The sequence below is a fragment of the Leptotrichia wadei genome (genome assembly GCF_007990445.1).
Classification (GTDB): Bacteria; Fusobacteriota; Fusobacteriia; order Fusobacteriales; family Leptotrichiaceae; genus Leptotrichia; species Leptotrichia wadei_A.
Genome location: NZ_AP019841.1, coordinates 1038088 through 1095758, shown reverse-complemented (window position 1 = coordinate 1095758; position 57671 = coordinate 1038088). Strand labels below are relative to the sequence as shown.

General features: G+C 30.3%; 53 protein-coding genes and 1 CRISPR repeat array (1 of these 54 running past the window's edge). Of the genes, 7 read left to right on the top strand and 46 right to left on the bottom strand.

Annotation, left to right across the window (positions count from 1 at the left end):
* Window positions 1-1467: the end of a methionine synthase gene (gene metH / locus FVE74_RS05230; RefSeq protein WP_147003543.1), read on the top strand. 2040 nt of this gene lie to the left of the window's left edge; 1467 of the gene's 3507 nt are visible here — the last part of the coding sequence; the start codon falls outside the window, past its left edge; it ends in the stop codon at window positions 1465-1467.
* Window positions 1468-1672: 205 nt separating this feature from the next.
* Here the strand turns inward: metH and lon are convergent, their stop codons facing one another.
* The 14 genes from lon to serA form a co-directional block, all read right to left on the bottom strand.
* Window positions 1673-4048, bottom strand: coding sequence for an endopeptidase La (lon, locus tag FVE74_RS05225; protein WP_147003542.1), 2376 nt, complete (start codon window positions 4046-4048; stop codon window positions 1673-1675).
* A 116-nt stretch (window positions 4049-4164) separates the two neighbouring features.
* Window positions 4165-5394, bottom strand: a complete 1230-nt coding sequence (gene clpX / locus FVE74_RS05220; protein ID WP_147003541.1) for an ATP-dependent Clp protease ATP-binding subunit ClpX — start codon at window positions 5392-5394, stop codon at window positions 4165-4167.
* Window positions 5395-5436: 42 nt separating this feature from the next.
* On the bottom strand, window positions 5437-6012 hold the full coding sequence (clpP, locus tag FVE74_RS05215; protein WP_018450081.1) for an ATP-dependent Clp endopeptidase proteolytic subunit ClpP: 576 nt from the start codon (window positions 6010-6012) through the stop codon (window positions 5437-5439).
* A 162-nt stretch (window positions 6013-6174) separates the two neighbouring features.
* Complete coding sequence (gene tig / locus FVE74_RS05210) at window positions 6175-7461, bottom strand: trigger factor (RefSeq protein WP_147003540.1); 1287 nt, start codon at window positions 7459-7461, stop codon at window positions 6175-6177.
* Window positions 7462-7517: 56 nt separating this feature from the next.
* Complete coding sequence (gene recJ / locus FVE74_RS05205; protein ID WP_147003539.1) at window positions 7518-9209, bottom strand: single-stranded-DNA-specific exonuclease RecJ; 1692 nt, start codon at window positions 9207-9209, stop codon at window positions 7518-7520.
* 203 nt (window positions 9210-9412) lie between these two features.
* On the bottom strand, window positions 9413-9781 hold the full coding sequence (gene rbfA, locus FVE74_RS05200) for a 30S ribosome-binding factor RbfA (RefSeq protein WP_147003538.1): 369 nt from the start codon (window positions 9779-9781) through the stop codon (window positions 9413-9415).
* An 18-nt stretch (window positions 9782-9799) separates the two neighbouring features.
* Window positions 9800-12865, bottom strand: a complete 3066-nt coding sequence (gene infB / locus FVE74_RS05195; RefSeq protein ID WP_147003537.1) for a translation initiation factor IF-2 — start codon at window positions 12863-12865, stop codon at window positions 9800-9802.
* Complete coding sequence (locus FVE74_RS05190) at window positions 12862-13449, bottom strand: DUF448 domain-containing protein (protein WP_232054088.1); 588 nt, start codon at window positions 13447-13449, stop codon at window positions 12862-12864. Before FVE74_RS05190 ends, infB begins: the two co-directional genes overlap by 4 nt.
* Window positions 13450-13593: 144 nt before the next feature.
* Complete coding sequence (gene nusA, locus FVE74_RS05185) at window positions 13594-14793, bottom strand: transcription termination factor NusA (RefSeq protein ID WP_147003536.1); 1200 nt, start codon at window positions 14791-14793, stop codon at window positions 13594-13596.
* Complete coding sequence (gene rimP / locus FVE74_RS05180) at window positions 14793-15281, bottom strand: ribosome maturation factor RimP (protein ID WP_147003535.1); 489 nt, start codon at window positions 15279-15281, stop codon at window positions 14793-14795. The genes nusA and rimP overlap by 1 nt, the downstream gene beginning before the upstream one ends.
* Window positions 15282-15434: 153 nt before the next feature.
* A CRISPR array of direct repeats spans window positions 15435-16295; the repeat unit is 37 nt; unit sequence GTTTCAATCCTTGTTTTAATGGATAACTTACTTTAAC.
* A 399-nt stretch (window positions 16296-16694) separates the two neighbouring features.
* Window positions 16695-16880, bottom strand: a complete 186-nt coding sequence (locus FVE74_RS05175; protein ID WP_147003534.1) for a hypothetical protein — start codon at window positions 16878-16880, stop codon at window positions 16695-16697.
* 100 nt (window positions 16881-16980) lie between these two features.
* Window positions 16981-17874 carry a homoserine kinase gene (gene thrB / locus FVE74_RS05170; protein WP_147003533.1) on the bottom strand — a complete coding sequence of 298 codons (894 nt, stop codon included), beginning with the start codon at window positions 17872-17874 and terminating at the stop codon, window positions 16981-16983.
* A 31-nt stretch (window positions 17875-17905) separates the two neighbouring features.
* On the bottom strand, window positions 17906-18580 hold the full coding sequence (locus tag FVE74_RS05165) for a hypothetical protein (protein WP_147003532.1): 675 nt from the start codon (window positions 18578-18580) through the stop codon (window positions 17906-17908).
* 27 nt (window positions 18581-18607) lie between these two features.
* A complete protein-coding gene (gene serA, locus FVE74_RS05160; RefSeq protein ID WP_018497786.1) occupies window positions 18608-20200 on the bottom strand; it encodes a phosphoglycerate dehydrogenase in 1593 nt (530 codons plus the stop codon).
* A 405-nt stretch (window positions 20201-20605) separates the two neighbouring features.
* Here serA and ytvI point away from each other — a divergent pair, with 405 nt between their 5' ends.
* Window positions 20606-21760 carry a sporulation integral membrane protein YtvI gene (gene ytvI / locus FVE74_RS05155; protein ID WP_147003531.1) on the top strand — a complete coding sequence of 385 codons (1155 nt, stop codon included), beginning with the start codon at window positions 20606-20608 and terminating at the stop codon, window positions 21758-21760.
* A gap of 132 nt (window positions 21761-21892) precedes the next feature.
* Here ytvI and FVE74_RS05150 read toward each other — a convergent pair whose 3' ends face one another.
* From FVE74_RS05150 to FVE74_RS05070, 17 genes are all read right to left on the bottom strand, one after another.
* Window positions 21893-22660 (bottom strand): OmpA family protein, encoded by a 768-nt coding sequence (locus tag FVE74_RS05150; protein WP_147003530.1) that lies wholly within the window; start codon window positions 22658-22660, stop codon window positions 21893-21895.
* 32 nt (window positions 22661-22692) lie between these two features.
* On the bottom strand, window positions 22693-23436 hold the full coding sequence (locus FVE74_RS05145; protein ID WP_147003529.1) for a basic amino acid ABC transporter substrate-binding protein: 744 nt from the start codon (window positions 23434-23436) through the stop codon (window positions 22693-22695).
* A gap of 26 nt (window positions 23437-23462) precedes the next feature.
* Window positions 23463-24221: a basic amino acid ABC transporter substrate-binding protein gene (locus FVE74_RS05140; RefSeq protein ID WP_147003528.1), complete on the bottom strand. Its 759-nt coding sequence runs from the start codon at window positions 24219-24221 to the stop codon at window positions 23463-23465.
* Window positions 24222-24265: 44 nt separating this feature from the next.
* Window positions 24266-24994 (bottom strand): amino acid ABC transporter ATP-binding protein, encoded by a 729-nt coding sequence (locus FVE74_RS05135; protein WP_036059259.1) that lies wholly within the window; start codon window positions 24992-24994, stop codon window positions 24266-24268.
* A 67-nt stretch (window positions 24995-25061) separates the two neighbouring features.
* Window positions 25062-25799: an amino acid ABC transporter permease gene (locus FVE74_RS05130; protein ID WP_147003527.1), complete on the bottom strand. Its 738-nt coding sequence runs from the start codon at window positions 25797-25799 to the stop codon at window positions 25062-25064.
* A 266-nt stretch (window positions 25800-26065) separates the two neighbouring features.
* A complete protein-coding gene (locus FVE74_RS05125) occupies window positions 26066-26389 on the bottom strand; it encodes an AzlD domain-containing protein (RefSeq protein ID WP_147003526.1) in 324 nt (107 codons plus the stop codon).
* Window positions 26382-27095: an AzlC family ABC transporter permease gene (locus tag FVE74_RS05120; protein ID WP_147003525.1), complete on the bottom strand. Its 714-nt coding sequence runs from the start codon at window positions 27093-27095 to the stop codon at window positions 26382-26384. Before FVE74_RS05120 ends, FVE74_RS05125 begins: the two co-directional genes overlap by 8 nt.
* Window positions 27096-27430: 335 nt before the next feature.
* Entirely contained in the window at window positions 27431-27769 is a 339-nt protein-coding gene (locus FVE74_RS05115) for a P-II family nitrogen regulator (RefSeq protein WP_147003524.1), read from the bottom strand.
* 16 nt (window positions 27770-27785) lie between these two features.
* The gene (locus FVE74_RS05110) at window positions 27786-29021 is read right to left on the bottom strand and encodes an ammonium transporter (RefSeq protein WP_147003523.1); all 1236 of its coding nucleotides are present in this window, start codon (window positions 29019-29021) and stop codon (window positions 27786-27788) included.
* A gap of 121 nt (window positions 29022-29142) precedes the next feature.
* Complete coding sequence (gene polA, locus FVE74_RS05105) at window positions 29143-32292, bottom strand: DNA polymerase I (RefSeq protein WP_147003522.1); 3150 nt, start codon at window positions 32290-32292, stop codon at window positions 29143-29145.
* Between the two features lie 202 nt (window positions 32293-32494).
* Window positions 32495-32788: a 50S ribosomal protein L27 gene (gene rpmA, locus FVE74_RS05100; RefSeq protein ID WP_147003521.1), complete on the bottom strand. Its 294-nt coding sequence runs from the start codon at window positions 32786-32788 to the stop codon at window positions 32495-32497.
* A gap of 80 nt (window positions 32789-32868) precedes the next feature.
* Window positions 32869-33213 (bottom strand): ribosomal-processing cysteine protease Prp, encoded by a 345-nt coding sequence (locus FVE74_RS05095; RefSeq protein WP_147003520.1) that lies wholly within the window; start codon window positions 33211-33213, stop codon window positions 32869-32871.
* 60 nt (window positions 33214-33273) lie between these two features.
* Entirely contained in the window at window positions 33274-33582 is a 309-nt protein-coding gene (gene rplU / locus FVE74_RS05090; RefSeq protein WP_147003519.1) for a 50S ribosomal protein L21, read from the bottom strand.
* Between the two features lie 101 nt (window positions 33583-33683).
* Window positions 33684-34445: an SDR family NAD(P)-dependent oxidoreductase gene (locus tag FVE74_RS05085; RefSeq protein WP_147003518.1), complete on the bottom strand. Its 762-nt coding sequence runs from the start codon at window positions 34443-34445 to the stop codon at window positions 33684-33686.
* An 89-nt stretch (window positions 34446-34534) separates the two neighbouring features.
* The gene (locus FVE74_RS05080) at window positions 34535-35005 is read right to left on the bottom strand and encodes a hypothetical protein (RefSeq protein ID WP_147003517.1); all 471 of its coding nucleotides are present in this window, start codon (window positions 35003-35005) and stop codon (window positions 34535-34537) included.
* Between the two features lie 21 nt (window positions 35006-35026).
* The gene (locus tag FVE74_RS05075; protein ID WP_147003516.1) at window positions 35027-35863 is read right to left on the bottom strand and encodes a hypothetical protein; all 837 of its coding nucleotides are present in this window, start codon (window positions 35861-35863) and stop codon (window positions 35027-35029) included.
* Window positions 35853-37130, bottom strand: a complete 1278-nt coding sequence (locus tag FVE74_RS05070; protein WP_147003515.1) for a hypothetical protein — start codon at window positions 37128-37130, stop codon at window positions 35853-35855. The genes FVE74_RS05075 and FVE74_RS05070 overlap by 11 nt, the downstream gene beginning before the upstream one ends.
* A gap of 178 nt (window positions 37131-37308) precedes the next feature.
* Here FVE74_RS05070 and udk point away from each other — a divergent pair, with 178 nt between their 5' ends.
* From udk to FVE74_RS05055, 3 genes are all read left to right on the top strand, one after another.
* Window positions 37309-37950: a uridine kinase gene (udk, locus tag FVE74_RS05065; protein WP_147003514.1), complete on the top strand. Its 642-nt coding sequence runs from the start codon at window positions 37309-37311 to the stop codon at window positions 37948-37950.
* 66 nt (window positions 37951-38016) lie between these two features.
* Complete coding sequence (locus tag FVE74_RS05060) at window positions 38017-39354, top strand: FAD-dependent oxidoreductase (RefSeq protein WP_147003513.1); 1338 nt, start codon at window positions 38017-38019, stop codon at window positions 39352-39354.
* Window positions 39355-39367: 13 nt separating this feature from the next.
* Entirely contained in the window at window positions 39368-40150 is a 783-nt protein-coding gene (locus FVE74_RS05055) for a potassium channel family protein (RefSeq protein WP_147003512.1), read from the top strand.
* A 303-nt stretch (window positions 40151-40453) separates the two neighbouring features.
* On the opposite strand, the gene FVE74_RS05050 is transcribed toward FVE74_RS05055, so the two are convergent.
* Entirely contained in the window at window positions 40454-42004 is a 1551-nt protein-coding gene (locus FVE74_RS05050) for a contractile injection system protein, VgrG/Pvc8 family (RefSeq protein WP_147003511.1), read from the bottom strand.
* 433 nt (window positions 42005-42437) lie between these two features.
* On the opposite strand from FVE74_RS05050, the gene htpX reads away from it, so the two are divergent.
* On the top strand, window positions 42438-43304 hold the full coding sequence (gene htpX / locus FVE74_RS05045; RefSeq protein WP_147003510.1) for a zinc metalloprotease HtpX: 867 nt from the start codon (window positions 42438-42440) through the stop codon (window positions 43302-43304).
* Between the two features lie 557 nt (window positions 43305-43861).
* Here the strand turns inward: htpX and FVE74_RS05035 are convergent.
* The 4 genes from FVE74_RS05035 to FVE74_RS05020 all read right to left on the bottom strand — a co-directional run bounded on the left by FVE74_RS05035 (window position 43862) and on the right by FVE74_RS05020 (window position 46752).
* Window positions 43862-44071 (bottom strand): DUF1858 domain-containing protein, encoded by a 210-nt coding sequence (locus FVE74_RS05035; RefSeq protein WP_018450121.1) that lies wholly within the window; start codon window positions 44069-44071, stop codon window positions 43862-43864.
* Between the two features lie 328 nt (window positions 44072-44399).
* On the bottom strand, window positions 44400-45035 hold the full coding sequence (locus FVE74_RS05030; RefSeq protein ID WP_010126135.1) for a superoxide dismutase: 636 nt from the start codon (window positions 45033-45035) through the stop codon (window positions 44400-44402).
* Window positions 45036-45193: 158 nt separating this feature from the next.
* On the bottom strand, window positions 45194-45871 hold the full coding sequence (locus FVE74_RS05025; RefSeq protein ID WP_147003509.1) for a response regulator transcription factor: 678 nt from the start codon (window positions 45869-45871) through the stop codon (window positions 45194-45196).
* 71 nt (window positions 45872-45942) lie between these two features.
* The gene (locus FVE74_RS05020) at window positions 45943-46752 is read right to left on the bottom strand and encodes an Mrp/NBP35 family ATP-binding protein (protein ID WP_147003508.1); all 810 of its coding nucleotides are present in this window, start codon (window positions 46750-46752) and stop codon (window positions 45943-45945) included.
* A 248-nt stretch (window positions 46753-47000) separates the two neighbouring features.
* Between FVE74_RS05020 and FVE74_RS05015 the strand changes: the two genes are divergently transcribed.
* Window positions 47001-47579, top strand: a complete 579-nt coding sequence (locus FVE74_RS05015) for a YiiX/YebB-like N1pC/P60 family cysteine hydrolase (protein WP_147003507.1) — start codon at window positions 47001-47003, stop codon at window positions 47577-47579.
* Window positions 47580-47750: 171 nt separating this feature from the next.
* On the opposite strand, the gene metA is transcribed toward FVE74_RS05015, so the two are convergent.
* The 10 genes from metA to fabZ all read right to left on the bottom strand — a co-directional run bounded on the left by metA (window position 47751) and on the right by fabZ (window position 57594).
* Entirely contained in the window at window positions 47751-48689 is a 939-nt protein-coding gene (metA, locus tag FVE74_RS05010; RefSeq protein ID WP_147003506.1) for a homoserine O-acetyltransferase MetA, read from the bottom strand.
* A gap of 111 nt (window positions 48690-48800) precedes the next feature.
* Window positions 48801-49928, bottom strand: coding sequence for a DNA polymerase III subunit beta (dnaN, locus tag FVE74_RS05005; RefSeq protein ID WP_147003505.1), 1128 nt, complete (start codon window positions 49926-49928; stop codon window positions 48801-48803).
* 15 nt (window positions 49929-49943) lie between these two features.
* Window positions 49944-50765 carry a sigma-70 family RNA polymerase sigma factor gene (locus tag FVE74_RS05000; RefSeq protein ID WP_147003504.1) on the bottom strand — a complete coding sequence of 274 codons (822 nt, stop codon included), beginning with the start codon at window positions 50763-50765 and terminating at the stop codon, window positions 49944-49946.
* 33 nt (window positions 50766-50798) lie between these two features.
* Complete coding sequence (locus FVE74_RS04995) at window positions 50799-51821, bottom strand: NAD(P)H-dependent glycerol-3-phosphate dehydrogenase (protein WP_147003503.1); 1023 nt, start codon at window positions 51819-51821, stop codon at window positions 50799-50801.
* 79 nt (window positions 51822-51900) lie between these two features.
* On the bottom strand, window positions 51901-52524 hold the full coding sequence (gene plsY / locus FVE74_RS04990) for a glycerol-3-phosphate 1-O-acyltransferase PlsY (protein WP_147003502.1): 624 nt from the start codon (window positions 52522-52524) through the stop codon (window positions 51901-51903).
* Between the two features lie 25 nt (window positions 52525-52549).
* The gene (locus FVE74_RS04985) at window positions 52550-54016 is read right to left on the bottom strand and encodes an MATE family efflux transporter (RefSeq protein WP_147003501.1); all 1467 of its coding nucleotides are present in this window, start codon (window positions 54014-54016) and stop codon (window positions 52550-52552) included.
* Window positions 54017-54043: 27 nt separating this feature from the next.
* Window positions 54044-55210, bottom strand: a complete 1167-nt coding sequence (locus tag FVE74_RS04980) for a lipid-A-disaccharide synthase (protein WP_147003500.1) — start codon at window positions 55208-55210, stop codon at window positions 54044-54046.
* 59 nt (window positions 55211-55269) lie between these two features.
* Window positions 55270-56079, bottom strand: coding sequence for an LpxI family protein (locus FVE74_RS04975; RefSeq protein WP_147003499.1), 810 nt, complete (start codon window positions 56077-56079; stop codon window positions 55270-55272).
* A gap of 269 nt (window positions 56080-56348) precedes the next feature.
* A complete protein-coding gene (gene lpxA, locus FVE74_RS04970; RefSeq protein WP_147003498.1) occupies window positions 56349-57128 on the bottom strand; it encodes an acyl-ACP--UDP-N-acetylglucosamine O-acyltransferase in 780 nt (259 codons plus the stop codon).
* Between the two features lie 31 nt (window positions 57129-57159).
* On the bottom strand, window positions 57160-57594 hold the full coding sequence (fabZ, locus tag FVE74_RS04965) for a 3-hydroxyacyl-ACP dehydratase FabZ (protein WP_147003497.1): 435 nt from the start codon (window positions 57592-57594) through the stop codon (window positions 57160-57162).
* Window positions 57595-57671 lie beyond the last annotated feature (77 nt).

Here is a 57671-nt window from a genome sequence, read left to right as displayed (position 1 = left end):
AGATTGTTTAACAACAATGACTTAATCGTTGCTGAAGTTCTTCAAAGTGCTGAAGTTATGAAGGCTTCTGTCTCGCATCTGGAACAATTTATGAAAAAAGATGAGTCATCTGTAAAAGGAAAAGTAGTTATGGCAACTGTAAAAGGGGATGTCCACGACATTGGAAAAAATCTGGTTGGAATAATTATTGGAAATAACGGTTATGAAGTAATTGACCTTGGAATCAATGCTTCTGCAGAAAAAATTCGTGAAGCAATTATCGAACATAAAGCTGATTTTCTCGGGCTTTCTGGACTTCTTGTAAAATCTGCCACAGAAATGGTAAATACTATGGAAGTTCTACGTGAAGCTGGAATTGATATTCCGATATTTGTGGGAGGTGCTGCACTTACAGAAAAATTTACTGTAAACAAAATTGAGCCTGCCTATAAAAATAATATTGTAATTTACTCAAGAGATGCAATGACTGCACTTTCTGATTTAAATAAAATGATTGATGAGAAAAAATTTGAAGAATTTAAGGAACACTTGCAAAAACGTAGAGAATTAGTAACAATTAAAGATGCGAAAAAACTTGAACAACTGAAGGTTAAACCGACAGTAAGTGATATTAAAGATGCTGATGGAACATTCGACTTTTCAAAAGTTGAACTGCCGAAATATAACTTTGAAAAAATTTACAAGCCGCAAACTTTGAATAAGCAAATTTTAACAAATATAAAGGCAAAGGATGTATTTCCATTTGTAAACTTGCAAATGCTTATCGGAAAACATCTTGGAATGAAATGGATTGTAAATAATTTGATTGAAAAACAAGATCCTAGAACAATAAAATTATACAATGAAATTTTAGACATTGTCGAAAATGGCGATGAATACTTTGATATAAAGGCTATTTATAAATTTTTCCCTGCACGTAGAAAAGCTGGAAAAAGAAAAGATGACTTTAAAATTGAAATTCTATCAGATGATTTGTCAACAGTTTTGGAAACTTTTGATTTTCCAAGACAAAAATATGGACAATATTTATCGCTAAATGATTATGTAAGTCCAGAAGGAATCGACTACATCGGATTTTTTGTCGCAACTGCTGGAGAAAAATCAAGACTTGTTTCCAATGAATTAAAGGAAAAAGGCGAATTTTACAGAGGGCATATTGTAAATTCTATTGGACTGGAGCTTGCCGAAGCAACATCTGAATATATTCACAAAATGATGCGTCAAGATGTTGGAATCATTGACAAAAATATCTCTCTAAACGAGATTTTAAATGCCCAATATCAAGGAAACCGTTATTCTTTCGGCTATCCAGCCTGCCCAGACTTAAGCGACCAAAGAAAACTGTTTAATTTATTGAAACCAGAAAGATATGGAATTACATTGACGGAAGAATTTATGATGTACCCGGAAGCGACAGTAAGCGCAATTGTATTCTCACAACCGTTCTGTAAATATTTTAATATGTAAAATTTTGTAAGTGAAGTGTATTACTTTAAAGTTGTAATGCACTTTTCTTATGAAATAGATTCCCATTAGATCAATAGATTGTATAACCTCTACTTAACAAGGGGTCTTGAACTCCTTGTAATAAAAAAATAAATTAAAAAATTAGGATGATAAAATCAATCATCCTAATAAAATTCATCGTATTTTTTAAATAATTATCTTTTTATTATTTTTCTTTTGCAGTCTCGCTTTTCTTTGCTTCTTTTTTCTTTTCTGAATCTTTCTTATCCACAAAAACAATCTTTTTCACATCATCATACGTTTTTGCAAAATAAAATTTCATCTGGTCTGCAATTTCCTTTGGAAGTTCCTCTGTATCAACTTTATTATCAAAAGGAAGCACAACATCTCTTATTCCGACTCTATGAGCTCCGATTACCTTTTCTTTAATTCCGCCAACTGCCAGAACTTCTCCAGTAATCGTAATTTCTCCAGTCATTGCCACATCTTGTCTAACTTCCTTATTAGTCAATACTGAAATTATTGCTGTTGTAATTGTTATTCCTGCTGATGGTCCGTCTTTTGGTACTGCTCCTTCAGGAAAGTGTAAGTGAACATCTGTTGTTTCATTGAATTTTTCTTTTATTCCAAGTTCATTTTTTATGTGCCGTACATAAGAATATGCCACTCTAGCTGATTCCTTCATTACATCTCCCAGCTTCCCAGTAAGCTGCAGCACACCTTTCCCTTCCATTTTTACCGCCTGCACTTCCAGAGTTGTTCCTCCAACCGCTGTCCATGCAAGTCCATTTACAACACCGATTTTACCTTCTTTTTCTTTAATTTTATCAATTCTGAATTTGGCATTTCCCAAATATTTCTTGACTTTTGCTTCAGAAACAGAGATTTTCTTGCTGTCAGATTTTGATAAAAGTATTTCCTTTGCTATCTTTCTAAATAATTTACCAATTTCTCTTCGTAAATTTCTAACTCCAGCTTCTCTTGTATACTCATTTATAATTTTCATGACTGCTTTATCAGAAAATGAAATTTTAAATTCTTTTAATCCATTTTCTTCCTGTGTTTGAGGAATTAAATATTTTTTAGCAATATTTAATTTTTCAAATTCTGTGTATGACTCGATTGAAATAATTTCCATTCTGTCACGAAGCGGTCCTGGAATTCCGCCCAAATCATTTGCTGTACAAATGAAAAATACATTTGACAAGTCAAAAGTATGATCAATGTAATGGTCTTCAAATGAGTTATTTTGTGCAGGATCTAATACTTCCAGCATTGCTGAAGCAGGATCTCCTCTAAAGTCAGAAGCCATTTTATCAATTTCATCAAACAGCATTACAGGATTATTCACTCCAACCTGTTTCAATGAATTTATAATTCTTCCAGGCATTGCTCCTACATAAGTTCTTCTATGTCCACGAATTTCAGCCTCATCTCTTACTCCACCAAGCGAGATTCTTGTAAATTTTCTGTTCATTGCACGGGCTACCGAATGTGCAAGTGATGTTTTACCCACACCTGGAGGCCCTACAAGACAGATAATCGAACCTTTTAATGTATTGTTTAATTTTTTTATTGCCAAAAATTCTAAAATTCTTTCTTTTACTTCTTCCAATCCGTAATGGTCCTCATTCAGAATTTTTTCAGCTTTCTTTATATCAATTTCATCGTTAGTAGAAACTTCCCAAGGTAATTCAAGCACAGTTTCAATATATGTTCTAATTACTGAAGATTCTGCAGAAAAATCAGGCATTTTCTTCATTCTTGAAAGCTCTTTTACCAATTTATCCTTCAAATCCTGAGGAATTTTAGCATCCTTTACTCTTTGATCAAGTTCTTCCAATTCCTCGTCAGAATCCGTTCCTTCTCCCATTTCTTCACGCATTACCTTAATTTTTTCACGTAAATAATAGTTTTTCTGAACTTCTGCCATCTGTTCCTTCACACGATTTTCAATTTCTCTTTCAAGCATAAAGATTTCAATTTCTCTTTCAAGTATGCTTAAAATCTTATAGGCTCTTTCTTCCACATCCAGCGTTTCAAGAAGCCCTTGCTTCACATCTGTCGCAATCATAAGATTAGTGCAGATCAAATCAAAAACTTTGTCAATGCTGCTAATTTCCTTTATATTATAAATAATATCAGGCAACACTTTATTAGTTTTCTTTGCATATTTTGAAAATTCATCAATAACTTTACGCTTCAAAGCCTCAGCTTTACTTTCATCAATTGGCTTTGAAAAGATTTCTTCATATTCAGCATAAATAATGCCATTTTCATCTTTTGAAAACTGATTGATAAGAACTCTATGCTTAGCTTCAACAAGCACTTTTACATTTCCATTTGGCATTTTTACTGTTTGTATAATGTGAACTAAAACTCCAGTTTCATAAACATCTTCTGGAAATTTCGGCTCTTCTATATTCGCATCCTTTTGCGACGTAAGAATCAGCTTATTATCAAATCTTGCAACTGCTTCTTCAAGACTTTTCAGGCTTGACTGCCTTCCGATAAAAATCGGAGTTACAACGCCTGGAAATACAACTAATTCTCTTGTAGCTATAAACGGTTTATTTTGCATAATTTCTCCTTTCATATTTTATACTAAATCTAGATTTCTTTTAAATTATAATAAATACAATTCATATTCAATAATTTATGTTTTCTGTATATTTTTAAATAATTTAAATAATTTTACTATTCAACAATTACTTTATCCTTATCTGTAACAGCTTCCTTCGTAATTATCACTTTCTTAACATTGTCTTTTGATGGAATTTCATACATCAAGTCAGTCATAACGCTTTCAATAATTGAACGAAGCCCTCTCGCTCCAATTTTTCTCTTAAGTGCCAGCTGTGCAATCTCAACGATCGCATCCTTATCAAATTCCAAATCCACATTTTCCATCTCAAAATATTTTTTATATTGTTTAACAAGCGAATTTTTAGGCTCTGTCAATATTTTTATCATAGCCTCTTCATCAAGCCCATGAAGCGCTGTAATTACAGGCAGCCGCCCAATTAACTCTGGAATTAACCCAAATTTTATCAAATCTTCAGGCAATACATTTTCAAATAAAGTCAAGTCATCCAATTTAGTTTTATTTGTTTCCAGCCCAAATCCAACCCTCTTTTCATTAACTCTATCTTTAACTTTCGCTTCCAGCCCTTCAAATGCTCCACCAACAATAAATAAAATATCCTTCGTATTAATTTCAATCATTTCCTGATTTGGATGTTTTCTCCCACCTTGAGGCGGCACACTCGCAACAGTCCCTTCAATAATTTTAAGCAGTGCCTGCTGAACTCCTTCTCCAGAAACATCCCTTGTAATTGACATATTTTCCGACTTTCTCGCAATTTTATCAATTTCATCAATATAAATAATCCCATGTTCTGCTGTTTCAATATCATAATCTGCAGCCTTTATCAACTTCAAAAGCACATTTTCCACATCATCCCCAACATATCCAGCTTCTGTCAACGTTGTCGCATCTGCAATCGCCAAAGGTACATTCAATGTTTTTGCTAATGTCTGTGCAAGCAAAGTTTTCCCACTTCCAGTAGGCCCTACTAGCAGCACATTGGATTTTTGAAGCTCCACATCATCATCTGTTTTTTTCTGCTGTTTATGCGTTATTCTCTTAAAATGATTATAAACCGCCACAGATAAAACTTTTTTAGGCTGTTCCTGTCCGATAATATATTCATCAAGTTTAGCCTTTATTTCCTTAGGCTTTAACAACGTAATTTCCCTATTCTGCTCATTTTTATCATATTCTCTAAAACTGTCCAATAACTCCGCACTGTCTTCTATACACTCATTACAAATAAATACATCATCCTCTTCTGGACTCTGTACCAGTCTTTCCACTTCATCTTCTTCTCTTCCACAAAATGAACAGTAATTTTTTTTCTTTGCCAATATTTTTCACCTCGTTTTTTCTACAATTTAAATCATAAATAATTACAATATTTTATCAATTAATCCATAATTTACAGCTTCTTCTGGCGACATAAAATTATCTCTTTCAGTATCCGCATAAATTTCTTCCACTGATTTTCCAGTTGCTTCTGATAAAATTTTACTTGTAATTTCCTTCATTCTTTCAATTTCTTTTGCTTGAATCTGAATATCTGTCGCTTGCCCTCTTGCACCACCTAATGGCTGATGAATCATTATTCTTGAATTTGGCAATGAGTATCTTTTTCCTTTTGCTCCTGCTGACAACAATACTGCTCCCATACTTGCCGCTTGTCCTACGCAAACTGTAGAAACATCACTTTTAATGTGACGCATTGTATCATAAATTGCAAGTCCAGCTGTAATTACTCCACCTGGGCTATTTATATACATAACAATATCCTTTTCATTATCCTGCGCATCCAGGAACAGCAGCTGTGCAACAATCGCATTTGCCATCCCATCTTCAACTTCTCCGCTTACAAAAATTATTCTATCCTTCAAAAGTCTTGAATAAATATCATAGCTTCTTTCCCCACGTCCATCATTTTCAATAACTACTGGACTATATACTGACATATTATTTCCTCCTCTTTCTGTCAATTTTTTCTTTCATTTCTTGTTTTTATTCTTTCTCATTTACTATCAAATAGAGAAAAAGAATTTCGCAATAAACTATTTTATCACAAAATTCTTCTAAAATCAAAATATTCTTTTCAATTCACAATTTTTCAAAAATTACTATTTAACTTTTGCTTCATTTACTAATAAATCAATTGTTTTTTGATTTACTAATCTATAATTTGTTTCATCAATGAATCTTTCATAATTTCCATTTTTTCTTACATCAGCAATTAATGCATCCTTTTCAAGTCCATACATTGCAGCTAAAGTTTCGATTTCTTTTGCTACTTCTTCATCAGTTGCTTTAATTTCTTCAGCTTTTGCAATTTCAGCCAGCACTAATTCTGTTTTCACAGCTTTTTCAGCATTTTCCTTTGCATTTTCCCTCATTGAATCCATTGTTTGTCCAGTCATTTGGAAATATTGATTCAAGTTAATTCCTTGCATTTGCAATTGTTGCGCAAATCTGTTGATTTGATAGTCAATTTCCCTTTGAACTAATGCTTCTGGAACTTCAACTTCTGTTGCATTTACTACTGCTTCTACAACTTTGTTCTTAAATTCATTTTCAGCTCTTGTTTCTTCTCTTTTTGTAATATTTTCTCTAGTTTTATTTTTCATATCTTCAACAGAGTCAAATCCTAATTCTTTTGCCAAGTCATCATTTAATTCAGCTTCTTCTTTTCTCTTGATTGAGTTTACTTTTACTTTAAATAAAGCTGGTTTTCCAGACAAGTTTGCAGCTCCATAATTTTCAGGGAAAGTAACGTTTACATCAAACTCATCCCCTTTTTTGTGTCCTGCAATTTGATCTTCAAAAGTGTCAATAAAGCTGTGAGAACCTAATGTCAAGTCATATCCTTCAGCTTTTCCTCCATCAAAGGCTTCCCCATCTATAAATCCTTCAAAGTTAATGTTTACAACATCATCATTTTTAGCTTCTTCATCTTCTGCAATTTCTTTTAATTTTGCAGCGCTTTCTCTTAATCTTTCAATTTCTTCATTTACAGTTTCATCTGTAACTTCCACATTTTCCTTTTCTACTTCCACACCTTTATATTGTCCTAATTCAAATGCAGGTAATACAGGAATTGTAAATACAACTTCCACTTTATCATCATTATTTTCATATTTTTCAAGTTTAATATCAGCAATTGGTTTTAATTCATTTTCTGCAACTGCTTTTCTATATTCATCAGAAATAATATGATTTAGGATTTCCCCTTCAATTTCCTTTTTGAATTTACTTTCAATAACTTTTGCAGGTACATGTCCTGGACGGAATCCGTCAACTTTTGCATCTTTAAAATGTACTAAAACGTGATCTTTTAAGTGCTTTAATTCTTCTCCTTCCCTAACTGCTGATACTTCATAAGTTGTTTCATTTAATTTTTTTACTGCCATTTCTTTAATTCCTCCTAAAATTTTTTGTTATATATAATTTATATTAATTAATTTAATTATTTAAAATCCTTTATTTTCAACTCGATAAACAAATCTGAATGAACAGACTTAAATATCGGAGTATAAACTATTTTAAACTTTTTCTTATAAAAATTATTTGTTTTTAATTTATGTCCTAAATTGTATCCAATTACCGATATAATACGGTTATTTTTTTTAACAAATCCCTTAAAATGCCTATTATTTATCCCAAACTTTGTCAAATTCAAAAAACTCACATCAGCATCCATAAAGTTAGGCTCTTGATTATCCAGCCCAAACGGTGAAAGCCTGTTTATATCATGAAGTCTTCTCTTATTCAAATTTTCAATATTCAGCCAAGCATCAATACAAAGCACTTTTTGAACATTCTCTCTATTTTTTCTGGCAAGCTTATTTCGCAAATGCCTTTCTATTTCACCCAAATATTTTTCAGATACAAGAAATCCTGCCGCCAAATCATGCCCTCCAAACCGCTCCAGCTTATCTGAAACACTTTTTAAAATATCAAAAATATTAATTCCTTCAATGCTTCTGCAAGATGCCTTTCCATATCCATTTTTTATTGAAACTAGAATTACTGGAATATTATATTTTATGGAAATTCTTGAACATACAACACCAATTACTCCAGAATGCCATTTTCTGCTTTTCATAAAAATATACTTTGGACGTTCCAGACGCTGTATTTTTTCCTCCAGCTCATTATAAATCTCATTTTCCAAATAACGCCTGATTTTATTCGCACGTTTCATTTCCTCAATTATTGAGAAAAGTTTAAAATCATCCTCTTGAATAAAGAAATTTACAACAATTTTTGAATTATCAATTCTTCCAAGCGCATTAAAAATTGGTGCTACAAAAAATCCAATATCGCTAGTCGTTATATTTTTCGGATTTATCTTCAAATAGTTAATAATATACTTCAAACCTTTTATTTTCGTTTTTTTTAGATTATTTAACCCTTTTTTTATGATAAATCTATTTTCATCAGTCATAGGCACAACATCTGCAACCGTCCCAATCATTATAATATCCAGATAATCATACAATATCTTTTTATTCGCACCATAAGCTTCATAAACCGCATCTGCAAGTTTAAATGCTACTCCGGAGCCAGATAAAAATTTATTTGGATAATTTTTACTGCTTTTTGGATTTATCGTAAGAACTCCAAGATTTTTTTCCTCATTTTCAGAAATGCCTGTTTTTCTGTGATGATCCGTTATAATTATATCAATTCCTCTATCTTTCAGAAGCATCATTTCCTCAAGATTATTTATAGACGTATCAACCGTTATAAACAATTTTGCATCCCATTTTTTCAAAAATGCCAGAACATGCTTATTTATCCCAGTTCCCTTATGAACCCGATTCGGAATGTAATAATCCACATTCAGCCCCAGTCTTCTTAGCATTATTACCAAATATGCCACCCCAGAAATTCCATCAACGTCATAGTCCCCATAAATTATAATTTTCTCTTTATTTTTCCCTGCTTTTTGGATTCTCTTAACGGCATTTTCCATATCTTCAAACAAAAATGGGTTATGAATGTCCTTTTTATCTGAATTTAAAAATTTCTGCACTTTTTCCTTCGTGTTAATTCCCCGATTTAAAAGGAGCCTTGAAATTAATTTGCTCTCACCAAATTCAGAACTTTTTGATACCAAATAATTTTTATCATAGCTTTTTAATTCCCATTTCATTACAAGATTAATCGCTTCCTTTTTTTGTATAGTCAAACACCTTAAAATCAGAATTTTTTATATTCAATAATGAATTCTATACAAGTTCAGAATTTAATAAAACAAATAATCCCATTGTATAGATAAAAAACTTATGCTATTGAACATATCTATTCAATTACTTTTTAGAAATCCTCATTTTAAAGCCATTTTGCATCTTCGTTCTATTCAGTATCACTATTTTCTTTTTTTATTTCACTTAATATTGAAGCTATCTTCACACCATATTCAACACTGTCATCCAAATGAATTCTCACTTCTGGAACAAATCTGACTGTTAATTGCGACCCAATTTTTTTTCTAAAAAATCCCTTTAACTTGTTCAAATCTTCAGCGATTTTTTCTTTATTCACATTATCATTCAAATCAAGTATTGAAAATGTCAAATCAAGATATCTTCCATCCTTTGTAAGCTCTACCTTGTGAATTGTAACAAGATTTCTTATTTTTTCATTTTTTATTTCTGTCAAAAGCGTCATTCCAACAATTCTTGAAATTTCCTTTTCCAGTCCTTTTTTTCTTCTATCATTCATAAAATTATCACCTTTTCGTTATCTTGGGATTTCTTCCATAATGTATGATTCAATAATATCCCCAGCCTTAATATCATTAAAGTCCTGGATACCAATTCCACATTCCTGTCCCATTACAACTTCTTTTACATCATCTTTAAACCGTTTCAGCGAACCTAATTCCCCGTCAAAAATAATAATTCCATCACGAATTACACGGATTTTAGAGTCTTTTGTAACTTTTCCGTCAACAACAGCGGCTCCAGCGACATTTCCAACATTTGATACCTTAAATACTTGCTTAACTTCAATTCTTCCAAAGTAAACTTCCTTAAACTCAGGATCAAGCATTCCCTTCATCGCTTTTTCAATTTCTTCAGTTGCATGGTAAATTACATTGTAGTTTCTAATTTCTACTCCAGTCTTTTCAGCAATAATTCTGGCAGGAGTTGTTGGACGTACGTTAAATGCTATTATAATTGCATTCGATGCTTCTGCAAGTTTTACGTCCCCTTCAGTTACCGCTCCAGCACTTCCTTGAATTACATTAACAACAACTTTTTCCGTATTAAGTTTTTCAAGCGATTCCCTCAATGCTTCAACAGACCCTTTTGAATCAGCTCTTATAATACATTTCAATTCTTTTAATTCTTGTTCTTCCAATTCCTGTGACAAACTTTCCAGTGAAATATGTTTTTTCTTGTTTTGTTCATTTACTTTTCTTTCTCTAATAAAGTCTTCTACAATTTTCTTAGCCTGTTTATCACTTTCAACACCATACAGAATATCTCCTGCATTTGGCACAACATTAAATCCTGTAATTTCCACAGGTTGTGAAATAATTGCCTTATTTATCTTTTTACCTCTGTCATCAAGCATAGAACGAACTCTACCATGAGATTCTCCAGCTACAAACACATCTCCAATTTTAAGCGTTCCTTCCTGTACAAGCACATCGGCAACTGCCCCCATTTTAGGATCCAGTCTTGATTCTACAACAACCGCTTTAGGACGTTTATTAGGATTAGCCTTCAATTCTTCAAGTTCTGCAGTAATCAATATTGTTTCAAGAAGCTCTTCCAAATTAATTTTTTTCTTTGCAGAAATTTCAACAAATTCTGTATTTCCACCCCAGTCAGGAGCCATCAATCCATATTCAGTCAATTCCGTTCTAACTTTCATCGGATCAGCCCCTGGCTTATCAATTTTATTAATTGCAACAATTATTGGAACTCCAGCTTCCTTAGCATGCGAAATAGCTTCTACAGTTTGAGGTTTTACTCCATCATCAGCCGCCACAATCAAAATAGAAATATCCGTAATATTAGCTCCACGAGCCCTCATTTCAGTAAACGCCTCATGTCCTGGAGTATCAATAAACGTAATTCTTTGTCCCTTCCAGTTTACTTGGTAGGCACCAATTTTTTGTGTAATTCCTCCAGCTTCATCACCAATTACATTTGTATGTCTAAGCGCATCAAGTAACGAAGTCTTACCATGGTCAACGTGCCCCATAATTGTAATAACAGGTGCTCTTGTAATAAGCTCATCTTCCTTATCTTCCTGTTCAAGATGATATTTTTCACCATAACTGACTTCTTCGACTTCTTCCTTTTCCACGATTACTTCATAGTCAAGCGCCACTTCTTCAGCCTCTTCAAAAGACAAAATCGCATTTGCCGTAAGCAATTTTCCTTCCATAAAGAACTTTTTAATTATGTCAGAAACATTAATTCCCAGTTTTTCAGCCAGATCTTTAATAACAATTTCATCTCCAATTGTTATCATTCCTATGCTCTCTCCTTCAATTCTGATAATTTCATCCTTGACAACTTTTTCATGTTTTTTATTTTTCTTTTTCTTTTTGTCATCCTTTCTAAAATCAGAACGAAGTTCTTTTTCATGCTGTTCCCTGTCTCTTCTATTCTTTTCGTATTTTTTCTTTTCAAATTTTCCTTTTCCTTTTCCACCAGCTTTTCCCTTTTCAGCAACTGTTGCCGCTGGAATTTCAGTTTGCACATCTTTTCTTCCGCCAGAAAAGTTATTTCTATTATCTTTTCTGAAGTCATCTCTATCTCTATTAAATCCGCCTCTATCGGAAAATCCTCTATTATCCTGTCTATCCCTAAAGTTTCTTGGTCCGTTTTCTCTATTGTCACGGTTATCTCTGTTTTGGAAACCTCTGTTATCTCGATTATCTCTCGACTGATTACTTCCATCCCTGTTAAAATTTCTATTATCTTTTCTAAAGTTATTTTCTCTTCCTTCTCGCTTAAATCCATCTTTATTTCGATTGTCTCTATTTTGGAAGTTTCTTGGCCCGTTTTCTCTATTGTCACGGTTATCCCTATTATCACGTTTTTGGAAACCTCTGCTGTCTCGATTATCTCTCGACTGATTATTTCCATCCTTATTAAAACTTTTATTATCTTTTCTAAAGTTATTTTCTCTTCCTTCTCGCTTAAATCCATCTTTATTTCGATTGTCTCTATTTTGGAAGTTTCTCGTTCCGTTTTCCCTATTGTCACGGTTATCTCTATTTTTATAATTTTGCTTATCTTTATTTATTTCATTTTGCTTATTATTCTGATTACTCAAATTAACTTTCATCTCCATTTTCTTTTTATTTTCGTTTTTATCTAATCTATTTGATTTTTCAAATTTTTGATTTTTATTATTATCTAAATTTTTTATATTATTCAGATTACCTTTATTAATGCCCTCTGATTTTTTTTCTGCATTTAGTTTAATATTTTTTTCCAATGGTTGTTTAAATTTTTCGTAATTTTCATTAATATTTTTATTTTCATTATTAATTTTACTATGTTCAGCATTACTGTTTTTTTGACTATCTGAATGGTCATTTTCTTTTTTTGCAGCAAATTTTGCTGTTTTTTCTTCATTTCTATTCAGATTTTCAGTTTTACTGCCATCACTTTGACTTTGATTCTGAACACCCTTCTGAAGTTTTTTCCTTATCAAGTCAACTTCTTCGCCACTTAGCACATTCATGTGATGTTTTTTATCAATTCCAAATTTTCGGATTTCCTCCATAAACTTAGATGCCGTAAAACCATTTTCCTTTGCTAATTCATGCACTTTCATCCGTTCATCACCTCCACTTTGCTCAATATTCCCTTTATTACCTTTTTATTAAAAATACCGACAACATTGACATCTCTTGAAAAAAGCCTTATCAATTCCTCTTTTTTTTCAACAAATATAATCTCAAAATTAAAATTTTCCTTCAATTTTTCAAATTCTTCAATATATTTCGCCTTTATATCCCGAGGAATTATCAAAAGTTTCACTTTTCCCTTTTTCACTCCATCAATCGTTTCATCAATCCCAAAAACAAAATATTCAGAATTTTTCATCGGCTTTAAAATATCAATTATATATTTTTTTTCACATTTTATTTGCTCCATCATTTTTACAAGCTGCTCAATTTCAATGTTATATTTCTTATTTTTTGAAAGCCTTTCAACACATTCATTAGTTTTACAAACATAAAACCCTCTTGCCTGCACTTTCATTTCCCTGTCAAAAATGTATTTTCCATTCTGCTCAGAAATTCTAAAAAATTCAGATTTTTCACCCTTCCTTCTGCAGCAGACACACATTCTTTCAGGCTTGCTTTTTTCTTTATTTTCTAATTTTTTTTCATCAACTGTATCCAAACTTTCCAATTACCTCCTTGTTCGATACAATTTTAACCACTTGTAAAAGTCATTAACGAAATTTTTAATCTTTTTATTTTCAATTTTCTAACAAAAAAACTTAATTTCCTAATCATAGCATTTCACTTTTACAGCCGTCTAATTGTCCCATTTCTATTCCTTATCTTCGCCAAGTCCTGCAAATGCACTTTCTTCAACTTCAAATGAGTCGCTATTCTTTTCAGCATTTTCCCTTTCATCTAAAGTATCTTGAAATGCACTTCCTTCTTCAAGTTCATCTTCATCACTTTCAGCCACTTCATCTGATTTTGTATGAATGTCAATCTTTACACCGCACAATCTTGCTGCAAGTCTTGAATTTTGTCCTTTTTTACCAATCGCAAGCGACAACTGATTTTCTGCAACAACTACTTTTGCAACTTTCAGATTATCTTCGCCTTCCTCAACAACTTCTACAGACAAAACTTGCGCTGGATTTAAAGCATTTTTTACAAATTCCTTAACATCTTCATTCCAAAGCACAATATCAATTTTTTCCCCTTGCAGTTCATCAATAATAGTTTGAATTCTCATACCATTTCGTCCAATGCAGGCACCCTTTACATCCAAATTCTTATCATCTGAATAAACTGCCACTTTAGAACGGCTTCCAGCTTCCCTTGCAATATTCTTAATCTCAATTATACCTTCATAAATTTCAGGCACTTCAAGTTCCAATAGCCCACGCAGCAATTCTTCAGATTTTCTAGAAACAAAAGTTTTTGTAAACTTAGTTGCCTCCTCAACTTCTCCAATAAATATCTTAATTCTGTCCCCTTGCACAAATTTATCCGTTGGCGACAATTCCTTTTGCGGCACAATCGCTTCAAGTCCATTTATATCAACGTATAAATTCCCCTTTTCATCTGTCTTTCTAACATTTGCAGACACAATTGAATTTTCAATTTCCTTAAACTTATTAAAAATATTTCTTTTTTCACACTCTCTAACCTTCTGTACAACAATCTGCTTTGCATTCTGAATCGCATTTCTCTTAAAACTTTCTGCATTAATTTCCAAATCCAGAATATCTCCCAGCTTAGCACGTTTTTTCACAGAAATTACATCTTCCAGACTAATTTCCTCTTCAGGATTTTCTACATTTTCCACAATCAGTCTTTGTGAATAAACCTTCACATCTCCGCTATTTCTATTTATAGTTACTTTTACATTATCCTTTTCACCATAATTTTTCTTATAAGCCGCAAGCAACGCAGTTTCTATTGTTTCCAGCAATTCTTCCTTTAAAATTCCCTTTTCCTTTTCCAGTTCATCAAGTGCTTCCAAAAATATTTTTTGATCTCGCCCTTTCATCATTCCTCCTCACTATTTAATATGCCATTTGGTAATTCATATATTAAATTTGCCTTTTTTAATTTAGAAAGTGGTATTTCCACTATTTTCCCCAATTTATCATCCAAAAGAAAAATCGTATCATCTTCAAATTTTTCCAATTTTCCAACAAATCTTTTAGCCCCCTCAATATTACTCTTAGCCTGAACATTAACTTTCTCCCCTAAAAATCTCACAAAATCCTTAGGCTTTTTCAACCTTCGCTCAACCCCAGGCGTCGAAACCTCCAAAAAAAACTTCTCTTCAATCAGTTCATCCGCAATCCCGTCAATCTCACGGCTAAAATCAATACAATCATCAAGCGTCGTAGTTCCATCCATTTTCTCCACATACACTCTCAAATAATTATATCCCCCATCCCTCACATATTCCAAATCTGCTAACTCCAGATTCATTTCCTTTAAATGCGATTCGATTTTCTTCTCAAACTCATTTAAAATCTGTTCCATAAAATTACACCTCATATCTAAAACTAAAGAGTGGGCTAACCCACTCTCTACCTAAAATTATTTTCTACAATTATAATAACACATTTTTACTTTTTTTTCAACCCCTTATTTTATTTCCTAAAAAAAAAAACAACCTTATAAAAAAGTTGTTGTTTTTTAAACCTTGTTTTAATGGATAACTTACTTTAACTTCTTCTATAAATGGAATATTAAATAAAGCAAATACTGTTTCAATCCTTGTTTTAATGGATAACTTACTTTAACAAATGAAGGGATGAGCGAAAGTTGGATCGATAGATTGTTTCAATCCTTGTTTTAATGGATAACTTACTTTAACAAATGAAGGGATGAGCGAAAGTTGGATCGATAGATTGTTTCAATCCTTGTTTTAATGGATAACTTACTTTAACGTGATATATATGGAGAAATCCAGATTAGATACACCATTGTTTCAATCCTTGTTTTAATGGATAACTTACTTTAACAACCCACAGAAAGGATTAATCAAAGATGTTATCATAGAGTTTCAATCCTTGTTTTAATGGATAACTTACTTTAACAAAATGAAATTTGATGTAACTGGGAACATTAAGAAAAGTTTCAATCCTTGTTTTAATGGATAACTTACTTTAACATTATAGATAAACATCCAGAAATAAAGGACTGGACTTACAGGTTTCAATCCTTGTTTTAATGGATAACTTACTTTAACCAGCCTCTTTATAATGTGGTTCGGAAAAGAGCTAGCAGGTTTCAATCCTTGTTTTAATGGATAACTTACTTTAACCTCTTTAATTAAGTTTTCTAAGGTAGCAAGTTCGCCGTCTGTTTCAATCCTTGTTTTAATGGATAACTTACTTTAACAATAATAAAGTTTTTTAGCATTAAATCTTCCTTTATTGTGTTTCAATCCTTGTTTTAATGGATAACTTACTTTAACAACATGAACCCATCACAGATGTTGAGGCTTCTATTTTGTTTCAATCCTTGTTTTAATGGATAACTTACTTTAACCCGTACTTTTGAGAAAATCCTTTATTTATCAGTATTATAGAGATTTTTTCAGACATTAAAATCGCACTTTTTTGCTTAATTTTTATCATTTTTTGCTGTTTTTTTGACATTTTCCGTAACTCCTAACGTGCATATTTATTGGCTTTGAATAGGTTTTTCCCTGCTTTTTTAATTTTTAGTAGTGGTAGGAATTTTTACTACAAACTTATTGTACCACATTTTTTTGATTTTTCAAAATTTTTTTAAAAAATTATTATCAAAATTTATTTCCTTAAATAAAAAGATACTAACACTAGACTTATACTAAAAAACAGAATTTACATTTTATTTATTGACAAGGGGTCTTGACCCCTTGCTAGAAAATTTATAAAAATAACTTTTGTAATTTAGTATCCTTCTTCAAATCTGCTTCCAGTAACTTTGCTTCATAGATGAAAATATTTTATTCAAGGCTTCTTCAGCCTTTTTTGAAAGATTGCTTTTTGGAAATTCTTTTACTGTATAAGTACATCTTTCAGCCAAGCCTTTTTGTGACATTCCTTTATTTATTTTTGCTAATTCGCCTTTTTTTACAATTATAGCCATAATAATCCCTCCTTGAATTAATTTATACTATTTTCTAATAACAAAGAAAAATTAACAGCTCAGGATATTTATTTTATTAAATTCTAAGTTTGTATAGTTTCTAATAAACTTCTGCACCCTTCAAATTAATCTTTTTCTTCTCGATAGTCCAATTATCTGATAATTTTGCAAGTTCCTTTTTCATATTTTCTAAAAATTCATCATTATCATAATTTAATGAAATTAAAGTTGGACCTGCACCGCTTATATATTCTCCCAATGCACCGTGTTTTTTAGATGCTTCAAAGATTTTTTCTGAATTGTTTATTAGTGCAAATCTGTAAGGCTGGTGAATTTTGTCACCTAAAAGAAAACGTAAGTTGTCGTATTCTCCTTTGTTAAAAGCATTTACAAGTAATCCTAGTTTTGAGATATTATTTATTGCATCGGAAACTAGATACATTTTTGGTAAAACACTTCTTGCCTTTTCTGTAGATAATTTAAAATTTGGAATCATTACATAAAAGCATAAATCATCAGAGCTTATTAGTGAACTACAGACAAGATTTTCCTTGTCATGTGCAGTAAGCACCATTCCTCCAAAAATCGCAGGTACTACATTGTCAGGATGTCCTTCCATTTCCACAGCAAGTTTTGCTACTTCGTTAATATCTAATACATTCCCTGCAAACTTGTTTGCAATCAAAATTCCAGCAACGATAGCAGATGAACTGCTTCCAAGTCCACGTGAAATTGGAATATCATTTCTCACAATATTTACTTTATAGCTTGGAATATTTTTTACCAAATGTTTTTCTGTATATTTTATAGCTTCAAAAATCAAATTTTCCTCAATTGGAATTGAAAATGGCTTTCCATTTTCCAAAAATTCAATTTTATTGCTTTCTTCCACTTCCAGTTCCAGAAAATAATCCAATGCAACTCCTAAACAATCATAACCTACACCAATATTAGCCGATGTCCCCGGCACTTTTACCTTAAATTTTAAACCCATCTTTATTCCTTTCTTTTTATCATCATAATTTCTATAAGAATAGCCTTGCAGCAAGGCTCAATCTAAAAATACAACAAAATATTAATAATAAATACATAACTTTATAATTTTTATTATCTTTCATAAAATACAACACAGCTAATGAAATAATTACAAAATCAATAAATGTAGGTAAAAATATTATATTTACAAAAATAAATAATAAACCTATCCAATAATTTATTCCTAATAATGAAAATCCTGTATGAAATATATCTTCAAATAAACAGAAATATAAAACTATTATACAAATATAATACTTGTATGCCTTGCTCTTTTTTCTTATAAATATATATAGCAGACCAAATAGTATAAAAAACAGAAGTTCTCCGTTTAAATATCTTGCATTTAGTATAACTTTTGAAAAATATTCAATGTCGAATAATTTTATTCCCATTAATAATGTCTGTCTATTCAAATAAAATAAAGTAATGCTTTGGAAAATAAAAATTTCAAAATCAAAAACAAATTTATTTCCAAATTTATCATTTTCTTTTTTTACAAAAGAATTTAAAATAGAAAATATTAAACCTGCATTTGTTATAAAAAATAAATTATTTTTAGACAACACTATTGATACTGTCAAAAAAATTATTTTCGAATAATTTAAAAAATCTACCTTCTTTATTAATTTTTTCAATTCCTTCAAATACTTACTTACATCCATTTGTTAATTATCAACTTTCAAAAAATACTATATTGTCAAATCCAAGTAATGAGCCCATTTTATTTGACTCAATTCTCGTAGTGCCTTTAATGTTCTTCTTCCAACTTCATTATCTACTGTTAAAAGCATAATTGCACTATTTTCACGTCTACCAACGTTCATTGTGGCAATATTTATATTTCCTCTTCCTAAAGTTGCTCCTACAGCTCCGATAACTCCTGGGACATCTTCATTCCCTAAATAAATCATATTGTCAGAAATTGCCATATCCACATCATGATTTTTTATACTTACAATTCTTTCTTCATTATTCATTCCGATTGTTCCAACAACATAGATTTTTTTACCATCTTCATTTGTTATTACAAATTCTATTGCTGAAGAATAATTTTTGTATTTATGATCTTTTTTATTTATTGAAATATTAATTCCTCTTTTTTCAGCTAATGGTTTTGAATTAATGTAATTTACTTCTTCCTTTAATACAGGCTCTAAAATTCCTTTAATTGCAGTTGAATCTACAAGAGCTGTTTCTTGTTCTGCAATTTCTCCATAATAATTAATGGCAACATTTGTAATTGGAGTTTTTTCAATTTGAAAATAAATTTTTCCTAATTTTTCAGCTAAATTTATGTACGGTTTTACAATTAAGAATTCCTCTCTTCCAATTGCAGGCAAGTTTACAGCTGTTTCAACTATTTCTCCACGAAGTCCATTCAATACCTGCTTTACAACCTGAGTTCCGACATTTCGCTGTGCTTCATAAGTTGTTGCTCCAATGTGTGGAGTTGTAACCACATTGTCAAATTCATATAAAACACATTCTGAACGTGGTTCAACAGCATGTACATCATATCCAAAACTTGCAATTTTTCCACTTCTTAATCCTTCTGCCACAGCTTCTTCATTAAAAAGTCCTCCACGTGCTGCATTTACAAGTCTTACCCCATCCTTTAACTTGTGAATATTTTCAGCATTTATCATATCCAAAGTTTCCTTCGTTTTAGGTGTATGAATAGTTATCACATCTGCCTTTTCCATTAATTCATCAAGCGTTTTAGCTTTTTCACAGCCATATCTCTTGAATCTTTCATCTGAAATATACGGATCATAAGCAACAAGTTTCATTCCAAATGCCTTCATTCTTGTAGCAACTAATCCACCAATTCTTCCAAGTCCGATAATTCCCAATGTTTTTTCAAACAATTCGTTTCCAACAAAAATTTCTCTTTCCCATTTTCCACTTTTAATAAAATTATTTGCCGCAACAATATTTCTCGCAGAAGCAATCATAAGCCCAATCGCAATTTCACAAGCTGAAACCGTATTACTATCTGGAGTATTCGCCACAATTACACCATGTGCAGTTGCTTCTGGAATATTTATATTATCTGTCCCATTTCCAGCACGCCCTACTATTTTCAAATTTTTAGCCTTATCCAGCAATTCCTTATCTACTTTTATAACGCTTCTCACAATCAAAGCATCATATTCATGAATTATTTCCAAAATTTCTTCCCGTGAAATTCCCACTTTCACATCAACCTTTACATCTCTAGCATTTTGCAGCCTAGCAACCGCTTCATCATCAATATATTCACCAACTAAAACTTTATACATATTTCCTCCTCACAATTCTGTAATCTATATCTAATATATTATCATAAATTAAGCCACAATTCAATATATATGCCAATTCTTTATAAATCCACCTAAAGTCTGAATAGCAGTTCTCAAATTCATTCTACCATAAATATAAAAATTAAAAAATTATAGATTTACAATTTATCATATTTATTATATAATATACCCAAATTATTTTTATATTGAACTATTTAAAACTAATACTAAAATTTCATTTTAAAATAAGCAAAAATCTTACTTTTTATAAAATATAATTATAATCTGAAATTAATTATTGAAAAATCTTGTTTTTTTTTATAAATCAAACATATTATAGTTTTAAGTTCTGTTTTAAATTAATTTTTTATGCTTTATATTAAAATAAAAAAGGAGAATCACAATATGGCAAGTTACAAAAATTTTGACTTTAAAAAACTGTATTTTATCGTGTATATTGCCTTAATTTTAATAGTCGTATTTTTAGCATTTAAATTGGGGATATTTTTATTTCCATTTACAATAGCGCTATTTTTTTCAATATTAACACGGCCATTTACACGATTTTTACAAAATAAGCTGAAACTTTCAAAAAAACTTTCAACGATAATTTCAATTGTATCATTTTTACTAATATTTTTTGGAATTATCGGCTGGGGATCACTAAAACTAATAAGTGAAATTTATAAATTATCTCAAAATCTTAACAGCTACAGTGAAATGATGCAAAAACTTTGGACTGACGGCATGGGAAAAGTTTATGCCTATTTGGGAAATTTCCCATCAGGCTTTACAAAGCAAGTAAATGATACGATAAATGCTTTTATTTCCACAGGTTCTGCAAAGCTCGGAACTTTTATAAAAGGTTTAATCAATTTTATTACATCAATCCCAACTGTTATTTTATATATCTGTATTACAATTTTAGCAACTTTCTTTATTAGCCTTGACAAAGATGAAATTGTAGTTTTTTTAGAGCATCAGTTTCCAAAATCTTGGCTAGATAAAGTTTTCAATATAAAAACAGATATGTTTACAGTTCTTGGTTCCTATATCAAGGCGCAAATTATTCTGATGACAATTTGTTTCTTTGAACTTCTAATATGCCTAAATTTATTGTCATTTTTAGGATTAAATGTGCCTTATCCCCTACTAATGTCCATAATTATCTGTTTAATTGACGCATTACCAATTTTAGGAGCAGGAACAGTCCTAATTCCTTGGGCAGTGATTTCCTTTGCATTATCAGACATAAAGTTAGGAGTTGCCCTAATAATAATTTATTTATTTGTTCTATCAGTAAGGCAAATGATGGAACCAAAATTAGTAAGTCAAAATCTAGGAGTTCATCCTTTAATTACCTTGATTTCAATGTATTCAGGATTTAAAATTTTTGGAGTAATTGGATTTTTAATTGGGCCTGTAGTGATGATTATTTTAAAAAATGTATTTTCAAAAGAATTGGAAGTTGGATTTTTTAGGGACATTTTTGGAGATACTGCTGATAATAAAAGTTCTAATAATAAAAAATTAAAGAAGCAAGATAAGTTCAAGCAATAGATGTGTTCAATAATTTAAGTTTTTTTATTTCTGCAAGGAGTCCAAGATTCCTTGTTTCAAGATATTTATTTTTTCAAATTTTAAGTCTATATGATTATCAATGGGTCTAATATAAAAAAAGAAGGACAGTTTTTACACTTGTCCTTTTTTTACAAACCTAAATTCAACTCGGCGATTTTTTCCTCTTCCTTCACCTGTATCATTATTTTCAGCTGGATTATTTTCTCCACGTCCTATTATTCCAACTACTCTATCCTTTGAAAGTCCCAATTCTATTAATTTTGAACTAACAACTTCAGCCCTTCTACGTGAAAGCCGTTTATTATATGAAGCCATTCCGCTCGTGTCAGTATATCCAATAATTGACACAAGAAAATCATTTTTTTCAATATAATCCTTTACATCACGTAATATTGGATAAGCCTCCTTTTTCAGATCGATGCTATTTTTATGAAAACTTAATTCATCTGAACTTAAAGATATAATTTCTGAACTCGACATTTTCACTCTTTCTGGATTGCTTATTGGCTCCTTTTGAATTTCAAAAGTTTCTGGCTGAACAGCATTTTGTGAAACCGTTGATGGTTCTTCAGGTTTCTGTTGCATATTTTCAGAATTTTGAGATGACGAAGAATCCTTGGAAATCTGTGTTCCTGTCCTATTCTGATTCAATTCAACTGTTATTAAGTCAGGATTATCTTTAGATGAAACCGCTCCTGGCACTGTTTTTTCAGGATTTGGCGTATCTAATGTAGGAATATCCTTCACATCGTGCTGTATATCCGCCACATTTGGTCTAATTATATCCTTTCGCATTTCAGAAGTAGTTATTTTTTCAGAGGCTAGAGGTACAGTCATTGCCACCATTGAAGAAACTGCAACTAATGTTGGTTTTTTCATAATTATTCCTCCTCCTTTTTCAATCAAATACCTTATTTTTGACTATTTTCCAAACCATATTTCTTAATTAATTCATCATATTTTCCATTTTCTCTCATTTTTTTCAATTCAGCATTAATTTGTTTTATCAATTCTGGATTTTTTCCTTTATCAATAGCCATTGCCATTCCAATTGAAGCAGGTTTTTCATCAAAAATTTCCATTTCAGGATTTTTCTTCATATATTCAGTAGCAACTGCCTTTTCCAAAATAATTGCATCAATTTTTCCTGCCTTTAAATCTAAAATTATATTTACAGTACTTTCATTCGGTACAACTATAGCCCCTTTAATAGTTCTGGCTTCAATTTCTTGAATTGTCCCCAATTGCACTCCAATTTTTTTACCGCTCAAACTATTTGGAGTAACTGATTTGTCGCCTTTTCTTCTCAAATAAGTTTCTTTAGAAATAAAATAGTCATCTGTAAAATCAACTGATTTTTTTCTTTGTTCAGTAGAACTCATTCCAGAAACAATAATATCAATTTTTCCAGCCTTTAATGACGGAATAAGCCCATCAAACGACTGATCTATAATTTCAATTTTATATCCAAGATTTTTCCCAATTTCATTAATCATGTCAACATCAAATCCTGTTATTTTACCATTTTCAACATATTCAAACGGGGCAAAAATCGCATTTAATCCAACTCTTAATTTTTTATCTCCATTATCTTTTTTTCCACATGACATAACTCCAAAAATTAGCAATGCCAATACTAAAAATATTTTTTTCATATTTTTTCCTCGCTTTCTTTAATTTTTTATTTTTTTCCTGTTTCCAAACCATATTTCTTTATTAACTCATTATATTTCCCATTTTCTTTTAATTTTTTTAAGTCTTCATTTATTTTCTTGATAATTTCTGTATTTTTTCCTTTATTAAAAGCAATCGCCATACCGTAAGGTAATTTTTCTTCATAAAAAACTTCTATATCAGGATTTTTTTTGATAAATTCCTTCGCAACAATATTTTCCAAAATTACCGCATCAGTTTTCCCATTTTTCAAATCTAATATCAAATTAACAGTTGCATCATTTGTTACAACATTTGCATTTTTTATTTTTCTAGCTTCCAGCTCTTGAATTGTTCCTAACTGAACTCCAATTTTTTTACCAGCCAGACTTTTCTTTGAAGTGAGTTGGCTATTTCCCTTCTTTTTAAGAAACATTTGTGTTGACTTGTAATATTCATCTGTGAAATCAACTGATCTTTTACGTTCTTCAGTTGCACTCATTCCAGAGATAATCGCATCTAATTTCCCTGCCTTTAATGACGGAATAAGAGCATCAAACGGCTGAACCTTCATTTCAATTTCATATCCCAAATCCTTCCCGATTTGTTTTATCAAATCAATATCAAATCCAACAAGCTCTCCCTTTTCAATATATCCAAACGGAGGAAATACTCCATCAGTTCCCACTACAAGTTTTTTTACTCCCTTGTTATCAGCATTATTTTTATTGCCACAAGACAAAATTCCAAAAACTATCATTGTGATCACTATTAATACTTTTTTCATGCTACACTACCTTTCTATTGTAAAATTACTATTACAATTTTTATTTAATGATTTAACACTTTGTCTAAAAATTCCTTTGCTCTTTCAGTTTTTGGATTTTCAAATAAATCAGCAGGTTTTGCATCTTCCAGAATATATCCTCCATCCATAAAAAATACTCTATTTGCTACATTTTTTGCAAATCCCATTTCGTGTGTTACCACTATCATTGTCATCCCTGCATGTGCAAGTTCTCTCATAACTTCCAAAACTTCTCCTATCATTTCAGGATCAAGTGCTGAAGTTGGCTCATCAAACAAGATTATTTTTGGATTCATAGCCAAGGCTCTTGCTATTGCCACCCTTTGCTTTTGACCACCAGACAATTTATTTGGATAAACATTTCTTTTATCAGCAAGTCCTACTTTTTCAAGTAATTCCATTGCTAATTTTTCAGCTTCTGGCTTTGATATTTTTTTTAGCCTAATTGGACCTAAAGTAATATTTTCCAAAACTGTTTTATGTGGATACAAGTTAAAATGCTGAAATACCATTCCCACTTCTTCACGAATTTTATTTATATCTACTCTACGTTCCAGAATATTTTTACCATCTATTCTAATCTCTCCAGAAGTTGGCTCTTCAAGTCTATTTATACAACGTAAAAAAGTCGATTTTCCACTTCCAGATGGTCCAATAATAGAAATTACTTCTCCTTCTTTTACTTCTGTGCTAATTCCCTTCAGAACTTCTAAATTTCCATATTTTTTCTTTAAATTCTTTATTCTAATCATTTCCTTATCTCTTACATCGTTGCCAATTCCTTCAATTCCCTCTGACTCTCTGCATTTTTTATTAAAACTAATCATTTTCCTTTAACTTCATCTCCAATCGTTTCCCAATAAACGAGAATAATTTTACGCTTACATAATAAACTACACCTGTAAATAATATAGGTTTTATACTATAATAGGCAGCCTGTAAACTTTTACTGTTCATTGTAACATCCATAACGCTAATATAACCTACAATAGAAGTTTCCTTAAATAAATTTATAAATTCATTTACAAGAGCAGGTAAAATATTTTTTACAGCTTGAGGCATTATAATTTCATTCATTGCCATTCTATAAGGCATTCCTGTAGCTCTTGCTGCTTCCATCTGACCTTTGTCAATACTTTCAATTCCTGAACGGATTGTTTCCTCAACATAAGCTGCACTATTAAGTCCAAGAGCAATTGCAGCTACCCAATAATTATTAAAAATCACTATTACAAAGGAAAGTGTTAATAATTGCAACATCATTGGAGTTCCACGCATTATATCGACATATTCATCAATAACTGCATCTTTTATCATATTAAAAACTTCATTTCCAGTTTTCTGAAATTTTAAAAATGCTAAAAACATTCCAAATAATATTCCAATAGCCGCACCCACAACTGTAAGTCCGAGAGTAGTCACAAAATAACTGCTTGCATAAATTTCCCATTCGTGAGGCTGCATATCATGCGGAAATACAAGAAGCACTGTAATCACAACTACTGCCACAAAAAACGATGTTTTTATTATTTTTCTAGTTTTTTCTAAATCTTCCATATTCTTTATGAACTTTAATTTTTGTTCATATCCTCCTTATATTTAAATTATTATAGTATTATTATACCTAATATTTATTCCTTTTTCAATAAAAAATTTTAAAAAAATTATTTTATATGTTATCCTAGTTTTTTTAAGAAAATAATATTCCCGTTATTCAAAGTATCATTTTTTATTTTTTTTTAAATATATTTAATAAAATTATTACAATGGCATTTACACATTTATAAACATTAGAAAAATCATTAATCTCCCAAATGAATTTGTTACAAATAAATTTTTGCTAAATCAAATAAAAATATCATAACAAGCGACACCGAAACAATAATTCCAAGTCCAAATTTTTTCAGCGACAAAAAAGTGACAACACCCATTCCAATCAATATTTTTACAATGTCATAAGGAGCTGTACCGCCCGAAGTAAAAATATCTGGAAAAACCATAAGTGCTAAAACTGAATATGGTAATGCTTCAAAAAATTTATTCATTATTGGATTTTTCGGAATCTTCACAAACAGTGGCAACAATCTTAAAGCCACCGTTACCAATGCCGAAATGACAATTACTTTAAAAACTTCTAAATTATTCATTTTCTTTTATCTCATCCTTTCTATGTCTTACCGCATAAATTAAACTTGAGCCTATCATAATTAAAATCATCGCCCATCCGCTGCTTACCTTATTTAAAATTGGCAAATACATAAATGCTAGTTTTGCGGCAATTACATAAATTACGACTTCAAAAAATTTTGGCAATTTTTGCAGCGACATTACAAGTAAACTAAAATATATCGAATATAAAATAAAACTTAGGCTTGCACGGAAAACTTCAGGTATCATATTTCCAAAAAGTGAACCTAGAACAGAACTTCCAGCATAGCATAAATACGGAATTGTATTTAGTCCAATAATATACCAAGGTGAATTTTCTTCCTTTATAATCGCATAAGTTATCGTTTCATCAGTAAGTCCAACTCCAACCAGTATTTTTTCAAATAATTTAGTTCCATTTTTTAATTGCCTGAAAATCAATAAATTTAAAAGCAAATATCTCAAATTTATCATAAGTACTGAAATTATAACTTCAATTGCTGTAGAATGTTGCACATAAACCATTTTCAAAAGCATTGCTTCCGAGCCGCCAGCATAAATTCCAAATGACATAGCTGCCGTGACAATCGTATACATTCCGTTATTTTTAGCAATCAGCCCAACTGTCAGACCAAACGGAATATATGCAATTCCCATTCCAATTCCAGCTTTTAGTCCTTTTAGATATTTTTCTGTATTAATCATTTTTCTCTTTCTTTTTTCCTTTCTATTTTATTTTATTCTATTCTTTATTTTATTTATTATTTTTTTAATTTTTATTGTACTCAAACTTATTTAAAAATAAAATGATAAAAATTATATAAATTTAGATTTTGGGTAAAATAGTCATAGTTTTTGAGATCAACTTTAAACTTTAAAACAGTTTTTATATAAACTAAATAAATTTCATTATTTAAAAATTATATCACAATTTTTTCATTAATTGAACTTTATTTAAGTTTATTTAACTTTTTTAATTAAAAAAATAAAAAAAGAAGTTAGTTCACATTCAAGCTAACTCCTTTAATTTTTTATTTATATTACAAGGCGTCTTTTCCTCTCTCTCTCGTTCTAATTCTAATCACATCATCTATTGGCAAAATAAATATTTTTCCATCTCCAACTTCTCCAGTGTAAACGGCATCTATTATAATATCAACTAATTTTTCAACATTAGCATCTTGAGTAATTATTTCGATTTTTAATTTAGCAAGCAATGTCGGCGTAATCTTTTGCCCACGAAAACTTTCTGTGTAACCTTTTTGATTTCCGTGTCCTAAAACTTGGCTTACTGTCATTCCTCTGACTTTGGCTTTTGTCAATGCATCTTTTAAATCTTCTAACTTATCAGAACGAATTATAACTTCTATTTTTTTCATAATTTTTCTCCTTAAATTAAGAATCTAGTCCCATAAATGTTGGGTAAGCAGTTTCCTTATGTTCACTGTCATCCATTCCCACAGCTTCTTCTCTATCTGTAGCTCTAAGCGGTAAAAATACTCCGATAACTTTTATTATCACAAATGTAAAAACTCCTGCCCAAATAGCCGTTATCAGTATGGCAGCAATTGTCGCACCAAATAAATGAGTTCCGCCGTATAAAAGTCCAAAATTTCCCTTTTCTGGTGTTAAACTTGGCGTTGTAAAAATCGCTGTTGCAATTCCTCCAAAAATTCCACCAACACCATGACAGCCGAAAGCATCTAATGCATCGTCGTACTGCAATTTATGTTTTAAACTTGAAATTGCAAAATAGCAGATTGGACTGACTAACAATCCCATTAAAATTGCTGAGCCGTAGGAAACATAACCTGCACCTGGCGTTATTGCCACAAGTCCTGCAACTAGACCAGTTGAAGTTCCAACTAATGTAGGAGTTCCGTTACTTAACTTTTCAATAATTACCCAAGAACATGTTGCCGCAGCAAGTGATAACATTGTCGTAATAAAAGCGTGAATCGCTGTACTATTTGCTTCAAGAGCTGAACCTGCATTAAATCCTAGCCATCCGAATGCCAAAATTCCTGTTCCAAGCAGTACAAAAGGCACATTATGCGGACGATACTCGGTTCTTGTAAATTCTCTTCTCTTTCCGATAATTGTCGCTAAAACAAGTCCAGACACTCCTGATGAGATGTGAACGACATCTCCCCCAGCAAAATCTAATGCTCCCATTTTTGCAAGAAGTCCTCCGCCCCAGACCATGTGAGCTAAAGGATAATAAACAAATATTAGCCAAATTGGAGCAAAAACTAAAAACGGCGCAAACTTTATTCTCCCAGTCACAGCACCTGTTGCAATACTTACTGTAATTATTGAAAACATCATTTGAAATAATGCAAAAACTGCATCTGGAATTTTATATCCTTTTGTACTTGCTGTTTCACTGACTCCACGGAATAAAACATTTCCAAAATTTCCTATAAATTTCCCATTTCCAGAGAATGCTAGGGAATAACCTACTAAAAACCACATCACAACTGCAATAGCAATTGGAAGAATAACCATCATCATCGTATTAATGACATTTTTTCTTCGACCCAGACCTCCGTAAAAGAATGCCAGTCCCGGCGTCATAAAAAGCACTAATGCTGATGAAAATAAAATAAAAACTACACTTGCTGTATCCATACTGATACCTCCTATATTTTAATTTTTCGACATCCTGTGTCCTTTAATAACCTATTCTAGCAATTTTTTAAAAATTAGTCAAATATATTGTATATATACCTTTCATATATAAAACTTATTTTTATTTTAATGATCCCCAATTTTTAGCTAAACTGCCATTAGCCTTCAACGGAACTTTCTTAAACTTGACTGTATTTTCCATAATTTTTTCAATTTTTTTCATATATTCCTTAGCAACTTCATCACGTACTTCAAAAATCAGTTCATCATGAACTTGGAGCAGCATTTTAATATTTCCATCATTTTTAAACTCTTCAAAAAGTTCAATCATAACTTTCTTTATAATATTTGCAGCTGTTCCCTGAACGACAGTATTTACCGCCATTCTCACAGCCTGTGCCTGAATATTTTTATTTTTCGCATTTATTCCGCTAATATATCTTCTCGTTCCATAAAAAGTTTCCACAAATCCATGAAGTTTAGCCGTTTCTGTCACAATTTCCAAAAATTTCCTAACTCTTGGATACTCCTCAAAATATGTCCTAATATATTGTGAAGCCTCCTGAACCGTAATTCCAAGTTCCTTAGACAGTCCAAACGGAGTTTTTCCATAAAGAATACTAAAGTTAATTACTTTTGCAATGCTTCTTTCATTTCTTGAAATTTCATCTTCTTCTGTTTTAAAAAATATTTTTCTAGCCGTCAAGCTATGTAAATCCTGATCATCCTGATAAGCCTGCACCAAATTCCTATCCTTCGACAATTCAGCCAAAACTCTCAGTTCAATTTGAGAATAGTCAAATGAAATCAGGCTATGCCCTTCCTTTGCGACAAAACCTGTACGAATCCTGATTCCATCATCTGTTCTCACAGGAATATTCTGTAAATTTGGATTTGCCGAAGAAAGCCGACCAGTTGACGTTCCATTCTGGTTAAAAGTCGTATGAATTCTGTCCTCTTTATCCGCCAACTTTGGAATCGGCTCAATATAAGTCGACAGTAATTTCTTATAAGCCCTGTATTCCAGCAATTTTTTCCCGATCATCCGCTTATCTTCTGACAATTCCCCGTTGTTAGCAATCATTTCCAGAACTTCCACATTTGTTGAATATCCAGTTTTTGTCTTTTTTCCCGATGGAATCTGCAATTTTTCAAACAAAACTTCCCCCAGCTGCTGTGGCGAATCAATATTAAATTCTTCACCAGCAAGTTTATAAATCTCATTTTGAAGCATATTTATCTTTTCTTCCAGCTCATTTTGAAATTCTCCAAAATACTTTTTATCAATCTTTATCCCAGTTTCCTCCATCTGTGCCAATACTGGTATTAACCGACTTTCCAATTTATCAAAAATATTCAGAAATTGCTCATTCTGCAATCTATTTTTTAAAATTGTCTCCAATTTATAAATAAAAAATGTTCTCTTTGACAAAAATTCACAAATCACATCATCTGAAACATCGCTAAAATTCTTTTTTCTTCTCTCTTTTTTAAACTTTTCCTCAAAAGTAGCAATCCCCACTCCAAATTCATCCAGGATTATTTCCTCAATTTCCTGTAAACTTTCCGTTCCCAGCACATATCTTGCAAGTAAAATATCAAAATATTCAGTACATTTTATCCCAAACCTGTTATTATTTATCCCATAAGTTTTTCCGCCAACAGAATAGCCAAAATACTCACTTTCTCCATTTTTCATATATTCTTTCACATTATAGGCGATAATTTCTTTTTCACTCAATAATTTATAAATATTTTCAACATTTTTTTTATTATTTTTCTTCTCATCAGCATTATTACTTAAAGCAAACAAATTAATTTGTGCTCCAGATTCTACATTTTCTTGATCCCCATTTTGCAAAATATCCTGAAGTTCACTATCTAAAAGCACAATATTTGTCTTTTCATCACAAATGGAGATTCCAAGCATATTTTCAAAAATCGCCACTTTTTTATCCATTTTTTCAATCACAGAATAAGCCTCATTCCAGCTCACAACTTTTCCGTAATTTCTCTCAAAATAAATCTTTTCCTCTTTAACTTTTTTAGTTTTTTCACTTTTTTGACTTTCCATCACGTTTTCTTCAGCTTTTTTCTTCTGATCTTCATATTCTGCAATCAATTTCCCTTTTAATTTCTGAATCTCATCCATTTTTTTATCCATTTCTGAATTATGTTCATATTCAACCTGCTCATAAAAATGTGAAATTCCATCAAAAATTGGATTTTCCCTATCATACTCCAATTCCTGCCTTTTAATTTCTTCATTTTCCTTTTCCTGCTCTAATCTCTCTTTTTCCAGTTTCTCTTCATTTAATTTTTTATTTTTTTCTAAAATTTCCTTCTCTTCCTCTGTAAGCCCCTCTTGACCTTCACTTTGCAATTTTTCCCTTTCTTCCTGTATCGCTTTAGAAAATCTCTTAAAATCCAGCTCTTCATACAATTTCAAAAGACTATCAAAATCCTTTTCCTCAAATTTCAATTTATTCTTGTCATATTCAATATCAAGCCCCCTTTTCACAGTTGCAAGTTCCCGGCTCATAAAGGCATTTTCCCTATCAGTCAGCAATTTTTCCTTCTGTTTCCCCTTGATCTCATCAATATTTTCATAAATTCCTTCCAAATTGCCATAAGCTGTAATAAGTTTCACTCCATTTTTTGGTCCAATTCCAGCAACTCCTGGAATCCCATCTGACTTATCTCCCATAAGTCCAAACAAATCAGGAATCTTATCAGGCGTAACTCCCAAATATTCAACCACATCTTCATCAGTCCTTATATGCTTAAACGCAGAATTTTTATCCCCTTTTCCAAGCAAGGCAATATTAATTTTTCCATCCACAAGCTGTGCCAAATCTTTATCCCCTGTTATTATAAAAACCTCAATTTGCTCATCAGCATCATTAGAAAATTTCGTAGCAAACGTAGCAATCACATCATCCGCTTCCTGCCCAGCCTTCTTGTATTTTGGAATCCTATACCCATCCAAAACCTTCATAATAGTATCAATCTGCATAACAAGCTCTTCTGGCATACTTTCCCTATGTGCCTTATAAGTTTCCAGTTCTTCAGTTCTCTCCAGCTCATCTCTTTTCACATCCAGGCAAGCCACCAGATAATCTGGCCTAAACTCCCTAATTACACTTTCCAGAGTATTAATAAACCCAAATGTAGCTCCAGTAGACATTCCGCTGCTATTTCTCATCCCCATCAGTGCAAAATGGCTTCTATACATAATCGCACTCGTATCCAATATAACTGCTCTCTTCAACTTAACTGTCCTCTTTTCTTTTTTTATTTTTGTTTTCACTAATCTAAAATATCTTGTAATTATAAATATTATCAACATCTAATCTTTATAACTTCTACAATTATTTACATTTAATTTTACACCAAAAGAAATTAGATATGATAAAAAAATACCATCCTATTTCTAAGACAGTATTTTACAAAATATATTATTTTTTATTTTATTATGCTTCTGCTCTTTCAGGATAAATACTTACTCTCTTTTTACCATTTCCAAATTTTTCAAATTTTACATATCCATCAGTTAATGCGAATAAAGTATAATCTTTCCCTAATTTTGCATTAGTCCCAGCATAAAATTTACTTCCTCTTTGTCTTACAATGATGTTTCCAGCCTTTACAGCTTCTCCATCATATTTTTTTACTCCTAAATATTTAGGATTAGAATCTCTACCATTTCTAGTTGATCCTTGTCCTTTTTTTGAGGCAAATAACTGTAAGTTTAATTTTAATAACATTTTCTAACCTCCTTGATTTTTTTATGTTTTTAATTCATAGTTTTTTTCAAACTTTACTTTTGTGAATCTGGCATTTTTTATTATTTATTTTCTATCTTCTCTTCAAGTTTCACAAACTCACTATAACTTCTTGCAACCGCCTTTAAATATGAATACATTGATTCAATCAAAATATCCGCTTTTTCCAGTTCATCATCAGTTAATTCAGAATCCTTCAAATCACAAGTAATAAGCCCATCTTTCTCAACATATTCCAACTTTTTTTGAAGTTTTAAAGTTTCAATAAGCCCATTAATTGTCATTTGTCCCACCGATGAAACAGCTGCACAAATTATATCATCTCCATATCCTGAAAAATCTGCATGTCCCTTTATTTCAAAATATGTTATTTTACCATTCTGTCTTTGAATTTCTATTTTTATCATTCAAACCACAACATCTTTCACATTTTAAAAGTTAATTTTACAATTTTAATATTATCTCAATTATGCATTAATTGATTTAATTTCAATTGCTGTAAATGATTGTCTGTGTCCTTTTTTTCTGTAGTAAGTTTTTTTGTTATATTTAAAGTTAATTTTTTTATCAGCTTTTCCGTGTGATTTAACTGTAGCTACAACTTTAGCTCCTTCCACAACTGGAGTTCCAACTTTTACGTTATCTCCTTCTCCAACTAATAGAACTTCATTAATTTCGATGTCTGAATCAACATCAGCTGCTAATTTTTCAACTTTTAATACAGTTCCAACTTCTACTTTATACTGTTTTCCACCTGTTTTAATTACTGCAAACATTTATGTTCACCTCCAAATAATTTATCGCTATTATTGGTATTAGCCACCAATTTTACGCGTACATCTTAATTAGTTTACTATATTTTCACTAATTTGTCAAATTATTTTTTTCTATAAATATTAAATCCAGTTGCCTGATTTGTAGCCATTATTGTAATATCTGAAATTTGCACGTGTTTTGGCTGATTTGCAATATAAAGTATCGTATTTGCAATGTCTTCAGGCTTTAGTGCCTCAACTCCTTCATAAACCTTTTTAGCCTGTTCCATATTCCCATGAAATCTCACATTGCTAAAATTAGTTTCCACAATTCCAGGCTGAACAGTTGTAACTTTTATATTTTTATCAATCGTATCAATCCTAATTCCATCACTCAACACTTTTACAGCAGATTTTGTAGCACAATATACAGCAGCTCCTGCATAAGCATAAATTCCAGCAGTCGATCCAATATTTATAATATGCCCTTCATCATTTGCAACCATGCTAGGTAAAATCTGTCTTGTAACATACAATAGCCCCTTCACATTTGTATTTATCATCTGTTCAATATCCGCAATATCATAATCTTGAAACTTGTCCAGCCCTAGAGCAAGTCCCGCATTATTTATAAGTACATCAATTTTCTTCACATCTTCCAGTATTTTTTTAGTAAATTTCACAACATCATTATACTTTGTGACATCAAGCACAAAAATGTATGCATTAGTGCCATATTTCCTGTCAATATCTGCCTTAATCTCCTTCAATTTGTCCAAATTTCTGGCACACAAAATTACATTATCTCCATTTTTAGCAAACGCATAAGCAGTTTCCTTCCCAATTCCACTTGTAGCACCAGTAATAAAAATATTTCTATTCATAAAACTCACTCCCTATATTTGAATTTCTCATTATTTATTTTAAAAAATATCCACATTTTTATTATACCACAAAATTTTCATTATAAGTATTATTTTATATCAAGTTTATTTTTTTGATGGAATTTTTGTCTTAATTTCAATTTAAAAATCCCAATTCCCTTTTCAATGCTCATTTCCTGTAAAAAATTATATACAAACATATTTGTAAACTTCAGATCCATTTTTTTATTTGATCCCAAATCAACAAACATTTCTAAATTTCTATAATCACTTTTTTGTAAATATGACTCAGCCCATTCCACTAAGTCTATTATATTTTTTTTATTTTTTTCATACAAGTCATCATTCACACTTTTATTTTCAGAATTCAAGTTATTTCCAGTATTTTCCAAATTTGAAATAATTTTTCCAGTTATTTCCATTTCTACTGTGCTTCTGCTATTTGCTAAATTTGTATCTTCTGCAAGCCCAATTTTGTATTTTACTTCGATAATCTCATCTTCACTTACATTTATTTCCTTTTTACTTTCCTCATCTGTAATTCTTAATCTATATTTCATTTATCCCACCCCTTAATTTTTTTAAAAAACTGCTATTTCATCAATTTTTACTGTTTCTCCAACACTTACAACTCCAAAATGATTCTTCCAAAAGACCTTCAATTCCAGTCCAAATTCCAGAAATAATAATTCTAAAGTTTTTATTTTTGCAATATTTTCTTTATTTTTTTCCTTATTTATATAAATTATTATTTTATTTTTTTGATGTTTTTCCCTATAAATAAGCGAATCTAAAAAAAAGTATTTAATTCCAAACTTAAAATTTTTCATAGAATTGACATTATTAATTTTTTCATTATAAATCAAAAGTGCCACATATTCCTGCTCTTCCCTATTCAAAAGCAAAAAATATTTTTTTAAATTCTTTCCTAAAATCCCTTTTCTTATATCTTCTGAAATTTTTTCACAAACAATGTCAATCACTGTCGTTCCACTTGCAAAATCGAGTTCCCTTAAATAACTTATCGCATTATTTTCAATATTTCTCTTAAAATTCTTTAAGATATGCTCGTTTTTATCTTCTCTTGATTCATTAGCTGCATTTTTTCTACGTCTAAAACTGCTTATTTTAGATTCTTTTTTAATAACATTTTCCGTTGTCAAATTTTTAATTTTGTTATCCTTTTGAAGTTTGCTTTCAATTTCAAAAAAATTATCATAATAATTTACAAAATCAGTAAAAATTTTATTAAATCTCACATAAGGATTTACTTTCACAGCCTTTTTCTTCTCGAATTTGTCATAAAAAAAATCATCATTTACCTCAATATATGCTGATACATTATTTTCCAGTTCAAATTGTGTATTTATAGGAACTGCCCATATATATGGATATCCTTTTTTATTTTTATTCGCCATGCAGATACCCCCTGCACTCAAATTCGCCGTAATTATTCTGGATTTCTGAAATTAAAAAACTCACTTTATCCTCTGAATATTCATTAAAATCTTTAATTTCTACAAATAAATTTAATTTAGGTTTTTTATCAAAATATTCCCTTTGAAATTCATTTTTCAAGTTTTCATTACAGTCATAAATATCCAGATTTTGTTCAATATTTTCTTTAAAATTAATATCTCTCAGTATAATTTCATCCTTTACAAACTCATATTCTAAAAAATATTTTTCCAAAAATGCGCGGCTTCTTGTATTTTTATTTTTTTTTTGAATTTTATCAATAAAACTTTCATTTTTAAAATTCGTAAAATGAAAATAATTTTCCTGATTTTCACTATTTTTTTCAAAAATTTCAAGCATTTTCCTGCATTTTTCTATTGGCTTTATGGAAAAAATATCCCATACATCACCTGTATTTTTTTTTGAAATAATGTTTAACTTATTTTTTCCGCTGTAATAACAGCAAAGAATATCTTCATTTTCGTGATTTGACACTAAAATTTGCTCATTATCTTCAAAATTTATTGTATATTCAAAGGATAAATCAATTTTTACTGGACGCACAAATATAGTGCTTATAATCTTCTTTTTTTCGATATTCCAAAGCAATTCCCTATTTCTTAGCACTTTATCTTGAATCTCTTCAAAATCATAAGTAATCTCACAATCTCCATTTTGAATTTTTTCCAGGACATCCCTTTCCATTTCAAAATCATATTCAATCAATTCAACTTTATAATATCTCATAAAATGCGCCATATTAAGAGTTTTCCAGCTTTTTCCATTCAACTCAAATGAATTATGCAATTTTTTTATTTCATCCAAATAACTCTCATCCCTTGCAAATCTCACTTTAATTTCATAATTATTCCCATCAATATTTACCCATCCAGTAAATTCCCTTTCAGAAACCTCATTAATTTTACGTAAATCTAAATTTAAATAAACATTTTCCAAATAAATATTTCCATAATCTTCACTAAAAATATCCACTTTATCAGTTACTGGAAAAAACACACCATCCATTTTAAACGCATCCTCGCTTTTCACCAGCACCGTTTCAACAAAAATATTCTCATTCTCTGAATTTTCAGCAATCTTAACCTCCAAAAACTTATCTTTAATTTCCTGAAATCTCTCCTGCATCTCTACATTCATTTCAAAAAACATCTCTCTCAGACTTTTTCCAAGTATTTCCTTTTCAAAAATTTCATTCTCTCTGTTCATAACCCCTCCAATATTTAACTATATTTTAATTTTACCATATAATTAAATTTTTTTCAAATTTTTTTATTAAAAATTTAATGTTTGTAAAAATAGAAAAAAAATGCTAAAATTAATTAAAATATAAGACATTATTCTGCTAAAATAAAAATTGCAAAATGTATTCAGGAGGAAATATTTTATGAGCTATCAAACTATAATTGTCGGAATTGCAGGAGGGACTGGTTCTGGTAAAACTAGTGTAACTCAAGCTATAATTGAAAATTTGGAAAGAACGGGGATTCATTCGATTTTACTTGAACAGGATTCCTATTATAAAAGAAATGACCATTTAACTTATGAACAAAGGACTAAATTGAATTATGACCATCCAGATGCGATTGATTTTGATTTGCTTGAAAAGCATATTTTGGCATTAAAAGATGGAAAATCCATTGAAAAACCCATTTATGATTTCCAAGTTCATAACAGAATTAATGAGACACAGCATATTGAGCCTGCAAATTTAATTATTGTGGAGGGAATTTTAGTGCTTGCCATTGCAAAAATCAGAAAGCTTTTTGATGCAAAATTATTTGTGGATACTGATGATGATGAAAGACTTTTAAGAAGAATTGAAAGGGATTTAAATGAACGTGCAAGAAGTTTTGAAAGTATAAAAAATCAATATATAAATACTGTAAAACCGATGCACTTGGAGTTTGTTGAGCCTTCCAAAAGATATGCAGACGTTATAATTCCACGTGGAAAAGATAATAAAGTGGGAATAAAAATGGTAGCAAGCAGACTTCGATATTTATTTAATAAATTAAATAAAAAATAATAATAAGACAAAAAATTGAAAGGAGCGTATGATAAAAAATAAAAAAATTATCATACAATAAGTATTATGAAAATAGTTGTAATTGGAGGCGGAGCAGCTGGAATGATGTTTTCGACTCAATATAAAAAGGCAAATCCTGAAGATGAAATTATTTTATTTGAAAAGTCATCTTATGTGGCTTGGGCTGGATGTCCAACACCTTATTTTATCGCTGATGAATTGAAAAAAAGCGATGTCTTGCACGGAACGCCTGAAGATTTTATAAACCGTGGAATTAATGTGAAAATTCATCACGAAGTTACAAAAATAGATTTTGAAAATAAAACTTTAACAGTAAAAGGCAATGAAATTAACGGGACAATTTCTTATGACAAATTGGTAATTGCTGTTGGAGCAAAATCATTTGTACCAAATATTGCTGGGTATTCTCAAAATTTGGAAAATGTATTTACTTTATCTCATGCAGAGCATGCCTTTAAAATAAAGGATTTCCTAAATGAAAATAAATCAAGATTAAAAAATGCAGTTGTTGTAGGAGCTGGATTCATTGGGATTGAAATGGCTGAATCGTTCAAAAAAAATGGATTAAATGTTACATTGATTGAAAAGGCTGACCAAATTTTTCCAAATGTTTCTGAAAATTTGAAAAAAAGAATTTATAAGGAAATAGAAAAAAACAACGTTACATTAAAATTAAATTCAGGAGTTTCGGAAATTATTTCTGAAAACAATGTAGCAAAATCAGTAAAATTAGACAATGGAGAAACTGTGGATTTTGATATTGCATTATTTAGCATCGGAATTACTCCAAATATTGATTTTCTTCCTAAAGAATTAAAAACCGATTCTGGAAAAATTACTGTCAATGATAAATTTGAAACAAATATTAAAGATGTATATGCAATTGGAGATTGTATTTTTAACAAATATTACAAAACTGACAGAAATTTATATGCACCATTTGGAGATGTGGCAAATAAGCATGGAATGTTCCTTGCGAAGCATTTATCAGGAAAAGATGTGAGCTGGAAAGGATTGATCCGTTCTTTTGCAACTTCATTTTATGATGTGAAACTGGCACAAACTGGACTTTCACTAAAAGAAGCACTAGAATTAGGATATAATGCCGATGTTGTTTCAATGAAAGCAATGTATAAAAATTCAGGCTTTGAAGATTCTGTTCCTGCAAGCGCTGAAATCATTTACGATAAGGATAAAAAAATTGTTCTTGGCGGAGCAATGGCTGGAAAGGAAGCAGTTGCTCAATTTGTAGACCAGATGGCTATTGTTATTACTCTTGAAACGCCTATTGAAAAATTTATAGAAATTGACTTTGCATATTCTCCAACAAATGCAAGTGTTTGGAATCCGTTGCTGGTAACATACAGAAAAGTTATTAAATAAAACAGGTATTTTTATGAAAAAGAAAATTGAAGATTTACATAAAAGCAAAAGATTTAGGATAAGTTATCAGGTTATTTTTATTTTTTTAGCATTATACAGCTTTGTTACTACAATTTTAGATTTACACGGCGATATTAGTATTTTTAATAATCCAATTTTAGAATTTGTTGATGTATCAATTTATCTGATTTTTGCAGCCGATTATTTTATCCGCTTTACACATTCAGACAATAAACTTGATTTTATAGAAAATAATATTCCTGACTTAATTTCAATTATCCCGTATTATTCTATTTTTAGATTATTCAGGATTTTTAAAATAAGACGTTTGGCTAGAGTTTTTAAGCATTTAAAACTAACAAAAACTTATTTATCTATAAAAAAATTCTATAAAAAAATAAAAAAAATTTTAAGGGCAAATGGACTTATTTATTTGTTAATTTTCGCTGTACTAGGAATTATCGTATCTGCCCTGATAGTTTCCTATGTTGAAAAGCTATCCTATTTCAACAGCTTATGGTGGGCATTTGTAACTGCAACTACCGTCGGTTACGGCGATGTCTACCCGCATACATTTATTGGAAGAATAATTGCTATTTTTCTAATACTCATTGGAATGGGAACTTTTGGTATGATCACAGGAGCAATTACAAGCTACTTTTTAAATCGCCAAGCTGACCTGATTCCAGATGATGATTTAGATGAATACATCCTTAATTCTCTAAATTACACGGATGCAGAAAAGCAGGAAATTATATCTTTTATACAATTTGTAAGAAATAAAAGAAAAAAATAAATTAAACTTATGCTAAATCCCATTTAAAAATCAGAAAATATATTTCATATTATTTGCTAACACAGGAATCTCAACTCCATGTAAAAAATTCATAATTACTCCACTATCTAAAATTAAGTTTTTTAAATACAGGAAAAAAGAGCAGGCTTTAGACTGTTTCTGCTACTTTCCTGTATTTTTAAGTCTCTTTACAATAAAATTGTCTTAAAACAAACTCAAAAAATTATGACTATTTTATTAAAACCATAAATTTATATAATTTTTAATAGTTCGACTTTAAACAGATTTAAAATAATATTATACTTAATTACTATGAACTTTCTTCCCTTTAATTCTCACATCTGAACTCAACGATTCCACCGTTATTTCCTTTTCTTTCCCAATAATATTTATTTTAGAAGCATAAAAGTCAGCATCCCCAATCGACTCTATCCCCAAATAATTATCTGATGCCACCACCAAATTTTGAGTTGCCTTATTTACAAAATTATCCGCATTTTCAACTATATTAGGTGATTCTACACTATATTTTTCAGCTGTCTTAACTTCAAAAGCATTTAAATTCAAGTTAAAATTAAAATCGCTCTGATTTACCTGAAAATTCCTTTTCGTATAATCGCTAAATCTTCCATTTCCTTTGTTATTAATTGCCCACGACACTTTTGCAAATCGTTCATCTTCGTTTGGAAAATAAACCTCAACAGTGTCATTTACTTCTGGAGTACAGAAAAATCCTGTATTTGTCTGCGAATAAAAAGTCTGATAACTTAATGGAAATCTTTTCAATCCATAATCATCATAAGCCCTGTCATTACTTTCAGAATTATTTCTTTCCTGAACAATTCTTTTTAGCCCCTCTGAAAATTTCACTTCCATTTTTGCAATTCCACCATCTTCAAATACTCGCTCAACATTAGCCTCAATTCTACATCCTCTAATTTTTTTATTATATTTTTTAAATATATGATAACTGCCCATATTTGTTGCCAAAAATTCACTTTTCAGAATGAAGTCCTTTAAAAATATTTTAGTCTTCAATACAGAAAAACTTCCCTTGCTCCCATTAAAATCTTCACTATTCTTTCCATTTTCTTCAGCTTTGTTCTTCTCAGTATTTTCAGAAATAGAAACAGTGTCTCCTAGATTTATTACTTTATTTGACTGCACTTTATAATATAAATTTTTATAATCCCTCACAAGCGAATAATCTGAAAAATATTTATTTTCCTTCTTAACTTCCCCCATTTCCACCATTCCAAACAATATTATCCCCTGCTCAACTACAAACAGCCCAGTTTTCAACTGACTAGCAAGCCTTACTAAAAACTCCCAATCTGTTTCATCAAACTGCACAACAAGACTGCCAATCTGCTTTTTCGCAATATCAGAATATTTTATTTCCAGCTTTTTATCAGCATAATCTTTATTAATCTCATTAATTATATCTGAAAACATAAGACTCGTGTCTTGAAAAACTCTATATTTCTTCTCATTTTTCCTATCAAAAATTATACTTTTGGAAAATGCCTTCATTAAAATCCTGCACCCATAACTTCCATAATCTAATATTTCAAAATAATCAACTATTCCACAAAAAATCTTCCTTCTGACATTCTGATCCAACCCTGAAAGTTCAATTTCAATTTCAACATTTTCCTTTTCAATAATTCTTTCCAGATTCTTCCTTTGCTCTTCATCCATTTCCAGTTGTATTTCCAGCTTCTGATGTTCATTAATGTTTTCATTCAGCACAAATTCTCGAATTACAAAATTATCCAGATTTTTCTTATCCAGTATAATTCCAATATTTTTCCCTTCATACATATTTTCCATATTTGCACTTTCATTCCCCATTTTCATCACCTCAATTTTACCTTTTTTATATATTATTTAATTAAATATTAATATATTTTTATTATACTATATTTTAATTATATTTTCAATCTTTTTTTCCTGATATTTAAAATTTTTAAGTTTGCTTTCTTTTGTACAATTTTTTACTTAAATAATAAATTAATTATAGATTTTTTGCAAAAAATCAGGCTCTCTTGTTAAAAAATAATATAAAATATGATTTCTGTTTTTTTAATGAGATAATTAGAGTAACTTTTCAATAATCCTATTATGCCAAAAAATAATAAAACTTAAATTATTTATTGAAAAATACACTTTTTTATAATATAATAAACTTGTTCAAAAACTTATAATTTATAACTTATTATTTAATTAAAATTATATAACTACTGAACGAATCTAATAAAAAAATAAAAGAAAGGAAGAGATACCTATGTTTATAAATACTATGAAAACAGGTCTTTTGATGTTTGGATTAGTTTTCCTGTTTGTAGCAATTGGCGGCGCATTGGGAAATCAGCAAGGGGCATTAATTGGGCTTATAATTGCTGGTGGAATGAGTTTTTACAGTTACTGGTTTAGTGATAAAATGGTTATTAAGGCTTATAATGGTCAAGAAGTCAATTCCCAAAATAATCCAAGATTATATCATCTGATACAAAGATTGGCAAAAAATGCCGATTTACCTATGCCAAAAGTTTACATAATTCCAGAGCGACAGCCAAATGCCTTTGCAACTGGAAGAAATCCAAATAATGCAGCGGTTGCATGTACTGCTGGACTGCTTGAAATGATGGATGATAACGAACTGGCCGGAGTAATGGCACATGAACTTGGACATATAAAACATCGGGATATTTTAATTAGTACAATTGCCGCTACATTTGCTGGAGCAATTGCAAATATTGCAAGATTTTTACCTTATGTATCAAGCGGAGACAATAGAAATGGTGAAAGAAGACGAAACAACGTCGCCACTGCAATGCTAGTATCACTTTTAGCCCCAATAGCCGCTTCTATAATTCAAATGTCTATTTCAAGAAAAAGAGAATACATGGCAGACAGAGCTGGAGCTGAATTTTCAGGAAATCCCTTATATTTACGTAATGCACTCCAAAAATTGGAAAGTTACAGTCACAGTATTCCAATGAACAGAGAAGATCCGGCAACAGCACATATGTTTATCGTAAATCCATTTTCAAACCTTGGAAATCTAAAAAATTTATTTAGTACACATCCGTCTACTGACGACAGGATAAGAGAACTTGAGAAAATGGCAAGAGAAGAAAATTTATTATAGTAAAACTTATTGGGATTTTTATTTTACTTGAGAATTTGTTCCAGATATGATAAAATATATAAGGTTTATTAAATATATATGGAGAATAGATAAGACATGATTAATACTTTTACTTTTTTAACATTATTATTACTTTTTGTACGTATTTACTCGCTTGTTTCAATTTTATTCCTGAGCGGAAAGCGAGTACAGTTTGCAGAGAGAATAACTGTATCTATACTTTTATTTGAAGTTTTGACTATATTTTTATATGCTTTCTTTAGTTCATTCCGTTATTTGCTACCGCCAGTTTTAATGTTGCTGAAAACTCAAAAAATTTTTATTTTGAAAAATTTTTCAGTAACACTTCTAATATATTCTATTTTAAATCTGGCATTAGCTTTCACATTCGGAAGTCAAAACATTTTCAAATTTATCAATAGATTTCTAGTAGGAATCATATTATTAACAAATATTATTTATGGTTTTGTGTTAATAATATAAATTCATCAAAAAATAGGTAACTTGAATGAAAATCTCAAAAAGCTACCTATTTTTATTTTTAAACTAATTTCATATTATCCTTCCTGTTTTTCAAGAATCATATTTACTTCTTCAATAATTATATCTGGATTTAACCCATGAACAGCAATCCCTTCACCTAAAGTTTCCGCACTCGAAATAATACATCCAACACATCCAAGCCCATATCTCATCAATACTTGCGCAATAATCGGATATTTTTCCACAGCTTCCATTATATTCATATCTTTTGTAACTTTTTCCATAGTCATTTCCTCCCATTTGAAATTTTATTTTATATTTTATTATTTGCAAATCCTTCAAAACAAAATTTAAACTAAATGTTATATTTCAGGAATTCGATTTTAAAGTAATCTGTGATAAATCTCATAAAAAATAGCCAGTAAGCAATACTTATTACAAACTTATTATTTAAACGAGAAATAACAATATTACTCTATAAGTATAGCAAATTATATCATTTCAGTCAACTTTTATAAACAAATATTTTTTCAATCAAAATAAAAAAGATTGAATTAGAATTATTATAAATAACGACTCCAATTCAATCTAAATTTATAAATTTATTTTAACTTATTTTGCAGCTTCATATTTTTTAGATACTGCATCCCAGTTTATAACGTTAAAGAAAGCTGTAATATAATCTGGACGTCTATTTTGATAATTCAAGTAATATGCATGTTCCCATACGTCTATTCCTAAAATTGGAGTTCCTTCTGAACATCCACAAGGTGTTACACCTGGCATTAATGGATTATCTTGATTTGCTGTTGAAGTTACTTTCAATTTTCCATCTTTGTTTACAACAAGCCAAGCCCATCCTGAACCAAATCTAGTTGCAGCCGCTTTTGAAAATTCTTCTTTAAATTTGTCAAAACTTCCAAATGCTTCATTTATTTTTTCAGCTAATTCACCTTTTGGTTCTCCACCTGCGTTAGGTCCCATTACTTCAAAATATAAATTGTGGTTATAAAAACCTCCACCGTTATTTCTAACAGCCCCACGTATATTTTCTGGCAATGCATCTAAATTTGTTAAAATTTCTTCTATTGATTTTTCCAAAAATTGTGGTGCATTGTCTTTTAATGTGCTATTCAAATTATTAGTATAAGCTGCATGGTGCTTTCCATAATGAATTTCCATTGTTTTTGTATCAATGCTTGGCTCCAATGCATCAAATCCGTAAGGTAATTCTATTTGTTTAAACATTTTTATCACTCCTAATCTGTTATTTGAATATATTTTATCACATTATTTTTATAAAATCAATAAAAATTTATATTTTTTATGAATTTGTTATTATTACAATTATGAACAGTTTAATAAATTAATTAAAATATTCACTATTTCTATTTTTTTAAAGAAATCTACTCTTTTATGATATATCCAACACTTCTTACAGTTTTTATAATCTTTTGGTCATGTCCTTTATCTATCTTCGATCTCAAGAAATTAACATACACATCTACAATATTACTTTCTGAAACAAAATCTATATCCCAAATTTTTTCTGAAATCATTGTTCTAGTAAGAACTCTGTTTTTATTTCTCAAGAAATATTCCAATAATAAAAATTCTTTATTTGTTAATTCTATTTCTTTTCCATCACGTTTAACTTCCCTATTTGCAGGATTTAATGTTAAATCATAGGCTGTCAAAATTCCCATTTCATCTTCAGTAAGCCGTTTATTCAAAATTCTCACTATTGCTCTAAATTTGGCTGAAAGCTCTTCCAATCTAAAATCATTGTATACATAGTCATCTATTCCCTTCAATAGAGCTTCGGTTTTCGCATATCTGTCATCTTGTTCAATTGCCATTAGAATATAGCTTTGTTTTTTATATCTTGTTATTTTTTCTATTGACAACGGAAAATCTTCAATTGAGTTAATATCTAAAAAAGAAATATCGAGAGTCTCTGTCTTTAGGGCATCTAGCATTTGTTCTTCATTTTCTGCCAATATAACATTAAAACTTAATTCCTTTAATAACTGTCCCACTACCATTCTAGTTTTTTCATTCTTGTTAAATACTAATACTTTCATTTTTCTATTGTATAATAAACATATTACAATCGCGATACATTTAAAATACCTCTCCTTTCACATTTTTTGTCTTACTTATTTTCGTTTTCTGTTTTTTCAATTACTTTAGCAATTATATCATTCATTCTTCTTGATGCTAAAGAATCATTTGAAATAAATGGTAATCCGTTATCGCTAGACTCCACAATATTTCCATCTAATGGTATTGATCCTAGAAAGTCAGTTTTTTTCTCCTGGGCCATTTTTTCAGCGCCACCTTTTTTAAAAATATTAACTTCTTTTTGACAGTCAGGGCAAATAAAACCACTCATATTTTCGATTACACCGAGCACATTCAAGTTAATCAATTTGGCAAAATTTATTGATCTTGTAGAATCCAGCAAAGAAACCTTTTGCGGTGTTGTCACAATAATTGCCTTTGAATCAGTTCCTATATTCTGAGCAATACCTAATGTTTCATCACCAGTTCCAGGCGGCAGGTCAACTATTAAATAGTCAATCTCTCCCCATTTAATTCCTTCCAGCATTTCCATTATTGCTGTAATTTTTTGCGGTCCCTTCCATACAACTGGCGAATTATCAGGAACAAAAAAACTTAATGACGATATATGAAGATTTTCTGTTATTTCCAGCGGTTCAGAAATTTTTGAAAGTTTTACTCCTTCTTTTCCAAACATAATTGGAATATTAGGCCCATGCAAATCTGCATCAAGAATACCAACTTTGTATCCCCGCAACGATAATCCATAGGCTAAATTAACAGACGTAGTTGTTTTCCCAACTCCACCTTTTCCGCTCATCACTACTATTTTATGCTTAATTTTAGACATGTTGGAATCAATTCTTTGCTTCCGTTCAGCTAAAGCCGGATTAGTTTGCATCCATTCCTCCTATTTTAAAAATATTATAATTTTATTTAACTTCCCTACTTTAATTAAATCATAAACTTAGAAAAAATACAAGTAATTTTTTACATTTCTTTTAAAAAAAATTAATTCTTTTATTACATTAAATAAATTATATTTAAAATTTTTTTTATTAAAAAATATGCTGGACTAATTTGTGTCTTTTTTATATAATATACATAAGTTTGAATATTAAACCAATAATTAGAAAGGAACAATCCATTATGAATATTTATTTAAAGGGAAATATAAAAAGACTGATGCTCTTTTTAATCCTGACACTTTCACTTATATGTAAAACCAAACCGGAAGATAAGTATTTCTGGTACACTACGCATGAAGTTATCTCAAATGCCGATAAACTTCAGCCAGGAGATATTCTTATTTTATCAAAAAAGCCGACTTTACGTTCAATGTGGGGACATGCTGCTGTTCTTAATGAACACAAAAAAATAATTGAATTTCCAACATATTCTGCCGGCTACAGCGAAAGTCCTATATATGCCTGGGAAAATATTAATAGAAAAGTTGCTATTTTTAGACTAAAAGGAATAGATGATAAATTTAAATCCGCATTATTCAAAGAAATTGATGAAACTATAACTAAGCCTTATGGATTAACATTTACCAAGGATTTTGACAAGAGGCTTTACTGCTCGCAATTTGTATATTTAGTATTTAAAAAAGCAGGAGAAAGGGTTGGCCGTGAAGTAGATCTAGATTCCAACGGCGGCGGATGGGTTATGCCATTTGACATAATGAATTCTCCTCTGCTTGAAAATATATCTATTTACACTCAATAAATATTTTACTTTTAATTAATAATTTTATAAAAAAAACTGTCTTGCATAATTTATTTTTTTAAACAAATATTGCTCGACAGCTTTTTATTTTTATTATTTTCTATAAATAATCTATTCCCGTTTTCAAAAATTTTTTACTAATATTTCTTAAAGAATATAACTATTTTAAAACTAAATTTGAAAATTAGGAACTTTTCCCAATGTTGTCAAATCATAAGGAGTTCCTTGATAAACATGATGATTTATCCAATTTGAAAACAATAAATTCGCATGAGCTCGCCAAACAAAAAGCGGCTCTTTGCTTGTATCGTCATTTGGATAATAATTATAAGGAACTTTTATACTTTTTCCTAATTTTACATCTCTTTCATACTCTTTTGCCAATGTCATCCTATCGTATTCCAAATGTCCCATAATAAAAATATTACGTTTATCTCGGCTACGTACGATACTCACTCCAGCTTCTTTAGAATTGGCAATAATTTCCAGATCAGGAATTTTTTCTATATCTTCTGCATGTACTTCTGTATGCCGTGATTGCGGCATATTAAACACTTCATCAAAACCACGTAATAACATTGTATGGCAAATATCAATTTTTAAAGGATAAATTCCAAAAAGTTTTTCCTTTAAAGGATACTTCTTTATTCCATAATGATAATAAAGCGCTGCCTGTGCTCCCCAGCAAATATACATTGTAGAATAAACGTGAGTTTTACTCCACTCCATAACTTTTGTTAATTCCTTCCAATAAATAACCTCTTCAAAAGGAATATTTTCCACAGGTGCTCCAGTTATTATAAGCCCGTCAAAATAATCATTCTTTATGTCATTGAAGGTCTTATAAAAATTCGACATGTGCTCCTTAGAGATATTTTTAGACACATAAGATGCCATTTTTAAGAAAGTTACTTCAATTTGAAGCGGAGTATTGCTTAAAAGTCTTAACAACTGTGTTTCTGTTTCAATTTTTGTAGGCATAAGATTTATTATTATAAATTTTAGAGGACGAATATCTTGTGACAATGCCCTTCTTTCATCCATTACAAAGATGTTCTCCTTTGCTAAAATATCTACAGCCGGTAAGTTATTTGGTATTTTTATAGGCATTGCATATTCTCCTTTCTATTATTCTGACTGTATACTTTCTTTTAAAAACAAAAATATAAGCCATTTAACTGTTTCTAATCAATTTAAATTTTTTCTGCTTTTTAAACTTAATTAACTTTCTCTAAGTGCCAATGGCATTGTGAAATAAAGCGATTTATCATTATCTTCATCCTTTACAATTACAGAACTTTTATTGTTTAGCAGCTCCAACACCGTAACTTTTCCTTTAATTGTAGAAATATAATCAAGTAAAAATTTAACATTTAATGAAATTTTTAAATCTTCACCTTCTTGAATCGTTACAATTTCCTCTTTTATCTGCGCATTTTCACTCGTTCCTGTAAGCAGCAGCTTATTATTTGAGAAATTAAATATTCCACCATTTTTAGATTCCTTATTATCTCTGACAAATATGGCAGTTCTTTTTAACACTGACAGAAAATCCTTTGTATTCAATAATATTTTTTTATTATGCTGTGAATTATTCAAAATTGATTTATAATCTGGAAATTGTAAATCAATCGTACGAGTTAATATTTCCACATTTGAAAATTTGAAAAATACTTTTGAGCCATCTGATTTTACTACAATCTTTTCCTCATCTATTAACTTCATAATCTTTATTAATCCATCAATTGTCTTTAATGGAATGCTCAAGCTAAGATTTTCCTTATTTCTTTGTGACTCTTCCAAATCTTCTTCAATATATGTCAATCTATATGTATCAGATGAAATAAGTTTTAATTTATTTTCCTCGATTTCCACTCTAATACAGTTTACAGCAAGATTTTCTGGATTTGGAGAAGCTGATATTTTCACATTTTCAATTTTATTTAACAATTCCCCTTTTTCAAATACATATTCAACCCCATTTTCAAGTTTTGACTGAAGTGGAAAATTTTCTACATTATATAAAGAAAATTCTGTATTTGTCGAACTTGCCTGAATTACCAGCTTACCACTTTCTTCAATTAAAGTTATTTTATCATCAGAAATTTGTTTTAAAAACTCTTCAATCAATTTATGCTTTATGACAATTCTTCCATCTTCTTCCACTTGCGCTTCTATTTCTGTATTTATAGAAAGTTCCAAATCTGTTCCTCGCAAAATTGCCTTTTCACCTTGAGTTTCAATATAAATTCCAGAAAGAACTTCTTTTACTTTGTTTTCAGTTACTGCATTTTCAACTATGGTCATAGCCCTCAATAACGATTTTCTATCTACAATTATATGTAACATACATTCACCTCTTCTTTATAATATATCCTTGTATTCTTCCAAATGTTCCTTTAATTTTGTTATAGCCTTTTTCTCGATTTGTCTAACTCTTTCACGTGTAATCCCCATCTGCTCGCCAATTTCCTTTAATGTATGGATTTTATTGTCATACAATCCGTAACGATATTCAAGGATCAGTCTTTCCCGCTCATTTAAAACTTTTTCAAGTAATTCCTTCATTTCAACAAGCTGATCTTCCTTTATTATTTTATCCTCAACATCATCATTTTTCCCAATAATATCCTCCAGATAAATATTATCGCCTATTGTTTCATTTAATGACATTATATCCTGAAATTCACCTAAAAGCAATATAACCTTGCTTTCCTTCAAATCAACTTTTTTTGCAATATATTCTGTTGATGGAGCTTCACCGTGAATGGCAGTATAATCCTTTATGACTTTATTTACTTTTGATAATTGCTCATACTTATAAGACGGTATTCTAATATCCCTTCCGATATTGATAATTGCCTTTTTAATTGACTGTTTTATCCACCATACTGCATACGTGCTAAATCTATGCCCTTTTTCATAGTCAAATTTATTTATAGCCTTTATCAATCCAATATTCCCTTCGCTAATTAAATCAATTAGAGGCAATCCGTTCCCAAGAGATTTTTTAGCTGTACTTATTACCAGTCTTAAATTTGATAAAATCAGTAATTGTCTTGCCTGTTCGTCATTATCTTCCCTAATTCGTTTTAACAGTTCATATTCTTCTTCTCTTGAGAGTAAATCAAATTTTTGAATATCACTTAGATATAACGACATTAAGTTTAAGTTGTTATCTTCCATTACCTCACTCCAGTTTTATTTTTTATATATTTCTTAATTTAAAAATTCTGACTTCAGATCTCTGCTCATAAATGTAGATTCCAGTTCTGAAACTGGCTTTCCACCATAAATTACTTCATAAAGTGCTGTAAAAATAGGTGCCTTTAAGTTATTTTCCTTTATAATTTTATAAAGAGCCTTTATTGTTTCTGCTCCTTCTGATACCATATTCATGTGTGAAACTATATCTTCAATTTTTTGACCTTGCCCCAGCTTTTCCCCAACATATCTATTTCTACTATGCTTGCTTGTACAAGTTACAATAATATCTCCAAGTCCCGACAATCCCATAAATGTTTTTGGATTTGCATTATAAAATTTTGCAATTTCAAACATTTCATTAATTCCACGAGTTATAAGGGCAGCCTTTGTATTATCTCCATACCCCATTCCATCGGCAATTCCTGCTGCAATTGCAAGACAGTTCTTTAATGCCCCTGCAAGTTCAGCTCCCATAAGATCCGTTCCCGTATAAACTCTGAAATAAAGATTGCTAAATGTAGTCTGCACGATTTTTGCCGCTTCTTCATTTTTAGATACAGAAAGTATCGCAGATGGCAATTTTTGCGCCACTTCTTCGGCATGTGTCGGTCCAGCTAGTAAAACATAGCTATATTCCTTATTTTCCAGTTCTTCAGCCACAATTTCAGAGATTCTTTTTTTTGTAGCAATTTCTAAACCTTTTGCAACATTCACCAGTATTATATTATAATTTAAGAAATTTTTCAATCTTTTTAAAATATTTCTTAAAAATTGCGTTGGAGTTGCTAATAATAAAATATCAATTTTCCCATATTTTTCAGGATTTTTTAATATTTCTCCATAATCATCCACAACATTAAGGCTGTCAGGCAATTTTATATTTGGCAAAAATTTAGGATTTTCCTTTGTGTCACGAATAACTTTTCTAACCTCTTCATTATGCTCCCACAAATATACTTTATGTCCATTTTCCACTAACAGTTTTGAAAGGCAGGTTCCCCAGCTTCCACCACCAATAACCAATATATTTTTCATCATTATCCCTTCCTTTCACGATATATAAATATCCTAAAGAATTTAAATTTTCATTTACAATTATATTTTTATAAATTCGTTACTTTTTACTTTTCAAGCTAAACTTAGATTCTGTCCCATTTTTTAATCTTTCAATATTGCTCTTATGCTTTACAATAATTAAAATTGCTATTAAAATTCCTAAAATAACATATATTATTTGCTGGTACAAAAAATATGTAAAAATAGGAAGCGATACAGCTGCAAAAATTGAAGAAAGCGAAACATATCTAAAAATAGCAAAAACCACAAAAAATACAATTGCTGCAAACAATATAGCCTTTGGAACTAAAACTAAAAATACTCCAAGCGTTGTCGCAACAGCTTTTCCACCTTTAAAATTCATAAAAATAGAAAATACATGTCCTAAAATCGCACAAATTCCAACCAGCACATAATCAAGATTTTCAATTTTTGTCAAATTTTCAAAAAAATCCACTTTTAGCAAAATTGCAATTAATGTCGGGACTAATCCTTTAGAAATATCCAAGATTAATGTCAAAATTCCTAATTTTGCCCCTAAAACACGTGCAGCATTTGTAGATCCTGTATTTTTACTTCCGTGCTCACGGACATCTATTCCTTTAAATACCTTCCCTATCCAAAGCGCATTTGGCACACTTCCTAAAATATATGAAAGTACCATTAATAAAATTGTAATCATTTTTTATTCCTCTTTTTTTAATAAGTTATTTATTATTTTTATCTATTTTTTCATGCTCTGCAGCTTCTATATTTTTAGATTCCAGTAAATGACTTTGATTTTCAGTCATTTTGTCAAAAAATCTTTTTTCTCTGTATAAAAATACTAGAAGTATCAAAAAGAACAGAAAATCCGTAAATGGCTGTGCAAGCCATACACCATCCAGTTTCCATATATTTGAAAAAACTATGACAACTGCTAGAAATATAACAACTTGCCGCATTAAATTCATTGTAACCGAGTATTTTGAACGTCCAGTCGCCTGAAAATAATTTGGCACAGTTATTCCAAAAGATGAAATTATTACAAGTGAAAAATAAATTCTAATAGCTTTTATTCCTTCCTTTAAAGCTTCAGGCGTACTCTTTTCATTAAAAAATAAAATCAATTGTTTTGGTAAAAGCATTACAATTACCCAAAATGCAAAAGATAATACAGCTCCTGCACCTATAGCAGTCATTAAAGATTTTTTGACCCTTGTAAAATTTTTTGCACCATAATTAAATCCAATTATTGGCTGAACAGCTTGAGAAACTGCATAAACACTCATTGTCATAATTGGCAAATAAGAATTTATAATTGTCATAACTGCCACACCGTAAGTTCCACCGTAAATATCTACAATTTTATTTGTTACAAGTCCAACTCCTGAACTTGCAGCTTGCAGTAAAAACGGCGACATTCCAATTGAAAAAATATCCTTTACTATTTTTGGATCTAATTTTAATTTTGAAAATCTTATTGTAATAACGCTTTCCTCTTCTAATTTAAATCCAAACATATCAATTTTAAACGGTAGTTTTCCAGCGATTAAAAACCACAATACAAATATCGCAGATAACACATTCCCAATTAAAGTCGCATAAGCAGTCCCTTCAATTCCAGTATGCATAATCATTACAGCCACATAATCTAAAATAATATTTACAACCGCTCCAATTAACATTGAAAACATCGCAACTCGTGGCGCTCCAGCCGCATTTAATACATTTGAAAGCCCAAATGAATAAAATAACGGTAAAATCGCCAGTAATATTATTTCAAGATAAGCCCTTGCATAAGGCAACGTTTCATTGTTAGCACCAGAATACCGTAAAACTGTGTCAATATTCAATATTAAAAATGCATACAATAAAAGTCCTAAAATTGCAAATAATGTTACAGCATTTCCCAATATTTTTTTTGCTTCTCCTTTTTTCCCCTGTCCAAGCCTAATCGAAATAATTGTTCCAGCTCCAACTCCGATGAACATTGAAAAAGCAATAATCAACATAACAATATAAAAGGCAATTCCCGCACCTGCAAGCGCCTTTTCACTAATTTTCCCAACAAAGAATCTATCAACAATGTTGTAAAGAACAACTGCCGCAGATCCAATAAGTGTCGGTATGAAATATTTTACAAATAATTTCAAGATAGAACCCTTTAACAGTTCTTCACGTTTTTTTTCCATATTTTTTCCTTTTTATAAAGTCAATTTTTATTTTTTTAACAAATAATTGGCAATCTTTTCCAAAACTCCAAAATTACCCAATTTTTCTCTTTCCTTTTTTAACTCTAAAATAGTATTTTTTTTATTCTTTTCCATAATTTCCATTTCTTCAAGCAATTTTTCCACAGAAAAATCCTCCTGCAGCAATTCCTTAAAAATTTCCTTATCAGCATTCAAATTAGTTAGAGTTATATATTTTATTTTTACTATATGCCGTGCAATAAAGGCATTAATTGCCGAAGTCTTGTAAACTACTATTACAGGCAGACCCATAAGCGAAATTTCAAACGTCACTGTTCCTGAAGTTGCTATTGCATATTTACAATCCTTCCGAATATTTTTTATTTCATCAAAAGTTATTTCTAAATTTGGAATTTTTAAAACATCAATTTTATATTTTTCTTCAAATTCACGAATATATTTTTTATGCTCTTCACTTGCCAATTTCATTAAAAACTTTTCATTCTTAACTTTTTTATTTCTAACCAGTTCTACAATTACTGGCAAAAATTTCTCAATTTCCTGCCTTCTGCTTCCAGGCAACAACAATATTTTTTCTCCCAATTTATCAGAAAAATCATATTTATCAACAAACGGATTCCCAAAATATTCCACTTTCAGCCCTTTTGACTCATCCTTTTTCAGACTCTCATCATAATATCTCTTCTCAAACGGAAAAATTACAATAACATCATCAAACTTTCGCAATTTTTTTATTCTTCCTTTTCCCCAAGCCCAGACTTTAGGCGGAATATAATAAATCATTCTCAAATTTTGCAGTTCTTTTTTCAAAATTTTCTTTTTCAGCAATTCAAAAAATTTCAGGTTAAATCCTCCAAAATCAACGAATATAACAGTTTCTACTTCATTTTCCCTAATAAACTGCAAATATTCATGTGCCTTTTTCGTGAAATACCTATACTTTTTCAAAGCCTCTACAAATCCCATAACATCATTATTCTTAATATGATTTACAGCCTTAACCCCAGCCTTTATCGACTTATCTCCAACTACACCAAAAAATTCAATATTTTCATCTTTTTTTCTCATTTCCTCCACAATGTACGAAGCATGCAAATCTCCTGACATTTCACCACAGGAAATAAAAATTTTTTTCTTTTTTTTTGAATCTGCTGTATCATAATTATTTTTCATTTTTTTAGCCTTTTACATTTTTTTATTTTGAAAAGGATTTAAAATTTCCTATTTAAACTTTAAATTTTAATTCCCTTTATAAAAATTTTATTTTTATTTGCAAATTTAATAACTTCCTCTTTATCGATAAACAACATTTTGTCAGCCTCTATCACAATTCCACGACCATTTATCTCTGCTACTTTCTTAATTGTTTCCAGCCCGATCGTTGGAATATCTATCCGATAATCCTGATTTCGTCTTGCCATTTTCACAACAATGCAATTTTTTCCAGCCAGTTCCCCACCACGTAAAATCGTCTTATCAGTCCCTTCCACACCTTCCAGCGCAATAACCGATTCATCTTTCACAACAACTGTCTGCCCTGCATCAATGTCAGTCAGCATTCGTGCAGCTTCTATACCGATTTCTATCGTTTTTTCCTCATTTTTGTTTGGAGAAGTTTTCGTATAAACTTCATTTCTGGCAATATATTCATCTAGCAAGTAATTTTGAGGTAAAACTTTAATATTTTCAGATTCGATATAATTAATTATCGCCTTTAAAATATTTTTATCTTTTTTATTTTTTGTAGATAGTAATATTTTTGTCGCTGTCAAATCAAATTTTAAATTTGAAAAAATCAGATTTTTTTCAACTTTCCCAAGCATTATTAACTGAGTTATTCCATTTTTCTTAAAATATGAAATTATTTTCCCAACTTGCGCTACACTATATTTTACAGAATTTTTATGCTCCTTTACACTATCTTCCACACTTTCAAACAGATAAACTGAAAATGGCTCAATACCCTTTAAAATGCATTGATTCAAAAATAATTCCGGCAATTTTCCATTTCCAGCAATTAGACCTACTTTTTCCATCGTCATTTTTTATTTTTTCCTTTTTATTTTTTCTCTAAAAAAATATTTACATTAAAAAATTAACTCAAAATAAAACATAGATTATTTTGAGAAATTTTATATTTTAAATCTTTATATACAAATTTTAATATTCAATTTTTTAATTGTATAGTAAAATCACTTTAAAACCGAACTCTAAAGCTACGACTATTTACTCAAATCCAATATTTAATTCTGTTTATTTAAATTCTAATGTTTTTTTAGAGTTCAAGTATACTATCTCAAAGTTCTATACTTTATCTTGTAATACCTCTTTTACTTTTTCGTATAAAATTAATAAGATTTTGAGCTTCCTCATATTGTCCATACTCACGCTCAACTGTCTGAAGAGCTTCTTCCAGTTTCAATTTTTTCTTAAATATAATTTTATACAGCTCTCTCAATCTTTTTATCTGCTCATCTGAAAAATCTCTACGTTGAAGTCCTACAATATTTATATATACAGCTCTTGCTTTATTACCTTCAGACAGCATATAAGGAACAACATCCTGATTTACAGCCGAACATCCACCTATCATCGCATGCCGCCCAACTCTTGTAAACTGATGCACAGCAGTAAGTCCACCTACCACCGCATAATCTTCCACTTCCACATGTCCTGCAAAAGTCGCAGCATTTGCCAATACACAGTTATCTCCAATTATACAATCGTGAGCAATATGAACATAAGCCATTACAAGCGTATTATTTCCAACTCTTGTTTCATATTTATCAGTAGTTCCCCGATGAATTGTAACAAATTCACGAATTTTATTATTATTTCCAATAACAACCCTAGTTTTTTCTCCTGCGAATTTCAAATCCTGCGGATCCTTCCCAATTGATGCAAAAGAAAAAATATAATTATTTTCACCAATAATTGTTTCACCCTCAATTACAACATGTGATTCTACAACTGTCCCGTTACCAATTGTAACTTCCGGACCTATAATCGAGTAAGCCCCTATTTTTACATTTTCTCCAAGTTTAGCATTTGGATCAACAATTGCCGTTGGATGTATATTCTTTGAACTCATAAATTAATACCTCTTCATTTTTTATTTGTCTTTACATATCTGTTACAGCAAATTTTAATTCACCTTCACTTACAACAGCTCCATCAACTAAACATTTCCCTTTTGCTACAATAATATTTCTTCTTACACTTAATTTTTCCACTTCAAGTCTTAACTGATCCCCAGGCACAACAGGTTTTCTGAACTTACATTTATCAATTGACATAAATAAAGGTATTTTCCCAGGTTCTAGCATAAGCAGCCCAACTGCTTGTGCAAGTGCTTCCATTTGCAAAACTCCTGGCATAACAGGCTTCCCAGGAAAATGTCCTTGAAAAAATTCTTCATTCATTGTCAAATTCTTAATTGCTACCAAACTATCTGTTCCATTTTTTTCTATAACTCTATCTACCAATAAAAATGGGTATCTATGCGGCAATATTTTCATAATATCCTCTACATTCATAATTGTTTCATTTGCTGCCATATTTTTTATTCCTCCTGAATTTATATTTTTATTTATTTTCATTTTTTACTCAAAATCAAATCTAGTTTAATTTCAAT

Excerpts from the sequence above, each read along its gene's own strand:
- lon (WP_147003542.1), bottom strand. The coding sequence starts at position 4,048 with ATGCAAAATAAACCGTTTATAGCTACAAGAGAATTAGTTGTATTTCCA.
- clpP (WP_018450081.1), bottom strand. The coding sequence starts at position 6,012 with ATGTCAGTATATAGTCCAGTAGTTATTGAAAATGATGGACGTGGGGAA.
- tig (WP_147003540.1), bottom strand. The coding sequence starts at position 7,461 with ATGGCAGTAAAAAAATTAAATGAAACAACTTATGAAGTATCAGCAGTT.
- recJ (WP_147003539.1), bottom strand. The coding sequence starts at position 9,209 with ATGAAATGGGAATTAAAAAGCTATGATAAAAATTATTTGGTATCAAAA.
- rbfA (WP_147003538.1), bottom strand. The coding sequence starts at position 9,781 with ATGAATGATAGAAGAAAAAAAGGACTGGAAAAGGAAATTTCAAGAATT.
- infB (WP_147003537.1), bottom strand. The coding sequence starts at position 12,865 with ATGAAAGTGCATGAATTAGCAAAGGAAAATGGTTTTACGGCATCTAAG.
- nusA (WP_147003536.1), bottom strand. The coding sequence starts at position 14,793 with ATGAAAGGGCGAGATCAAAAAATATTTTTGGAAGCACTTGATGAACTG.
- rimP (WP_147003535.1), bottom strand. The coding sequence starts at position 15,281 with ATGGAACAGATTTTAAATGAGTTTGAGAAGAAAATCGAATCGCATTTA.
- FVE74_RS05175 (WP_147003534.1), bottom strand. The coding sequence starts at position 16,880 with ATGGCTATAATTGTAAAAAAAGGCGAATTAGCAAAAATAAATAAAGGA.
- thrB (WP_147003533.1), bottom strand. The coding sequence starts at position 17,874 with ATGGGTTTAAAATTTAAGGTAAAAGTGCCGGGGACATCGGCTAATATT.
- FVE74_RS05165 (WP_147003532.1), bottom strand. The coding sequence starts at position 18,580 with ATGGATGTAAGTAAGTATTTGAAGGAATTGAAAAAATTAATAAAGAAG.
- serA (WP_018497786.1), bottom strand. The coding sequence starts at position 20,200 with ATGTATAAAGTTTTAGTTGGTGAATATATTGATGATGAAGCGGTTGCT.
- ytvI (WP_147003531.1), top strand. The coding sequence starts at position 20,606 with ATGGCAAGTTACAAAAATTTTGACTTTAAAAAACTGTATTTTATCGTG.
- FVE74_RS05150 (WP_147003530.1), bottom strand. The coding sequence starts at position 22,660 with ATGAAAAAACCAACATTAGTTGCAGTTTCTTCAATGGTGGCAATGACT.
- FVE74_RS05145 (WP_147003529.1), bottom strand. The coding sequence starts at position 23,436 with ATGAAAAAAATATTTTTAGTATTGGCATTGCTAATTTTTGGAGTTATG.
- FVE74_RS05140 (WP_147003528.1), bottom strand. The coding sequence starts at position 24,221 with ATGAAAAAAGTATTAATAGTGATCACAATGATAGTTTTTGGAATTTTG.
- FVE74_RS05135 (WP_036059259.1), bottom strand. The coding sequence starts at position 24,994 with ATGATTAGAATAAAGAATTTAAAGAAAAAATATGGAAATTTAGAAGTT.
- FVE74_RS05130 (WP_147003527.1), bottom strand. The coding sequence starts at position 25,799 with ATGGAAGATTTAGAAAAAACTAGAAAAATAATAAAAACATCGTTTTTT.
- FVE74_RS05125 (WP_147003526.1), bottom strand. The coding sequence starts at position 26,389 with ATGAATAATTTAGAAGTTTTTAAAGTAATTGTCATTTCGGCATTGGTA.
- FVE74_RS05120 (WP_147003525.1), bottom strand. The coding sequence starts at position 27,095 with ATGATTAATACAGAAAAATATCTAAAAGGACTAAAAGCTGGAATTGGA.
- FVE74_RS05115 (WP_147003524.1), bottom strand. The coding sequence starts at position 27,769 with ATGAAAAAAATAGAAGTTATAATTCGTTCTGATAAGTTAGAAGATTTA.
- FVE74_RS05110 (WP_147003523.1), bottom strand. The coding sequence starts at position 29,021 with ATGGATACAGCAAGTGTAGTTTTTATTTTATTTTCATCAGCATTAGTG.
- rpmA (WP_147003521.1), bottom strand. The coding sequence starts at position 32,788 with ATGTTATTAAAATTAAACTTACAGTTATTTGCCTCAAAAAAAGGACAA.
- FVE74_RS05095 (WP_147003520.1), bottom strand. The coding sequence starts at position 33,213 with ATGATAAAAATAGAAATTCAAAGACAGAATGGTAAAATAACATATTTT.
- rplU (WP_147003519.1), bottom strand. The coding sequence starts at position 33,582 with ATGTTTGCAGTAATTAAAACAGGTGGAAAACAGTATAAAGTAGAAGTT.
- FVE74_RS05085 (WP_147003518.1), bottom strand. The coding sequence starts at position 34,445 with ATGAATAGAAATATTTTTATTACTGGTGCTACAAGTGGAATTGGGAAG.
- FVE74_RS05080 (WP_147003517.1), bottom strand. The coding sequence starts at position 35,005 with ATGAAATATAGATTAAGAATTACAGATGAGGAAAGTAAAAAGGAAATA.
- FVE74_RS05075 (WP_147003516.1), bottom strand. The coding sequence starts at position 35,863 with ATGGCGAATAAAAATAAAAAAGGATATCCATATATATGGGCAGTTCCT.
- FVE74_RS05070 (WP_147003515.1), bottom strand. The coding sequence starts at position 37,130 with ATGAACAGAGAGAATGAAATTTTTGAAAAGGAAATACTTGGAAAAAGT.
- udk (WP_147003514.1), top strand. The coding sequence starts at position 37,309 with ATGAGCTATCAAACTATAATTGTCGGAATTGCAGGAGGGACTGGTTCT.
- FVE74_RS05060 (WP_147003513.1), top strand. The coding sequence starts at position 38,017 with ATGAAAATAGTTGTAATTGGAGGCGGAGCAGCTGGAATGATGTTTTCG.
- FVE74_RS05055 (WP_147003512.1), top strand. The coding sequence starts at position 39,368 with ATGAAAAAGAAAATTGAAGATTTACATAAAAGCAAAAGATTTAGGATA.
- FVE74_RS05050 (WP_147003511.1), bottom strand. The coding sequence starts at position 42,004 with ATGGGGAATGAAAGTGCAAATATGGAAAATATGTATGAAGGGAAAAAT.
- htpX (WP_147003510.1), top strand. The coding sequence starts at position 42,438 with ATGTTTATAAATACTATGAAAACAGGTCTTTTGATGTTTGGATTAGTT.
- FVE74_RS05035 (WP_018450121.1), bottom strand. The coding sequence starts at position 44,071 with ATGGAAAAAGTTACAAAAGATATGAATATAATGGAAGCTGTGGAAAAA.
- FVE74_RS05030 (WP_010126135.1), bottom strand. The coding sequence starts at position 45,035 with ATGTTTAAACAAATAGAATTACCTTACGGATTTGATGCATTGGAGCCA.
- FVE74_RS05025 (WP_147003509.1), bottom strand. The coding sequence starts at position 45,871 with ATGAAAGTATTAGTATTTAACAAGAATGAAAAAACTAGAATGGTAGTG.
- FVE74_RS05020 (WP_147003508.1), bottom strand. The coding sequence starts at position 46,752 with ATGCAAACTAATCCGGCTTTAGCTGAACGGAAGCAAAGAATTGATTCC.
- FVE74_RS05015 (WP_147003507.1), top strand. The coding sequence starts at position 47,001 with ATGAATATTTATTTAAAGGGAAATATAAAAAGACTGATGCTCTTTTTA.
- metA (WP_147003506.1), bottom strand. The coding sequence starts at position 48,689 with ATGCCTATAAAAATACCAAATAACTTACCGGCTGTAGATATTTTAGCA.
- dnaN (WP_147003505.1), bottom strand. The coding sequence starts at position 49,928 with ATGTTACATATAATTGTAGATAGAAAATCGTTATTGAGGGCTATGACC.
- FVE74_RS05000 (WP_147003504.1), bottom strand. The coding sequence starts at position 50,765 with ATGGAAGATAACAACTTAAACTTAATGTCGTTATATCTAAGTGATATT.
- FVE74_RS04995 (WP_147003503.1), bottom strand. The coding sequence starts at position 51,821 with ATGAAAAATATATTGGTTATTGGTGGTGGAAGCTGGGGAACCTGCCTT.
- plsY (WP_147003502.1), bottom strand. The coding sequence starts at position 52,524 with ATGATTACAATTTTATTAATGGTACTTTCATATATTTTAGGAAGTGTG.
- FVE74_RS04985 (WP_147003501.1), bottom strand. The coding sequence starts at position 54,016 with ATGGAAAAAAAACGTGAAGAACTGTTAAAGGGTTCTATCTTGAAATTA.
- FVE74_RS04980 (WP_147003500.1), bottom strand. The coding sequence starts at position 55,210 with ATGAAAAATAATTATGATACAGCAGATTCAAAAAAAAAGAAAAAAATT.
- FVE74_RS04975 (WP_147003499.1), bottom strand. The coding sequence starts at position 56,079 with ATGACGATGGAAAAAGTAGGTCTAATTGCTGGAAATGGAAAATTGCCG.
- lpxA (WP_147003498.1), bottom strand. The coding sequence starts at position 57,128 with ATGAGTTCAAAGAATATACATCCAACGGCAATTGTTGATCCAAATGCT.
- fabZ (WP_147003497.1), bottom strand. The coding sequence starts at position 57,594 with ATGGCAGCAAATGAAACAATTATGAATGTAGAGGATATTATGAAAATA.